Annotated in this window: 50 protein-coding genes (2 of these 50 cut by a window edge); 35 read left to right on the top strand and 15 right to left on the bottom strand. The window is 65.7% G+C overall.

The genetic code is table 11. The annotated features are described in order from the left end of the window. The 3 genes from G7007_RS07625 to G7007_RS07615 form a co-directional block, all read right to left on the bottom strand. Positions 1 to 807, bottom strand: the 5' portion of a protein-coding gene (locus G7007_RS07625) for a putative RNA methyltransferase (protein ID WP_181100453.1). It extends 6 nt beyond the left edge of the window; the window shows 807 of its 813 coding nt (coding positions 1–807); it begins with the start codon at positions 805 to 807; its stop codon lies beyond the left edge, outside the window. After that, positions 807 to 1,958 carry a succinyl-diaminopimelate desuccinylase gene (dapE, locus tag G7007_RS07620; protein ID WP_181100452.1) on the bottom strand — a complete coding sequence of 384 codons (1,152 nt, stop codon included), beginning with the start codon at positions 1,956 to 1,958 and terminating at the stop codon, positions 807 to 809. Before dapE ends, G7007_RS07625 begins: the two co-directional genes overlap by 1 nt. A gap of 283 nt (positions 1,959 to 2,241) precedes the next feature. Beyond that, positions 2,242 to 4,842, bottom strand: coding sequence for a glycosyltransferase (locus G7007_RS07615; RefSeq protein WP_181100451.1), 2,601 nt, complete (start codon positions 4,840 to 4,842; stop codon positions 2,242 to 2,244). A 248-nt stretch (positions 4,843 to 5,090) separates the two neighbouring features. Here G7007_RS07615 and tcdA point away from each other — a divergent pair, with 248 nt between their 5' ends. After that, on the top strand, positions 5,091 to 5,915 hold the full coding sequence (tcdA, locus tag G7007_RS07610) for a tRNA cyclic N6-threonylcarbamoyladenosine(37) synthase TcdA (RefSeq protein ID WP_181100450.1): 825 nt from the start codon (positions 5,091 to 5,093) through the stop codon (positions 5,913 to 5,915). Here tcdA and G7007_RS07605 read toward each other — a convergent pair. The 4 genes from G7007_RS07605 to G7007_RS07590 form a co-directional block, all read right to left on the bottom strand. Next, entirely contained in the window at positions 5,894 to 6,304 is a 411-nt protein-coding gene (locus G7007_RS07605) for a SufE family protein (RefSeq protein WP_181100449.1), read from the bottom strand. The genes tcdA and G7007_RS07605 overlap by 22 nt on opposite strands. Continuing rightward, entirely contained in the window at positions 6,301 to 7,506 is a 1,206-nt protein-coding gene (locus tag G7007_RS07600; protein WP_181100448.1) for an aminotransferase class V-fold PLP-dependent enzyme, read from the bottom strand. The genes G7007_RS07605 and G7007_RS07600 overlap by 4 nt, the downstream gene beginning before the upstream one ends. A gap of 74 nt (positions 7,507 to 7,580) precedes the next feature. Then, positions 7,581 to 8,615, bottom strand: a complete 1,035-nt coding sequence (gene dapD, locus G7007_RS07595; RefSeq protein ID WP_060392833.1) for a 2,3,4,5-tetrahydropyridine-2,6-dicarboxylate N-succinyltransferase — start codon at positions 8,613 to 8,615, stop codon at positions 7,581 to 7,583. A 35-nt stretch (positions 8,616 to 8,650) separates the two neighbouring features. After that, positions 8,651 to 8,998, bottom strand: a complete 348-nt coding sequence (locus G7007_RS07590; RefSeq protein WP_181100470.1) for an ArsC family reductase — start codon at positions 8,996 to 8,998, stop codon at positions 8,651 to 8,653. A 383-nt stretch (positions 8,999 to 9,381) separates the two neighbouring features. On the opposite strand from G7007_RS07590, the gene G7007_RS07585 reads away from it, so the two are divergent. Next, positions 9,382 to 11,028 (top strand): Na+/H+ antiporter, encoded by a 1,647-nt coding sequence (locus G7007_RS07585; RefSeq protein WP_181100447.1) that lies wholly within the window; start codon positions 9,382 to 9,384, stop codon positions 11,026 to 11,028. A gap of 9 nt (positions 11,029 to 11,037) precedes the next feature. On the opposite strand, the gene G7007_RS07580 is transcribed toward G7007_RS07585, so the two are convergent. The 4 genes from G7007_RS07580 to map form a co-directional block, all read right to left on the bottom strand. After that, complete coding sequence (locus tag G7007_RS07580) at positions 11,038 to 11,763, bottom strand: M12 family metallopeptidase (protein WP_181100446.1); 726 nt, start codon at positions 11,761 to 11,763, stop codon at positions 11,038 to 11,040. Positions 11,764 to 11,847: 84 nt separating this feature from the next. Further along, positions 11,848 to 13,041, bottom strand: a complete 1,194-nt coding sequence (gene dapC, locus G7007_RS07575) for a succinyldiaminopimelate transaminase (RefSeq protein WP_181100445.1) — start codon at positions 13,039 to 13,041, stop codon at positions 11,848 to 11,850. A 22-nt stretch (positions 13,042 to 13,063) separates the two neighbouring features. Then, the gene (locus G7007_RS07570) at positions 13,064 to 15,763 is read right to left on the bottom strand and encodes a [protein-PII] uridylyltransferase (RefSeq protein WP_181100444.1); all 2,700 of its coding nucleotides are present in this window, start codon (positions 15,761 to 15,763) and stop codon (positions 13,064 to 13,066) included. Between the two features lie 34 nt (positions 15,764 to 15,797). Next, a complete protein-coding gene (gene map / locus G7007_RS07565) occupies positions 15,798 to 16,580 on the bottom strand; it encodes a type I methionyl aminopeptidase (RefSeq protein ID WP_181100443.1) in 783 nt (260 codons plus the stop codon). Positions 16,581 to 16,873: 293 nt separating this feature from the next. Here map and rpsB point away from each other — a divergent pair, with 293 nt between their 5' ends. The 22 genes from rpsB to ispD all read left to right on the top strand — a co-directional run bounded on the left by rpsB (position 16,874) and on the right by ispD (position 42,244). Then, positions 16,874 to 17,611, top strand: coding sequence for a 30S ribosomal protein S2 (rpsB, locus tag G7007_RS07560; protein WP_060392840.1), 738 nt, complete (start codon positions 16,874 to 16,876; stop codon positions 17,609 to 17,611). Positions 17,612 to 17,792: 181 nt separating this feature from the next. After that, positions 17,793 to 18,656 carry a translation elongation factor Ts gene (tsf, locus tag G7007_RS07555; RefSeq protein ID WP_181100442.1) on the top strand — a complete coding sequence of 288 codons (864 nt, stop codon included), beginning with the start codon at positions 17,793 to 17,795 and terminating at the stop codon, positions 18,654 to 18,656. A gap of 183 nt (positions 18,657 to 18,839) precedes the next feature. Next, positions 18,840 to 19,583 carry a UMP kinase gene (pyrH, locus tag G7007_RS07550; protein ID WP_060392842.1) on the top strand — a complete coding sequence of 248 codons (744 nt, stop codon included), beginning with the start codon at positions 18,840 to 18,842 and terminating at the stop codon, positions 19,581 to 19,583. Further along, the gene (frr, locus tag G7007_RS07545) at positions 19,580 to 20,137 is read left to right on the top strand and encodes a ribosome recycling factor (RefSeq protein WP_060392843.1); all 558 of its coding nucleotides are present in this window, start codon (positions 19,580 to 19,582) and stop codon (positions 20,135 to 20,137) included. Before pyrH ends, frr begins: the two co-directional genes overlap by 4 nt. Positions 20,138 to 20,152: 15 nt before the next feature. After that, entirely contained in the window at positions 20,153 to 20,908 is a 756-nt protein-coding gene (gene uppS, locus G7007_RS07540) for a polyprenyl diphosphate synthase (protein WP_060392844.1), read from the top strand. After that, positions 20,908 to 21,723 (top strand): phosphatidate cytidylyltransferase, encoded by an 816-nt coding sequence (locus G7007_RS07535; protein ID WP_181100441.1) that lies wholly within the window; start codon positions 20,908 to 20,910, stop codon positions 21,721 to 21,723. The genes uppS and G7007_RS07535 overlap by 1 nt, the downstream gene beginning before the upstream one ends. Further along, positions 21,720 to 22,910, top strand: a complete 1,191-nt coding sequence (gene ispC, locus G7007_RS07530) for a 1-deoxy-D-xylulose-5-phosphate reductoisomerase (RefSeq protein ID WP_181100440.1) — start codon at positions 21,720 to 21,722, stop codon at positions 22,908 to 22,910. Before G7007_RS07535 ends, ispC begins: the two co-directional genes overlap by 4 nt. A 47-nt stretch (positions 22,911 to 22,957) precedes the next feature. Further along, positions 22,958 to 24,310: an RIP metalloprotease RseP gene (gene rseP, locus G7007_RS07525; RefSeq protein ID WP_181100439.1), complete on the top strand. Its 1,353-nt coding sequence runs from the start codon at positions 22,958 to 22,960 to the stop codon at positions 24,308 to 24,310. A 72-nt stretch (positions 24,311 to 24,382) separates the two neighbouring features. Then, a complete protein-coding gene (bamA, locus tag G7007_RS07520) occupies positions 24,383 to 26,728 on the top strand; it encodes an outer membrane protein assembly factor BamA (RefSeq protein WP_181100438.1) in 2,346 nt (781 codons plus the stop codon). A 111-nt stretch (positions 26,729 to 26,839) separates the two neighbouring features. After that, entirely contained in the window at positions 26,840 to 27,277 is a 438-nt protein-coding gene (locus G7007_RS07515) for an OmpH family outer membrane protein (RefSeq protein WP_375139483.1), read from the top strand. A gap of 2 nt (positions 27,278 to 27,279) precedes the next feature. Further along, a complete protein-coding gene (gene lpxD, locus G7007_RS07510) occupies positions 27,280 to 28,335 on the top strand; it encodes a UDP-3-O-(3-hydroxymyristoyl)glucosamine N-acyltransferase (protein ID WP_375139482.1) in 1,056 nt (351 codons plus the stop codon). A 114-nt stretch (positions 28,336 to 28,449) separates the two neighbouring features. After that, entirely contained in the window at positions 28,450 to 28,890 is a 441-nt protein-coding gene (gene fabZ, locus G7007_RS07505) for a 3-hydroxyacyl-ACP dehydratase FabZ (RefSeq protein WP_060392851.1), read from the top strand. Beyond that, on the top strand, positions 28,887 to 29,663 hold the full coding sequence (lpxA, locus tag G7007_RS07500) for an acyl-ACP--UDP-N-acetylglucosamine O-acyltransferase (protein WP_181100435.1): 777 nt from the start codon (positions 28,887 to 28,889) through the stop codon (positions 29,661 to 29,663). Before fabZ ends, lpxA begins: the two co-directional genes overlap by 4 nt. Position 29,664: 1 nt before the next feature. Beyond that, the gene (gene lpxB / locus G7007_RS07495) at positions 29,665 to 30,792 is read left to right on the top strand and encodes a lipid-A-disaccharide synthase (RefSeq protein ID WP_181100434.1); all 1,128 of its coding nucleotides are present in this window, start codon (positions 29,665 to 29,667) and stop codon (positions 30,790 to 30,792) included. Beyond that, on the top strand, positions 30,793 to 31,416 hold the full coding sequence (gene rnhB, locus G7007_RS07490; protein WP_181100433.1) for a ribonuclease HII: 624 nt from the start codon (positions 30,793 to 30,795) through the stop codon (positions 31,414 to 31,416). Positions 31,417 to 31,534: 118 nt separating this feature from the next. Beyond that, a complete protein-coding gene (dnaE, locus tag G7007_RS07485) occupies positions 31,535 to 35,059 on the top strand; it encodes a DNA polymerase III subunit alpha (protein WP_181100432.1) in 3,525 nt (1,174 codons plus the stop codon). Between the two features lie 105 nt (positions 35,060 to 35,164). After that, the gene (locus G7007_RS07480) at positions 35,165 to 36,112 is read left to right on the top strand and encodes an acetyl-CoA carboxylase carboxyltransferase subunit alpha (protein ID WP_181100431.1); all 948 of its coding nucleotides are present in this window, start codon (positions 35,165 to 35,167) and stop codon (positions 36,110 to 36,112) included. Positions 36,113 to 36,361: 249 nt separating this feature from the next. Continuing rightward, complete coding sequence (gene tilS / locus G7007_RS07475) at positions 36,362 to 37,657, top strand: tRNA lysidine(34) synthetase TilS (protein ID WP_181100430.1); 1,296 nt, start codon at positions 36,362 to 36,364, stop codon at positions 37,655 to 37,657. A gap of 270 nt (positions 37,658 to 37,927) precedes the next feature. Continuing rightward, entirely contained in the window at positions 37,928 to 39,556 is a 1,629-nt protein-coding gene (locus G7007_RS07470; protein ID WP_181100429.1) for a CTP synthase, read from the top strand. A gap of 254 nt (positions 39,557 to 39,810) precedes the next feature. Beyond that, entirely contained in the window at positions 39,811 to 41,100 is a 1,290-nt protein-coding gene (gene eno / locus G7007_RS07465) for a phosphopyruvate hydratase (protein WP_181100428.1), read from the top strand. 161 nt (positions 41,101 to 41,261) lie between these two features. Then, complete coding sequence (gene ftsB / locus G7007_RS07460; RefSeq protein ID WP_181100427.1) at positions 41,262 to 41,540, top strand: cell division protein FtsB; 279 nt, start codon at positions 41,262 to 41,264, stop codon at positions 41,538 to 41,540. Then, positions 41,537 to 42,244: a 2-C-methyl-D-erythritol 4-phosphate cytidylyltransferase gene (gene ispD, locus G7007_RS07455; protein ID WP_181100426.1), complete on the top strand. Its 708-nt coding sequence runs from the start codon at positions 41,537 to 41,539 to the stop codon at positions 42,242 to 42,244. Before ftsB ends, ispD begins: the two co-directional genes overlap by 4 nt. A 33-nt stretch (positions 42,245 to 42,277) precedes the next feature. On the opposite strand, the gene G7007_RS07450 is transcribed toward ispD, so the two are convergent. Next, on the bottom strand, positions 42,278 to 43,174 hold the full coding sequence (locus G7007_RS07450; protein ID WP_181100424.1) for a LysR substrate-binding domain-containing protein: 897 nt from the start codon (positions 43,172 to 43,174) through the stop codon (positions 42,278 to 42,280). Between the two features lie 107 nt (positions 43,175 to 43,281). On the opposite strand from G7007_RS07450, the gene G7007_RS07445 reads away from it, so the two are divergent. The 8 genes from G7007_RS07445 to rpoS all read left to right on the top strand — a co-directional run bounded on the left by G7007_RS07445 (position 43,282) and on the right by rpoS (position 50,425). Then, positions 43,282 to 44,394: an S-(hydroxymethyl)glutathione dehydrogenase/class III alcohol dehydrogenase gene (locus G7007_RS07445; RefSeq protein ID WP_181100423.1), complete on the top strand. Its 1,113-nt coding sequence runs from the start codon at positions 43,282 to 43,284 to the stop codon at positions 44,392 to 44,394. Positions 44,395 to 44,402: 8 nt separating this feature from the next. Further along, on the top strand, positions 44,403 to 45,257 hold the full coding sequence (gene fghA, locus G7007_RS07440) for an S-formylglutathione hydrolase (protein WP_144936883.1): 855 nt from the start codon (positions 44,403 to 44,405) through the stop codon (positions 45,255 to 45,257). 99 nt (positions 45,258 to 45,356) lie between these two features. Beyond that, on the top strand, positions 45,357 to 45,830 hold the full coding sequence (ispF, locus tag G7007_RS07435) for a 2-C-methyl-D-erythritol 2,4-cyclodiphosphate synthase (protein WP_181100422.1): 474 nt from the start codon (positions 45,357 to 45,359) through the stop codon (positions 45,828 to 45,830). Beyond that, positions 45,827 to 46,885: a tRNA pseudouridine(13) synthase TruD gene (gene truD, locus G7007_RS07430; RefSeq protein WP_181100421.1), complete on the top strand. Its 1,059-nt coding sequence runs from the start codon at positions 45,827 to 45,829 to the stop codon at positions 46,883 to 46,885. The genes ispF and truD overlap by 4 nt, the downstream gene beginning before the upstream one ends. Next, positions 46,873 to 47,622: a 5'/3'-nucleotidase SurE gene (surE, locus tag G7007_RS07425; RefSeq protein ID WP_181100420.1), complete on the top strand. Its 750-nt coding sequence runs from the start codon at positions 46,873 to 46,875 to the stop codon at positions 47,620 to 47,622. Before truD ends, surE begins: the two co-directional genes overlap by 13 nt. 35 nt (positions 47,623 to 47,657) lie before the next feature. Next, entirely contained in the window at positions 47,658 to 48,296 is a 639-nt protein-coding gene (locus tag G7007_RS07420) for a protein-L-isoaspartate(D-aspartate) O-methyltransferase (RefSeq protein WP_181100469.1), read from the top strand. 171 nt (positions 48,297 to 48,467) lie between these two features. After that, positions 48,468 to 49,313 (top strand): peptidoglycan DD-metalloendopeptidase family protein, encoded by an 846-nt coding sequence (locus G7007_RS07415; protein WP_181100419.1) that lies wholly within the window; start codon positions 48,468 to 48,470, stop codon positions 49,311 to 49,313. A gap of 104 nt (positions 49,314 to 49,417) precedes the next feature. Further along, the gene (gene rpoS, locus G7007_RS07410) at positions 49,418 to 50,425 is read left to right on the top strand and encodes an RNA polymerase sigma factor RpoS (RefSeq protein ID WP_181100418.1); all 1,008 of its coding nucleotides are present in this window, start codon (positions 49,418 to 49,420) and stop codon (positions 50,423 to 50,425) included. Between the two features lie 651 nt (positions 50,426 to 51,076). Here the strand turns inward: rpoS and fdxA are convergent. Together fdxA and mutS are read right to left on the bottom strand one after the other, a co-directional pair. Beyond that, the gene (fdxA, locus tag G7007_RS07405) at positions 51,077 to 51,400 is read right to left on the bottom strand and encodes a ferredoxin FdxA (RefSeq protein ID WP_181100417.1); all 324 of its coding nucleotides are present in this window, start codon (positions 51,398 to 51,400) and stop codon (positions 51,077 to 51,079) included. Between the two features lie 136 nt (positions 51,401 to 51,536). Beyond that, positions 51,537 to 54,104, bottom strand: a complete 2,568-nt coding sequence (mutS, locus tag G7007_RS07400; RefSeq protein WP_181100416.1) for a DNA mismatch repair protein MutS — start codon at positions 54,102 to 54,104, stop codon at positions 51,537 to 51,539. Positions 54,105 to 54,256: 152 nt separating this feature from the next. On the opposite strand from mutS, the gene G7007_RS07395 reads away from it, so the two are divergent. From G7007_RS07395 to recX, 3 genes are all read left to right on the top strand, one after another. Beyond that, complete coding sequence (locus G7007_RS07395) at positions 54,257 to 54,739, top strand: CinA family protein (protein ID WP_181100415.1); 483 nt, start codon at positions 54,257 to 54,259, stop codon at positions 54,737 to 54,739. A 103-nt stretch (positions 54,740 to 54,842) separates the two neighbouring features. Beyond that, positions 54,843 to 55,910 (top strand): recombinase RecA, encoded by a 1,068-nt coding sequence (gene recA, locus G7007_RS07390; RefSeq protein ID WP_181100414.1) that lies wholly within the window; start codon positions 54,843 to 54,845, stop codon positions 55,908 to 55,910. A gap of 7 nt (positions 55,911 to 55,917) precedes the next feature. Then, positions 55,918 to 56,385 (top strand): recombination regulator RecX, encoded by a 468-nt coding sequence (gene recX, locus G7007_RS07385; protein ID WP_181100412.1) that lies wholly within the window; start codon positions 55,918 to 55,920, stop codon positions 56,383 to 56,385. Between the two features lie 98 nt (positions 56,386 to 56,483). On the opposite strand, the gene G7007_RS07380 is transcribed toward recX, so the two are convergent. Continuing rightward, positions 56,484 to 56,770: the 3' portion of a quorum-sensing-regulated virulence factor family protein gene (locus G7007_RS07380; protein WP_181100411.1), read on the bottom strand. 130 nt of this gene lie beyond the right edge of the window; the window shows 287 of its 417 coding nt (coding positions 131–417); its start codon lies beyond the right edge, outside the window; it ends in the stop codon at positions 56,484 to 56,486.

Raw genomic sequence — 56,770 nt, 5'->3', positions numbered from 1 at the left:
TTGGCGCACGAAATAGTCATAGCGCATGGAAACGGTGACGTCGAACGGTTCGGGCTGGTCGATCACCCGCGCACGCCGTTCGGCGCTGGCACGCCAGCCATGCGGCGTCATCGCCAGCAGGTCGGCACGCGCCTGGGGCTCGGCCAGCGACAGGCGGAAGGTCAGGGTCTCGCTGTGGGTATGCCGCATCGCGGCCGGCACCAAGGCCAGGTGCTTGTCGTCGGCGTACGGGCGCACCTCATCGTAGAGCACCTGGCGCAATTCCATCAGGTGGTCGCAGGTCGGGCCCACGCGCATCAGGCCCCCTCCTGGGCTCAGCAGGCGCAGGGCCTCCTGCCAGTCGAGCGGGCTGAAGACGCTGGCGATGAACTGGCAGCTGGCATCGGCCAGCGGCACCCGCGCCATGCTGGCGACCAGCCAGGTGACCTCGGTGGCGCGTCGGCAGGCACGCTTGACCGCTTCGCGGGAAATGTCCAGGGCATAGCCGTCGGCGTCAGGCAGGGCCTGGGCGATCTGCGCGGTGTAGTAGCCTTCACCACAGCCGATGTCCAGCCAGGCGGCCGGGTGACGCTCGGCCGCCAGTTCGGCCAGGCGCTGGGCCACCGGCGCGTAGTGGCCGGCCTCGAGAAAGCCGCGCCGGGCTTCGACCATGGCCTGGTTGTCGCCTGGGTCGCGGCTGTTCTTGTGCTGCACCGGCAGCAGGTTCAGGTAGCCCTGGCGCGCGCGATCGAAACGATGACCGGCCGCACAGGCGACACCGTTGTCGAGGCGCGCCAGCGGCGCATGGCACAGCGGACAGGCGAGCATCAGGCGAGCAACCTCACCAGGGTCTGGTAGTAGATCTCGGTCAGCAGGTCCAGGTCGCTGGCCAGGATACGCTCGTCGACCTGGTGAATCGTGGCGTTGACCGGGCCCAGTTCGACCACCTGGGTGCCGAGCGTGGCGATGAAACGCCCGTCCGACGTCCCGCCGCTGGTGGAGGGTTGGGTCTGGCGGCCTGTCACGGCATGGATACTGGCGGCCACGGCATCGAGCAGGTCACCCGGCTCGGTCAGGAACGGCAGGCCGGACAGCGACCAGTCGATCGACCAGTCCAGCTGGTGCGCATCGAGGATGGCCGCGACGCGCTGCTGCAGGCCCTCGACCGTCGATTCGGTGGAGAAGCGGAAGTTGAACAGCGCCGTCAACTCGCCCGGCACCACGTTGGTGGCACCGGTGCCGGCATTGAGGTTGGAGATCTGGAAGCTGGTCGGCGGGAAGAACGCGTTGCCGGCATCCCAGTGCTCGGCCGCCAGTTCGGCCAGCGCGGGCGCGGCCAGGTGGATCGGGTTGCGCGCCAGGTGCGGGTAGGCCACATGGCCTTGTTTGCCGCGCACGGTCAGGGTCGCCCCCAGCGAGCCGCGACGGCCGTTCTTGACCACGTCACCGAGCAGCGAGGTGCTGGACGGCTCGCCGACGATGCACCAATCCAGCCGCTGCTGACGAGCGCGCAGGCGTTCGACCACGGCCTTGGTGCCGTGGTCGGCCGGGCCTTCCTCGTCGCTGGTGATCAGGAAGGCGACCTGCCCGCGATGGTCGGGGTAGTCGCGCACGAAGCGCTCGCTGGCCACCACCATCGAGGCCAGGCTGCCCTTCATGTCGGCGGCGCCTCGCCCGCACAGCATGCCCTGCTCGTCGATCAGCGCCTCGAAGGGCTGGTGCGTCCAGGCCTGCAGCGGGCCGGTGGGGACCACGTCGGTATGCCCGGCGAAGCACAGCACCGGGCCGTCCCCACTGCCGTGGGTGGCCCAGAAGTTGTCGACGTCCTCGATGCGCATCGGCTCGAGCGCGAAGCCGACCTGTTCCAGGCGGCGCATCATCTGCGCCTGGCAATCGGCATCGACCGGGGTCACGGACGGACGGCGGATCAGGTCGCAGGCCAGTTGAAGGGTAGGCGAGAGGTCGGCTGAGGCCGTCATGGGTCACTCCAGGGGCAGGGCGAGGGGGCGGGGTGGCCAGCGTCGTCATGCAGTCCCTCGCCGCGACAGAACCGCCCCCGGTCCGGACCCTGAGGCCAACCTGTAGGAGCGGCCCCAGCGCCGCGATGGACTGCGCAGCGGTCCCAGGATCGGCCAGATCCTGGCGCATCAAGGCCACACATAAAGTCCGTTATCTTATATCAAAGCCACGCCGAGGGCACGTCCGACGCGACCGCGCCATGGTCTCTGAAGACGTCGGACCTGGCACGCCATGGCCCACGTATCAAGCGCCTTCCCCATGAGAAGCCCGCTCTGCCAGCGTCTCTCGCCGTGGCAACGACGACAGAAACGCCATCACCAGGGCCGCCAGGTAGGGCAGCGACTGCACCAGCAGCATCACCACCCAGAAGCGCATGTCCGTGTTGGGCAGGCCCTGGACCAGGCAGATGCCCGCCGCCGCGCTCCACAACAGCAACAGGATGAACAGCTCCTCCCGGGCCTCGGCGATGGCCACCAGCACGCCATGGCTGTCGGCGTGCTTGGGGGTGCGGATGAACGGCATGCTGCGGGTGAAGAACCCGTATAGCACCGCCTTGGCGATGGTGTGCGACAGCGCCAGGCCGGCCAGGGCCGCCGCGAAGGCGTCCTTCAGGTCGACGCCCACCGCGCGGCGGTAGAGGAACAGGATCTTGCCGACCTTGAAGCCGAACAGCGCCAGGGGCGGGATGGCGAACATCAGCAAGGGCGGATCGACCCGCTGGGGCACGATGATCATCGCCGCCGACCAGAGCAGCGCACCGACGGTGAAGAAGATGTTCATGCCGTCGGCGATCCAGGGCAGCCAGCCGGCCAGAAAATGGTAGCGCTGCCCGCGGGTCAGCTCGCTGCCACGGCCGCGCAGCAGGGCACCGGCATGGTGCTTGATGATCTGGATGGCGCCATACGCCCAGCGGAAACGCTGCTTCTTGAAGTCGATGAAGGTGTCCGGCATCAACCCCTGGCCATAGCTGGCGTGGGCGTAGGCGGCCGAATAGCCGCGCTCGAACACCCGCAGGCCCAGCTCGGCATCCTCGCAGATGCACCACTCGGCCCAGCCCAGCTCGTCGAGCACCGAGCGGCGTGTCATGGTCATGGTGCCGTGCTGGATGATCGCATTGCGTTCGTTGCGAGTGACCATGCCGATGTGGAAGAAGCCCTTGTACTCGCTGTAGCAGAGCGTCTTGAACAGGCTCTCGTGCGCGTCTCGGTAGTCCTGGGGCGACTGCACCACGGCGATCGTCGGGTCGGCGAAGTGCGGCACCATGTGCTTGAGCCAGTGGCGATCGACACAGTAGTCCGAGTCGATCACCGCGACCACCTCGGCATCCGCAGCGGTGTGCGGCAGCAGGTAGTTCAGCGCGCCGCCCTTGAACCCTGCGAGCGGCGAGACATGGAAGAACCTGAAGCGTTCGCCGAGACGCTCGCAGTGCGCCTTGAGCGGTTCCCACACGGCCGGATCCTGGGTGTTGTTGTCGATCACCAGCACTTCGAAGTCGGGGTAGTCCAGCGCGGCCAGGGCATCGAGGGTCTGCTTGACCATCTCCGGCGGCTCGTTGTAGCACGGCACGTGCACCGACACCTTGGGGCGGTAGGCGCGGTCGGTGTGCACCGGCAGGAATTCCCGGCGGCGCTTGTGGATCCAGACCGCCTCGGCCAGCTCGTGGGCCTCGGTCAGCAGCACGATGAACACGCCCAGCGCGCCCAGCCCCAGCAGCACGCCCACGGTCAGGCTGAACCAAGTGCTGTACTGCTGGCTGTAGTCGTAGGCGATCCACACCAGCACCGAGCCGCAGAGAAACGCGATGACGGTCAGGAAGGTGCGCCCGCGCTGGCGCAGGGTCGAGCCATCGATCAGCAGCAGCGCCAAAGCCAGCAGGGCCAGCACCACCGAGGCCACGGCCAGGGCGCGCCACTGCGGGATCGCCACCACCGGGCCTTCGAAATTGAATTTCTGCTGGCGCGCGGCGTTGAACACGCCCCAGTACGCACCCACCGACCCTTCGTCGCTGGCTTTCCAGGGTTGGTCGTAGGCTTCGATCACAAAGTAGTTGTAGCCGCGCCGGTTGAGCGTGTTGACCAGGGTGCGCAGGTAGATGGCCTGGTCGGCCTGGGTGGCGTCGGCGCCGCCGCGCATGCGCCCGTTGCTCGGCCAGCCGACCTCGGACAGCAGCAGCGGCTTGCGCGGGAACTGCTGCTTGAGCTCGCGGGCACGGTCGAGCACGAACTGCACCGCATCGCTCATCGGCACGAACTCCCAGTACGGCAGGATGTGCGCGGCGATCAGGTCCACGTGCCCGGCCAGCTCGGGGTGCGCCTTCCAGATGTGCCACTGCTCGCTGGTGGTGACCGGCACCTTGACGGCGGCGCGCACCCGGTCCAGGTAGGCGATCAACCCCTCGGGTGTGACCTCCTCGCGAAACAGCGCTTCGTTGCCGACCACCACGCGGATCACGCTGCGCGAGGTATTGGCCAGCGCGATGGCCCGGGCGATCTCGCGCTCGTTGCGTTCCAGGTCCGAGCTGATCCAGATGCCCAGGGTCACCCGCAGGCCCAGTTCCTCGGCCAGCCGGGGGATTTGCGCCTGGCTGCCTTCGACGGTGTAGAGGCGGATGCTGTCGGTCAGCGCGCTCAGTTGCGTCAGGTCTTCGCGCAGCTCCTGCTCGCTGGGGTACTGACCCCGCTGCGGGCTTTCGTTCAGGCGAAACGGCGAATACGAGAAGCCCGAGATCTGTTCGGGCCAGGCGGGGGCGGACACCGGGCGATTGATCAAGGCCCAGAAGCCAGTGAACAAGGCGGCGATGACCAGCACCACGACCAGGTTGAGGCCGAATTTGCGTGACGACATAAGCGAGTGAGATTCCAACGCCCTGGCCGGCGAGGGCAGGAGCGGCTGTCCGAAGGTGAGGGGTTCCGTCCTGCCGGGAGCGTGGGCTTTTCCCTGTAGGCCATGGCTCATTAAAGCAGGGTTGCGCAGATTAATCCCCTTGACGGACGCACCCTTGAGCTCCTGGCGGGCTGGCGCCGGCCTGTCGGTGGTTCGTCATCCGGCCAACTGCTTTATACTGCGCGCCGGTTTTTTCAAGGTTTGGCGACATGAGCACAGAAGATCCACGCTTCGCCGGCGTTGCCCGGCTGTACGGCGACGATGGCCTCGAGCGCCTGCGCCGCGCCCACGTCGGCGTGGTCGGCATCGGCGGGGTCGGCTCCTGGGTGGCCGAAGCCCTGGCGCGCAGCGGGGTAGGCGAGATCACCCTGTTCGACCTCGACGATGTCTGCGTGAGCAACACCAACCGCCAGGCCCACGCGCTCGAGGGGCAGGTCGGCCGTGCCAAGGTCGAGGTCATGGCCGAGCGGTTGCGCGCCATCAACCCGGCCTGCGTGGTGCATGCGGTGGCCGATTTCGTGACCCGCGACACCATGGTCGAGTACATCCACGAAGGCTTCGACGGTGTGGTCGACTGCATCGACAGTGTCAAGGCCAAGGCCGCGCTGATCGCCTGGTGCCGGCGGCGCAAGATCGCCATCGTCACCACGGGCGGCGCCGGCGGGCAGATCGACCCGACCCAGATCCAGGTCGGCGACCTCAACAAGACCTTCAACGACCCGCTGGCTTCGCGGGTGCGCTCGACCCTGCGCCGCGACTACCAGTTCTCGCGCAACGTCAGCCGCAACTACGGGGTGCCGTGCGTGTTCTCCAGCGAGCAGCTGCGCTACCCGAAAGGCGATGGCAGCGTCTGCCTGCAGAAGAGTTTCGTCGGTGAAGGCGTGCGCCTGGACTGCGCCGGCGGCTTCGGCGCGGTGATGATGGTCACCGCGACCTTCGGCATGGTCGCCGCCAGCAAACTGGTGGAAAAACTGGTGGGCGGCGCGCGACGTCCTGCGGAGCGTGCCGCGGCTCAGGCACCAGCAGCCAGTTGAGCCATGCGCTGCAGCACGGCGTGCAGGCCGTTGCTGCGTGAGGGGGTGAGCTGACGCTCAAGGCCCAGCTGCGCGAACCAGTCGGCCAGGTCGACATGGGCCAGTGCGTCCTGGTCGAGCCCCTGCACGCGCACCAGCAGTACCGCCAGCAAGCCCTTGAGCAGCCGCGCCTCGCTGTCGGCCTGGAACTGCCAGTGCCCGTCGACGGCCTGCGCGGTCAGCCAGACCACGCTTTCGCAACCGTGCACCCGGTTGGCATCGACTTTGTCGGCATCCGCCAGCGGGGACAACCGCTGCCCCCACTGCATCAGCAGGCGCGCGCGCTGTTCCCAGCCCTGCGCTTGCTCGAAGGCCAGCAGGGTCTCGCGGGCCGCAGTCGACAGGCTCATCGCAACAGCTCCAGGGCCTGGTCGAAGGCGTCGAAGAACCGCGCCAGGTCGTCGCCGTCGTTGTACAGGCCCAGCGACACGCGGATCGCGCCGCCCAGGCCGAGCTGCTCGAGCAGCGGCATGGCGCAATGATGCCCCACGCGCACGGCGATGCCCTGTTCGGTCAGCAGGTGGGCGATGTCGGCATTGTGCACGCCTTCGACCACGAAGCTGGCCAGTGCCACCTCAGGATCGCCCAGCAGGCGCACGCCCTCGCGTGCGCGCAGGCCCTCGCACAGCGCACGGTGCAGCGCGGCCTCGTGAGCCGCCACGGCCGCCAGGTCCAGGCCGTTCAGGTACGCCAGGGTCGCCCCCAGCCCGATCACGCCCGCCACCGGTGGCGTGCCCGCTTCGAACCCCAGGGGCGCGGAACGGAAGCTTGCCTCATGGTAGTCGGCCAGGTGCACCATCTCGCCGCCGTACTGCCAGTGCTTCAGCTGAGACAGCGCTGCCGGGCGCCCGTACAGCACGCCCACACCGTCCGGCCCATACAATTTGTGGCTGGAGAATACGTAGAAATCGCAGCCCAGGGCGTGCAGGTCGGGCCGGCCGTGGACCACGCCTTGAGCCCCATCGACCACGCTCAGGGCCCCTTGGGCACGGGCGTGGGTCAACAAGGGTGCCAGGGGTTGCCAGGTGCCCAGCACGTTGGACAGCTGGCTGACCGCCACCAGCCGGGTCCGCGGGCCGATCAGCTGCAGCGCCTGTTCCACGTCGATGCGGCCCTGCCCGTCGATCGGCAGGATCACCAGACGCAGGCCGCGGCGCCGTGCCAGCTGCTGCCAAGGCAGCAGGTTGGCGTGGTGCTCCAGGGCGCTGACGGCGATTTCGTCGCCGGCCTCCAAGCCATGTTCGAGGCCGTAGGCCAGCAGGTTCAGCGCCGAGGTGGCCCCGTGGGTGAAGATGAACTGCTGGGCCTCGCCACCCCCTGTCCAGGCGGCCAATGCGCTGCGCGTCGCCTCGAATGCCTGGGTCGCCAGGGCGCCCGGCACGTGCTGGGCCCGGTGGACGTTGGCGGCGCCCCCGCCGTAATAGTGATTGAGAGCGTCCAGCATGGCCTGGGGTTTCTGGGCGGTGGCCGCGCTGTCCAGGTAGGTCTGGTGCTGGCGGTGCAGGGCAGCGACGGCGGGGAAGTCGGCGCGCCAGGGGGAGGGCTGGAACATGTGTAGGACCTGGAAAAGAAACGGGCCTGGCAAGAAGCCAGGCCCGATCTTATCACTTCAGGTCGCTGCAGGCCTCAGTTGTGGGCGTGCAGGGCCTCGTTCAGCTCGATGGCCGACTTGTGGGTCTTGCACTCGACCGCGCCGCTGACCGAATTGCGGCGGAACAGCAGGTCGGTCTGGCCCGCCAGGTCGCGCGCCTTGACCACCTTGACCAGCTGGTTCTGCTCGTCCAGCAGCTGCACCTTGGTGCCGGCGGTGATGTACAGGCCTGCCTCGACGGTGTTGCGGTCGCCCAGCGGGATGCCGATACCGGCGTTGGCGCCGATCAGGCAGCCTTCGCCGACGGTGATGACGATGTTGCCGCCACCGGACAGGGTGCCCATGGTCGAGCAGCCGCCACCCAGGTCCGACCCCTTGCCGACGAACACGCCGGCCGAGACACGGCCTTCGATCATGCCCGGGCCTTCGGTGCCGGCGTTAAAGTTGACGAAGCCCTCGTGCATGATGGTGGTGCCTTCGCCGATGTAGGCGCCCAGGCGGACCCGCGCGCTGTCGGCGATGCGCACACCGGCCGGCACCACGTAGTCGGTCATCTTCGGGAACTTGTCCACCGAGAAGACTTCCAGCAGGTCGCCGCGCAGGCGCGCTTCGAGCTGCTGCTCGGCCAGCTCGGCCAGGTCGATGGCACCCTGGCTGGTCCAGGCGATGTTCGGCAGCAGCGGGAAGATGCCGGCCAGGCTCACGCCATGGGGCTTGACCAGGCGGTGCGAGAGCAGGTGCAGCTTCAGGTAGGCTTCCGGGGTCGAGGTCAGGGCGCCGTCCTCGGCCAGCAGGGTCGCCACCAGCGGCTTCTGGCTTTCCGCCAGGCGGGTCAGCAGGGCAGCCTGGGCGGCATCGACCGAGCGCACGGCCTCGGCCAGTTGCGCGGCCTGGGTCGTGCTGATGGTGATGGCCTGGTTGCCGCCTTCGTAGCCAAGCACCGGGGCGATCGCCTCGACCAGGGCGCTGGAGGGGGCCACCAGGGGCAGCGCGTAGAAGACTTCCAGCCAGGTGCCCTGGCGGTTCTGGGTGCCGACGCCGAAGGCCAGGCTGAACAGGGTAGTGGACATGCGGTTACCTCTTGCGAATAAGGGAAAGCGGAAAATCAGGTCAGGGCGGCGGCGTACCGGTCGGGCGCGAAGCCGACCAGCGTGCGTTGGCCCAGATCCAGCACCGGGCGCTTGATCATCGAGGGCTGGGCCAGCATCAGGTCGATGGCCCTGGCCTGGTCGAGGTCGGCCTTGCTGGCCTCGTCGAGCTTGCGGAAGGTGGTGCCGGCACGGTTCAGGACGACCTGCCAGCCGTGCTCGTCGCACCAGCGCGCCAGACGGTCACGGTCGATGCCTTGGGTCTTGTAGTCGTGGAAGGTATAGGCGATGGCCTGCGCGTCGAGCCAGGTACGGGCCTTCTTCATGGTGTCGCAAGCCTTGATGCCGTAGAGAGTCGGGGTCATCGCGTGTCGGGAGGCCATACGCGGTTCGAACGGGCAGGAAGCGGTGCAGGGAGACTGATCGACCGGAAGGGAGCCGCAACGGGCTCTACCGTCTCCGAACGGTACAGGGCAACTCGACCGACCCCTGTCCGAGCCTGGCGTGCCGCCTCGGTGCTCCTTGAACAGTGGACGGCCGATTATGCGGCATCGACGGCGCGGATGCCATGAGCGCGGCACCTGAGGACCGTGCCGTGGTCCATTGCAGGTCGTCGCGGCCCTCGACGCGGGCGTCGCCGGGGTACGACGTTGGTCGCACGGTTCTGCCGTGCCCTTCAGCCTTACCATGACGCCGCCCGCGACCGCCGGCCGCCCTTGGCCTTCGCTCACACAGGACACATGCTCCAATGCAGTCAGCCTACACCGTGCTTATCCTGCTGACGCTGGTAAGTCTCTCCAAACTGCTGGTTCGCGTCGTTCCGCTGCCGTTGCCGTTGATCCAGATCGCCGCCGGAGCCTTGCTGGCCTGGCCGACCCTGGGCCTGCACGTGGCGCTGGACCCTGAACTGTTCCTCTTTCTGTTCCTGCCGCCGCTGCTGTTCGTCGACGGCTGGCGTATTCCGAAGCGCGCGCTGTGGCGGCTGCGCGGACCTGTGGTGGGGCTGGCGGTCGGGCTGGTGCTGTTCACCGTCGTCGGTGCCGGGTACTTCATCCATTGGCTGCTACCGAGCATTCCCCTGGCCGCCGCCTTCGCCCTGGCGGCGATCCTGTCGCCCACCGATGCGGTGGCCGTGTCGGCGATCACCCAGGACCGTCTGCCCAAGCCGTTGATGCACATGCTCCAGGGCGAGGCCCTGATGAACGATGCCTCGGGCCTGGTGACCTTCAAGTTCGCCCTGGCAGCGGCCATCACCGGGGCATTCTCGCTGGCCGAGGCCAGCGTGACCTTCCTGCTGGTGGCGCTGGGCGGGCTGGCGGTAGGCGTGGCCCTGAGCTGGCTGATCGGGCGGTTGCGCATGTGGATGATCGGCCGGGGCTGGGACGATCCGGCCACCCATGTGGTGTTCATGCTGCTGCTGCCGTTCGCCGCCTATGTCCTGGCCGAGCGCCTGGGGGCATCGGGCATCCTTTCGGCGGTGGCGGCCGGCATGATGCAGAGCTGGCTGGACCTGCTGCCGCGCCAGACTAGTACCCGGCTGCTCAACCGCAGCGTCTGGTCGCTGCTGGAGTTCGCCTTCAACGGGCTGATCTTCCTGCTGCTGGGCTTGCAGTTGCCTGATATCGTCAAGGCCGTGGCCAGTCACGAGACGTCGCTCTGGCCGACGCTGGCCTGGCGCTGCCTGGACGTGCTGGCGATCTTCGCCACCCTGGTGCTGCTGCGCTTCGTCTGGGTGCAAAGCGTCTGGCGCATCATCGGCCGGCTCCGCCATTGGCGGGGCAAGTCGGCCCTGGTGATGCTGCCGACCGCGCGTTCCTGCTGGCTGCTGACCCTGGGCGGCGTGCGCGGGGCGGTGACCTTGGCCGGTGTCATGTCGGTGCCCTTACTGATCGGCGCCGATCAGGCCTTCCCCCAGCGCGACCTGCTGATCTTCATCGCCGCGGGGGTGATCCTGCTGTCGCTGGTCAGCGCCTGCATCACCCTGCCACTGCTGCTGCGCGGGGTCGACAAGAGCGCCGACGAGCGCATGGACCAGGAAGTGCAGGAGGCCTGGCGACGGACGGCCGAGGCGGCCATCCATGCCTTGGAAGCCGAGGACTTGAGCGAAGCCGATGCGCCGCAGAACGCCGACCTGGCCACGCTTGCGGTCGAGCTCAAGGGGCGGCTGATGGCCGAGTACCGCGACCAGCTCGAACGCTACAACCACAGCGCCGAGACGCGCGCCCTGGCCGAGCGCATGGACCAGCTCGAGCGGCACCTGCGGCTCAAGGCCTTGCGCGCTCAGCGCCTGGAGCTCTACGCGCTGCACCGTCGGCACCAGGTCGGCAACGAGGTGGTCCGGCAGATCCTCGGTGAACTGGACCTGAGCGAGGCCAACCTGGCGCGGACCAAGTGAATCATCGCCTCAGCGAGGGTAGGCCAGGCGCATGAACTGCTTGTCCTTCTCGCTGATGCACGTGTTGATGCCGACCTCCCAGTCGCCCAGGGTCAGTTCCTGTGGCACCGGGTAATGCATGATCGAGTGGCGATCGTAAGGCGTCTTGCGCACCCGCGGGTTGTCGATCTTGGCCAGCACCGACTCGTCGACCACGGCCTTGGAATGACCCTTGGCGGCGTACCAGGCATAGACCTTCGGAATGTCCCAGGGGATGTCGGCATCCGGGTGCTGGTGCTCGTGCTCGGCGCCCAGGGCATGGCCGAATTCATGGATGACGGTGTGCTCGAAGCTGTCCATGTCGGGGGTGACCCCGAGCACCATGGAGGCATCGGCGCTGGTCAGCGCATCGGTGCCGAACATCGAGTAGTTGAAGGTCGGCGCACCGCCGGTGAAGACCTTGATCTCGCTGTCGCTGTCGTCCTCGACCCGCTCGAACCGCAGGTTCACGTAGGGCAGCCACTGACAGGCCGCCTCGAAGATCGCCTGCTTGAGCGACGTTTCCGGCTCATTGGTGAAGCTGATGCGCAGGGTACGGCCCGGCGCCCAGAGCTTGTCGACGTAGGCGATCGAACGCTTCTTGCGTCCCCCGCTCGATCCAGGGCCGGCGTTGGCCGGGTTTTCGGCGAGGGCGACCTGGTAGGCGAGCAGCGGGTCAGCGGCTTTGCGGCAGTGGCACAGCATCAGGTCCAGCATGGCGAGACTCCGGTGAGGTAGGGCCCCGGAGTCTCGTGCGGCGGCGTGTGCGCTGCGTGTTAGATAATGCTGGGCCGGGTGCGATCAGCGTGACAGAAAGTCACGGATGCGCTCGGCCGCTTCGATGCAGTCGGCCAGTGGAGCGACCAGGGCCATGCGCACGCGCCCGGCGCCTGGGTTGACGCCGTCCACCTCGCGCGACAGGTACGCGCCGGGCACCACCGTCACGTGCTCGGTCTCGAACAGGTCGCGGGCGAAGGCGGCGTCATCGCCCGGGACCTTGGCCCACAGGTAAAAGCTGCCGTCCGGGCGCTGGACGTCGAGCACCGGCTGCAGGATGTCCAGGACCGCGTCGAACTTGGCGCGGTACTGGTCGCGGTTGGCACGCACGTGCGCTTCGTCGCCCCAGGCCGCGATGCTCGCGCGCTGGGTCGGCACCGGCATGGCGCAGCCGTGGTAGGTGCGGTACAGCAGGAACGGCTTGAGGATGCGCGCATCGCCGGCGACGAAGCCCGAGCGCAGGCCGGGCAGGTTCGAACGCTTGGACAGGCTGTGGAACACCACGCAGCGGTGGAAATCCTGGCGGCCCAGTTCGGCGCAGGCCGTCAGCAGGCCGGCAGGCGGGTGGTCTTCGTCGAAGTACAGCTCGCTGTAGCACTCGTCGGCGGCGATCACGAAATCGTACTGGTCGGCCAGGGCGATCAGCTTCTTCAGGGTCTCGAGCGGCACCAGGGCGCCCGTCGGGTTGCCTGGCGAGCAGAGGAAGAGGATCTGGCAGCGCTGCCAGACTTGCGCCGGCACGGCGTCGAAGTCGGGGTTGAAGCCGTTGGCTTCGAGGCACGGCAGGTAGTGGGGCGTGGCGCCGGCCAGCAGCGCGGCGCCTTCGTAGATCTGGTAGAACGGATTGGGGCTCACCACCAGGCCCTCGTCGGCCCGGTTGACCACGGCCTGGGTGAACGCGAACAGGGCCTCGCGCGTGCCGTTGACCGGCAGCACGTGGCGCTCGGCATCGAGCCAGCCGGCGGGCACGCCGAAGCGCCGTTCGCACCACTGCGCGATCGACTGGCGCAGTGCAGGCAGGCCGAGGGTACTGGGGTAGACCGCCAGGTCCCCAAGGTGGTCCGCCAGGGTCTGGGTGACGAAGGCAGGCGACTCGTGCTTCGGCTCACCGATCGACAGGGCGATGGGGCGTTTGTCCGCCGCCGGCTTCACGCTGCCGAGCAGGGCGCGAAGTTTCTCGAACGGGTAGGGCTGAAGCTGGGTCAGGGCATGGTTCATCGGCGCAAGGTCTCGTCAATCGTCAAAAGGTGACGCGGGTAGGGGTGCCATCGCTCTGCTGGCCTGCCTGCAACTGGCGCACGATCGCCTCCTGCAGGCGGCTGCACAGTTGCGGGTCGGACAGTGGCTGGTTGTCGGCATCGGTGATGAAGAACACGTCCTCGACCCGCTCGCCCAGGGTGGCGATCTTGGCGTTCTGCAAGGACAGGTCGAACTCCAGGAAGATCCGGCCGATGCGCGCCAGCAACCCGGGACGATCCGGGGCGGTCAGCTCCAGGACGGTCACCGGCCGCTGCGCGTCGTTGTGGATGGTCACCTGCGGGGCGAAGGTGAAGTGCTTGAGCTGGCGCGGCACCCGCCGCTGGATGATGGTCGGGTAGTCTTCGGGCGTGCGCAGCGCTTCGGTCAACCCCTCGCGGATCTGGCGCACGCGTTGGGGGTCGTCGCCGATGGATCCGCCATCGGTGTCCAGCACGATGTAGGTGTCGAGGGTGAACTGGCTGCTGGAAGTGATGATCCGCGCGTCGTGGATGTTCAGGTTGAGCTGCGACATGGCCGCCACGGTCACGGCGAAGAAGTCGTGCTGGTCCGGTGCATAGATGAAGATCTGCGTGCCGCCCTCGAACTCGCGCTGGGTGGTTTCCTTGATCAGCACCAGCGGGCCGCCGTCGGCAGGCTGCTGGAGGATGGCATCGGTGTGCCAGGCGACGTCGGCGGAGGTGTGGCGCAGGAAATAGTCGTCGCCCAGCTGCGACCAGAGCTGTTCGACGTCGTCCGGGTCGGTGCCCTCGCGCACCAGGATGTCCAGCGCGGCGCTCTGGGTCTGGCGGATCAGCTCTTCGCGGTCCAGCGGGTTTTCCAGGCCGCGGCGCAGGGCGCGCTTGGTCTCGGTGTAGAGCTGGCGCAGCAGGCTGGCGCGCCAGGAATTCCACAGGCTCGGGTTGGTGGCGTTGATGTCGGCCACGGTGAGCACGTAGAGATAGTCCAGGCGCGTCTCGTCGCCGACCAGCAGCGCGAAGTCGTGGATCACCTGCGGGTCGGACAGGTCCTTGCGCTGGGCCGTGGTGGACATGCTCAGGTGGTGGCGCACCAGCCAGACGATCAGGCGGCTGTCCCAGGCCGGGAGGTGATGACGTCGGCAGAACGCCTCGGCCTCTTCGGCGCCGATTTCCGAATGGTCGCCCTGGCGGCCCTTGCCGATGTCGTGGTACAGGCCGGCCAGGTAGATCAGCTCCGGCTTGGGCAGGCGCCCCATCAGCTTGCTGGCCAGCGGGAATTTTTCCGATACCGGCGTGTACTGCAGCTTGCGCAGGTGCTTGATCAGATTGAGCGTGTGCGCATCGACCGTGTAGATGTGGAACAGGTCGTGCTGCATCTGCCCGACGATGAAGCCGAACTCGGGCAGGTAGCGCCCGAGGATGCCGTAGCGGTTCATGCGCCGCAGGTTGCGGTGGATGCCCACCTCGCACTTGAACAGCTCGATGAACAGGCTGGTGTTGCGGATGTCGTGGCGGAAGGCGTCGTCGATCAGGTGCCGGTGCTCGCGCAGCAGGCGCACGGTGTCGGCGCGCACGCCCTTGATCGCCGGGTGCTGGGCCATCAGAACGAAGATTTCCAGCATGGCGAACGGGGTGCGCTTGAACACCTGGGCGTTGACCGCTTCGAGGTAGCCATCGTGCAGGCGGAAGCGCGGGTTGAGCGGCTGGGTCGTGCCGTTGTCGTCGGCCAGGATCACTTCTTCGAAGTGCTGGATGATCAGGTCGCACAACTGGCTGATGCTCATCACCACCCGGTAGTACTGCTGCATGAACTGTTCGATGGCGCGCTTGGGGTTTTCATCGTCGTAGCCGAGCAGGGTGGCCACGCTGCGCTGGTGATCGAACAGCAGGCGATCCTCGGCGCGCCCGGCGAGCATGTGCAGGGCATAGCGCACCTTCCACAGGAATGACTGGGACGAGGCCAGCAGTTCGTTCTCGCTCTCCAGCAGGAAACCTTCACCGGCCAGGGCGTGCAGGTTCAGCGTGCCGTAGTGGCGCCGCGCGACCCAAAGCACGGTCTGGATGTCGCGCAGCCCGCCTGGCGAACCCTTGACGTTGGGCTCGAGGTTGTACTCGGTGTCGTTGTACTTGTAGTGACGTGCCTGCAGCTCGGCGCGCTTGGCCAGGAAGAACGCCTTGCTCGGCCACATGTGGGCGGTCCCGGTGGCCTCGAGCATGCGCTTGCGCAGCGTCTCGGGGCCGGCGATGGTGCGGCTTTCCATGAGGTTGGTGATGACCGTGATGTCGGCGCGGGCCTGCTCGGCGCATTCGGCGACGCTGCGCACGCTCTGCCCGACTTCCAGGCCGATGTCCCACAGCAGGGTCAGCAGCTGCTCGATGGCGCCCCGGTAGCGTTCATGGTCGTCCTCGCCCAGCAGGATCAGCAGGTCGATGTCCGAATAAGGGTGCAGCTCGCCACGGCCGTAGCCGCCCACGGCCACCAGGGCGATGCCGCCCGGCTCGCCCCAGTCGAACTGGTTCCAGGCCTGCTGCAGCAGGTTGTCGACGAGCCAGGCGCGGTCCTCGATCAGCCGACGTACGTCGCGACCGTCGCGAAAGCGCCGGTCGAGCACGTCGCCGGCCTGGCGCATGGCCTTCTTGAAGGCCGCGATAGGGCTGGCCTTGAGCGCCAGCTCGGCCTGGAACTGGCCGCGGTCGAACAGTTCGGGATCCACCTGGGGCATCGATCGGGTTCCTGTCTGGGCAGTCGGCCGGGTATCAGGCCGAGGTGCGCGGGAGGGTGTCGTCCTTGCGCAGGGTGAAGATCTCGTAGCCGGTGGCCGTCACCAGCAGGGTGTGCTCCCACTGCGCCGACAGCTTGCGGTCCTTGGTGATCGCCGTCCAACCATCGCCCAGTACCTTGGTGTCGGCCTTGCCCTGGTTGATCATCGGCTCGATGGTGAAGGTCATGCCCTCCTGGAGGATCATGCCGGTGCCGGCCTTGCCGTAGTGCAGCACCTGGGGCTCTTCGTGGAACACCTTGCCGATGCCGTGGCCGCAGAACTCGCGCACCACGGAGAAGCCGTTCTTCTCGGCGTGCTTCTGGATCACCTCGCCGATGTCGCCGAGGCGGCAACCCGGACGCACCAGCTCGATGGCCTTGTACAGGCATTCCTGGGTGACCTGGGACAGGCGCTCGGCCCAAGGCGCGACGGTGCCGACGTGGAACATGCGGCTGGTGTCGCCGTGGTAGCCGTCCTTGATCACGGTGACGTCGATGTTCAGCGTGTCGCCATCCTTGAGCGGCTTGTCGCCCGGGATGCCGTGGCAGACCACGTGGTTGATCGAGGTGCAGATCGACTTGGGGAAGCCCTTGTAGTTCAGGGGCGCGGGGATGGCCTTCTGCACGTTGACGATGTAGTCGTGGCACAGGCGGTCGAGGTGCTCGGTGGTCACACCGGGCTTGACGTGCTCTTCGATCATTTCGAGCACGTCGGCGGCCAGGCGGCCGGCGATCCGCATCTTTTCGATGTCTTCGGCGGTCTTGAGGGTTACGGTCATTGCAGGCTCTCTACGGCGCCGCCAGGGCGCGAACGAACGGAAAACCGCGATTCTAGCAGACCTGGCCGCGTTTCTGGGCCTTCCGCCCGCGTGCCATGCCATGTCCGGGGGCGCAAGGTTCTGGTTCCGTTCCCCCGTCGGCTGTGGTATAACATGCGCCGCTTTCGGGGACGACCCCGTCAGCCTGAACCCACACACGTGTCGGCACGATGGCCTGGGTGCCGCGGATCACTGGATGCGCGGTTGGTCATTGGGATGCGTGGAGGCCCAACCCGACTTATCAAGGAACAATCATGTCCCAAGTCAACATGCGCGATATGCTGAAGGCCGGTGTGCACTTCGGCCACCAGACCCGTTACTGGAACCCGAAGATGGGCAAGTACATCTTCGGCGCGCGCAACAAGATCCACATCATCAACCTGGAAAAAACCCTGCCGCTGTTCAACGACGCACTGTCGTTCGTCGAGCGTCTGGCCCAGGGCAAGAACAAGATCATGTTCGTCGGCACCAAGCGTTCCGCGGGCAAGATCGTCGCCGAGCAGGCAGCACGTTGCGGCTCGCCGTACGTCGACCACCGCTGGTTGGGCGGCATGCTGACCAACTACAAGACCATCCGCGCTTCGATCAAGCGTCTGCGTGACCTGGAAACCCAGGCCGAAGACGGCACGTTCACCAAGCTGACCAAGAAAGAAGCGCTGATGCGTTCGCGCGACCTGGAAAAGCTGGACCGTAGCCTGGGCGGCATCAAGGACATGGGCGGCCTGCCGGACGCACTGTTCGTGATCGACGTCGACCACGAGCGCATCGCCATCACCGAAGCCAACAAGCTGGGCATCCCGGTCATCGGCGTTGTCGATACCAACAGCAGCCCGGAAGGCGTCGACTACGTCATCCCAGGCAACGACGACGCCATCCGCGCCATCGAGCTGTACATGACTTCGATGGCCGACGCCATCATCCGCGGCCGCAACAACGTGGCTGGCGGTACCGAAGTCTACGCTGAAGAAGCGGCTGCACCCGCTGCCGAGTAAGAGACGCTAGCGTCGACTGGGCACGCGAAAAGGGGGCTAGGCCCCCTTTTTGCCACCTTGAGATCCTGCTGTCGGCAACCGTGCCTTTCAGGGCATAGGGGCGCAGACAGCGGATTGGCAGAATTGAACGCCCGTCATCGACGGGTGGAATGGTTGAAAAACTTTCCAAGAGGATTTTGAAATGGCAGCAATTACTGCAGCGCTGGTCAAAGAACTGCGCGAGCGTACCGGCGAAGGCATGATGGATTGCAAGAAAGCCCTGGAAAAGGCTGGCGGCGACATCGAAAAAGCCATTGACGACATGCGTGCCTCGGGCGCCATCAAGGCCGCTAAAAAGGCTGGCAACGTCGCTGCCGAAGGCGCGATCGCCGTCAAGACCGACGGCACGTCCGCCGTCCTGCTGGAAGTGAACTCGCAGACCGACTTCCTGGCCCTGCAAGACGACTTCAAGAACTTCGTCGCCGAAAGCCTGGAAGAAGCCTTCGCCCAGAAGCTGACCGACGCCGCGCCGCTGATCGCCTCGCGCGAAGCCGCTCGTGAAGCCCTGGTCGCCAAGTGTGGCGAAAACGTCAACATCCGCCGCCTGGTGCGCGTGGAAGGCGACGTCGTCGGTGCCTACCTGCACGGCAACAAGATCGGCGCTGTCGTCGTTCTGAAAGGCGGTGACGTCGAGCTGGCCAAGAACATCGCCATGCACGTCGCGGCATCGAACCCGGAATTCCTGGACTCGTCGGAAATCTCCGCCGAAGCCATCGAGCGCGAGAAGGGCGTCTTCCTGCAGCTCAACGCCGACAAGATCGCTGGCAAGCCAGAGAACATCGTCGAGAACATGATCAACGGCCGCATCACCAAGTTCAAGGCCGAAGCCTCGCTCAAAGAGCAGGCCTTCGTCATGAACCCGGAAGTCAAGGTCGGCGAGCTGGCCAAGAAAGCCGGCGCTGAAATCGTGTCCTTCACCTACTTCAAGGTGGGCGAAGGCATCGAGAAGCCAATCGACGACTTCGCTGCTGAAGTTGCCGCACAGGTTGCTGCCGCCAAGCAGTAAGACAGCCCCGTCTGTCGCCCCGAAGAGGCTGCCCGCTCACGCGCGCAGCCTCTTTTTCAAAGCGCCTGCCGGTTTACCCTGCCGGCAGGCGTTGGCGCTGAAGCAGCGCCGCGCTACAGTCTTTGGCAGGCTGCATCCAGCCCGCTCAGAATTTTCTATACAACGCCGCAGGAGAGACTCGCAATGGCTCAGCAGGTGAGTGGTCGCCAACCTCGCTATAAACGCATTTTGCTCAAACTTAGCGGCGAGGCCCTGATGGGTTCGGAAGAGTTTGGCATCGACCCGAAGGTCCTGGACCGCATGGCCCTGGAAGTCGGGCAGCTGGTCGGCATCGGCGTCGAGGTCGGCCTGGTGATCGGCGGTGGCAACCTGTTCCGCGGTGCCGCGCTGAGTGCCGCCGGCATGGACCGCGTCACCGGTGACCACATGGGCATGCTGGCCACGGTCATGAACGCCCTGGCCATGCGCGACGCCCTGGAGCGCTCGAACATCTCGGCCATCGTCATGTCGGCGATTTCCATGGTGGGCGTGACCGATCATTACGATCGCCGCAAAGCCAATCGTCAACTCAAGTCCGGCGATGTGGTAATTTTCTCCGCCGGCACGGGCAACCCGTTCTTCACCACCGACTCCGCCGCCTGCCTGCGCGCCATCGAGATCGATGCCGACGTGGTGCTGAAGGCGACCAAGGTCGATGGCGTGTACACCGCCGACCCGTTCAAGGATCCGCACGCGGAGAAGTTCGATCGCCTGACCTACGACGAGGTCCTCGATCGCAAGCTCGGCGTCATGGACCTGACCGCGATCTGCCTGTGCCGCGACCACAAGATGCCACTGCGTGTCTTCAACATGAACAAGCCTGGCGCCCTGCTGAACATCGTGGTGGGTGGCGCCGAAGGAACCCTGATCGAGGAAGGCCAAGCATGATCAACGACATCAAGAAAGACGCCCAGGACCGCATGGGCAAGTCCCTGGAGGCCTTGGCACGCAACCTGGCGGCCATCCGCACCGGCCGTGCCCACCCCAGCATCCTGGACAGCGTCAAGGTCCCGGCCTGGGGCAGCGAGATGCCACTGAACCAGGTCGCCGCCGTCAGCGTCGAGGACGCGCGCACCCTGAAGATCGTCGCCCATGACAAGAACCTCAGCGCCGCGATCGAGAAGGCCATCCTGACCTCCGACCTGGGCCTGAACCCCTCCAGCGCCGGCACCACCATTCGTGTCCCGATGCCAGCCCTGACCGAGGAGACCCGCAAGGGCTACACCAAGCAGGCCAGCGGCGTCGCCGAGGATGCCAAGGTCGCCGTGCGCAACGTCCGTCGTGATGCCCTGGCCGACTTGAAGAAGCTGACCAAGGACAAGGAGATCAGCGAAGACGAAGAGCGTCGCGCCGCTGACGAAATCCAGAAGCTGACCGACAAGTACGTGGCCGAGGTCGATGCTGCCTTCAAGGCCAAGGAAAAGGACCTGATGGCCGTCTAAGGCCAGGGTTTTTCAATGGAAAAGACCAAGCCAGCGGCCCCGTCCTCGGTGCCGCGTCATGTCGCGATCATCATGGACGGCAACAACCGCTGGGCCAAGCGTCGCCTGTTGCCTGGCGTCGCCGGGCACAAGGCGGGGGTCGACGCCGTTCGCGCAGTCATCGAAGTCTGCGCCGAGGCGGGGGTCGAGGTGCTGACCCTGTTCGCCTTCTCCAGCGAGAACTGGCAGCGTCCGGCCGATGAAGTGGGCGCGTTGATGGAGCTGTTCTTCTCGGCCCTGCGCCGGGAAGCCCGGCGCCTCAACGAAAACGGCATCTGCCTGCGCATCATCGGGGATCGCTCGCGCTTTCACCCCGAACTGCAGCAGGCGATCCGCGAGGCCGAATCGCTGACGGCGGGCAATACCCGGTTCACCTTGCAGGTCGCCGCCAACTACGGCGGCCAGTGGGACATCGCCCAGGCCGCGCAGCGCCTGGCCCGCGAGGTCCAGGCCGGGCACCTGCGCCCGGAAGACATCACCCCCGGGTTGCTGCAGACCTGTCTGGTCACCGGCGACCTGCCGTTGCCGGACCTGTGCATCCGTACCGGTGGCGAGCATCGCATCAGCAACTTCCTGCTCTGGCAGCTGGCCTATGCCGAGCTGTACTTTTCCGACCTGTACTGGCCGGATTTCAAACACGACGCCATGCGCACCGCGCTGGCCGATTTCGCTTCGCGCCAGCGTCGTTTCGGTAAGACGAGCGAGCAGGTCGAATCTGGAGCTCGTGCCTAATGCTTAAACAACGCATCATCACCGCGCTGATCCTGCTGCCGATCGCCCTGGGCGGTTTCTTCCTGCTGCAAGGCGGAGACTTCGCCTTGTTCATCGGCCTGGTGGTCAGCCTGGGTGCCTGGGAGTGGGCGCGCCTGGCCGGGCTCGAGGCGCAGCCGCTGCGCCTGGCCTACGCGGCGGTCATCGCCGGCGCACTGATGGTGCTGCACCTGATGCCGGACCTGGCGCCGTGGGTGCTGGGCGCGTCGGTGATCTGGTGGGGGGTGGCCACCTGGCTGGTGCTGACCTATCCACGCAGCAGCGAGTTGTGGGCCAGCGCGGCGTGTCGCCTGCTGATCGGCGTGCTGGTGTTGCTGCCCGCCTGGCAGGGGCTGATCCTGCTCAAGCACTGGTCGATGGGCAATTGGCTGATCCTGTCGGTGATGATGCTGGTCTGGGCGGCCGACATCGGTGCCTATTTCTCCGGGCGAGCCTTCGGCAAGCGCAAGCTGGCGCCCCAGGTCAGCCCTGGCAAGAGCTGGGAAGGCGTCTACGGCGGGCTGGCGGTGAGCCTGGCGATCGTGGTCGCGGTCGGTCTGTACCGAGACTGGAGTCTGGGCCAACTGCTGATCGGCGTGCTGGGTGGGGCGCTGGTGGTGATGGCCTCGGTGATCGGCGACCTGACCGAAAGCATGTTCAAGCGCCGCTCCGGCATCAAGGACAGCAGCAACCTGCTACCCGGCCACGGCGGCGTGCTCGACCGCATCGACAGCCTGACGGCGGCCATCCCGCTGTTCGCCGTGCTGTTGTGGGCTGCCGAATGGGGTGTGATGTGAGTCGCGTGCAACAGGTCACCGTACTGGGGGCGACCGGCTCCATCGGCCTGAGCACGCTGGACGTGATCGCCCGCCATCCCGAGCAGTACCAGGTCTTCGCCTTGACCGGGTTCTCCCGCATCGACGAACTGCTGGCGCTGTGCGTGCAGCACCGCCCGGTCTGCGCCGTGGTGCCGGACGAGGCGGCGGCCCTGCGACTGCGCCAGGGCCTGGCGGCGGCGCAGGTGGCCGTCGAGGTGCTGGTGGGCGCGGCCGGCCTGTGCCAGGTGGCGTCGGCGCCGGAGGTCGACACGGTGATGGCGGCCATCGTCGGCGCTGCCGGGCTGCGACCGACCCTGGCCGCGGTCGAGGCGGGCAAGAAGGTGCTGCTGGCCAACAAGGAAGCGCTGGTGATGTCCGGTGCGCTGTTCATGCAGGCGGTGCAGCGCAGTGGCGCGGTGCTGCTGCCCATCGACAGCGAGCACAACGCGATCTTCCAGTGTCTGCCACACGACTATGCCCGAGGGCTGGACGCCGTGGGCGTGCGCCGGATCCTGCTCACGGCGTCGGGTGGTCCGTTCCGCGAACTGTCGGCCGACGCGTTGCTCGACGTCACCCCCGAGCAGGCCTGCGCGCACCCCAACTGGTCCATGGGGCGCAAGATCTCCGTGGATTCGGCGAGCATGATGAACAAGGGTCTGGAGCTGATCGAGGCCTGCTGGCTGTTCGACGCGCCGCCCTCGAAGGTCGAGGTGGTGGTGCACCCGCAGAGCGTCATCCATTCGCTGGTCGACTATGTGGATGGGTCGGTGCTGGCCCAGCTCGGCAATCCGGACATGCGCACGCCCATCGCCCATGCGCTGGCGTGGCCCCGGCGCATCGACTCGGGCGTGGCGCCGCTGGACCTGTTCGCCATCGCCCGGCTGGACTTCCAGATGCCTGACGACCAGCGCTTCCCCTGCCTGCGCCTGGCGCGAGACGCCGCGCAAGCGGGCGGCAGCGCCCCGGCCACGCTCAATGCGGCCAACGAAATCGCCGTGGAGGCGTTCCTCCAAGGGCGTATCCGCTTCCCCGAGATCGCGCGTATCATTGCGCAGGTCCTCGAACAGCAGCCGGTCGAGCCCGTGGCGTCGCTGGAGGCCGTGTTCGAGGCCGACCGGCGCGCCCGCGAGCTGTCGAGCCACTGGCTGGAGCGGCATGGCCGATAAGGCCGTCACCGCGCGCTGACCCTGGCTGAACGCCTTCGGAGATTCCCATGACTGCGCTCTACATGATTGTCGGCACCCTGATCGCCCTGGGCGTGCTGGTCACCTTCCACGAGTTCGGCCACTTCTGGGTGGCCCGTCGCTGTGGGGTCAAGGTGCTGCGCTTCTCGGTCGGCTTCGGCACGCCCCTGGTGCGCTGGCATGATCGCCAGGGCACCGAGTTCGTGATCGCCGCCATCCCCCTGGGCGGCTACGTGAAGATGCTCGACGAGCGCGAGGCGGCGGTGCCGGAGGCGCAGCTCGATCAGGCGTTCAACCGCAAGTCGGTGGGGCAGCGTATCGCCATCGTCGCCGCCGGGCCGATCGCCAACTTCCTGCTGGCCATCGTGTTCTTCTGGTTGCTGGCCATGCTCGGCAGCCAGCAGATCCGTCCGGTCATCGGCGCGGTCGAGCCCGGCAGCCTGGCGGCGCAGGCCGGTCTGCGCGACGGTCAGGAAATCGTGTCGGTCGACGGCGAGCCGACGACCGGCTGGTCGGCGGTGAACCTGCAACTGGTCCGGCGCCTCGGCGAGACCGGCACCGTGCGCGTCGGGGTGCTCGAGCCGGGCAGTACCACCGAGTCGTCGCACGCGGTCACCTTGAAGGACTGGCTCAAGGGGGAGGGTGAGCCCGACCCGATCCGGTCCCTGGGCCTGCGCCCATGGCGGCCGGCCATCGCCCCGGTGCTGGCCGAGCTCGACCCCAAGGGGCCTGCCGCAGCGGCAGGGCTCAAGACCGGCGATCGCTTGCTGACACTGGACGGCAAGGCGCTCGACGACTGGCAGCAGGTGGTCGACACGGTGCGCGGGCGTGCCGACAGCACGGTACAGCTGCGCCTGGAGCGCGATGGCCAGGTCATCGAGCGCAGCGTCACGCTGACGCACCGCGGGGAAGGCAGCGCGGCGTCCGGCTACCTGGGCGCGGGCGTGAAGGGCGGGCAATGGCCTGCCGAGATGCTGCGCGAAGTCCGCTACGGGCCGCTGGAAGCCGTCGGTCAGGGGCTGTCCAGAACCTGGTCGATGAGCGTGCTGACCCTGGAGTCGCTGAAGAAAATGCTGTTCGGCGAGCTCTCGGTAAAAAACTTGAGTGGACCGATAACCATTGCTAAAGTGGCGGGCGCTTCAGCCCAGTCCGGCGTCGGTGATTTCCTGAATTTCCTCGCCTACCTGAGCATAAGCCTGGGAGTTCTGAACCTGCTGCCCATTCCCGTGCTGGATGGGGGGCATTTGCTGTTCTACCTGATCGAGTGGACGCGCGGTCGTCCGCTCTCGGATCGGGTGCAAGGTTGGGGGGTCCAGATCGGTGTCAGTTTGGTCCTTGGGGTGATGCTACTCGCCCTGATCAACGATCTGGGTCGACTTTAACGCTACGCGCATTGCGAACCTGCCGCCCCCGTGCGGCAGGTTGTTTATTGCCAGTTGGAATAAAAGGACTTCATGAAACGTCTGCTGCTAACTGCGGTGCTTTCCGCATTGATGATCGCTGAAGTTCACGCCGAGTCCTTCACCATCTCCGATATTCGTGTCAATGGCCTGCAGCGGGTGTCCGCCGGCAGCGTGTTCGGCGCCTTGCCCCTGAACGTGGGTGACCAGGCCGACGATCGGCGCCTGGTGGACTCGACCCGTTCGCTGTTCCGGACCGGCTTCTTCCAGGACATCGAACTGAGCCGTGACGGCAACGTTCTGATCATCAACGTGGTCGAGCGCCCGTCGGTGGCGAGCATCGAGATCGAAGGCAACAAGGCCATCAGCACCGACGACCTGATGAAAGGGCTCAAGCAGTCCGGCCTGGCCGAAGGCGAGATCTTTCAGCGCGCCACGCTCGAAGGCGTGCGCAACGAGCTGCAGCGCCAGTACGTGGCCCAGGGCCGCTACTCGGCCGAGGTCAATGCCGAAGTCGTGCCCGAGCCGCGCAACCGCGTGGGCATCAAGATCACGATCAACGAAGGCGAAGTCGCGGCCATCCAGCACATCAACGTGGTCGGCAACACCGTGTTCGACGACGACGAGCTGAGCAGCCTGTTCGAGCTCAAGACCTCCAACTGGCTGTCGTTCATCCGCAACGACGACAAGTACGCCCGCGAAAAGCTCTCCGGTGACCTGGAGCGCCTGCGTTCCTACTACCTGGACCGCGGCTACATCAACATGGACATCGCCTCCACCCAGGTGTCCATCACGCCGGACAAGAAGCACGTCTACATCACCGTCAACATCAACGAAGGCGAGAAGTACAGCGTCCGTGACGTGAAGCTCTCGGGCGACCTCAAGCTGCCCGAAGACCAGGTCAAGTCGCTGCTGCTGGTGCAGCCGGGCCAGGTGTTCTCGCGCAAGGTGATGACCAGCACGTCCGAGCTGATCACCCGCCGCCTGGGCAACGAGGGCTACACCTTCGCCAACGTCAACGGCGTGCCGCAACCGAACGACCAGGACCACACCGTCGACATCACCTTCGTGGTGGATCCGGGCAAGCGCGCCTACGTCAACCGCATCAACTTCCGCGGCAACACCAAGACCGACGACGTGGTGCTGCGCCGCGAGATGCGCCAGATGGAAGGCGGCTGGGCCTCGACCTACCTGATCGACCAGTCCAAGACCCGTCTGGAGCGCCTGGGCTTCTTCAAGGAAGCCAACGTCGAGACGCCGCCGGTGCCGGGCACCGACGACCAGGTCGACGTGAACTACAGCGTCGAGGAGCAGGCCTCCGGTTCGATCACCGCCAGCGTCGGCTTCGCCCAGAGCGCCGGCCTGATCCTGGGCGGCTCGATCAGCCAGAGCAACTTCCTCGGCACCGGCAACAAGGTGTCCATCGGCCTGAACCGCAGCGAATACCAGACCCGGTACAACTTCGGCTTCGTCGACCCCTACTGGACCGCCGACGGCGTGAGCCTGGGCTACAACGCCTTCTATCGCAGCACCGACTACGACGACCTCGACGTCGACGTGGCGAGCTATGCGGTGGACAGCCTGGGCATGGGCGTCAACATCGGCTACCCGATCAGCGAGACCTCGCGCCTGACCTACGGGTTGAGCGTGCAGCAGGACGAGATCAAGACCGGCAAGTACACCGTCGATGAGATCTTCGACTTCCTCGACAAGGAAGGCAAGGACTTCACCAACTTCAAGGCCTCGGTCGGTTGGTCGGAATCGACCCTGAACAAGGGTGTGCTGGCAACGCGCGGTCATTCCCAGAGCCTGACCTTCGAAACCACCATTCCCGGCAGCGACCTGTCGTTCTACAAGCTCGACTACCGTGGCCAGGTCTTCAAGCCGATCACCAACAACTACACCCTGCGTCTGCACACGGAGCTGGGGTATGGTGACGGCTTCGGTTCGACCTCGGGGCTACCGTTCTACGAGAACTACTATGCCGGTGGCTTCAACTCGGTACGTGGTTTCAAGGACAACACCCTTGGTCCACGCAGTACGCCAAGTACCGGTAAAAACGGAACGGAAAGGGACCCCGATCAGGACCCCTTGGCCTTCGGCGGCAACGTCCTCATCCAGGGCGGCGCCGAACTGCTCTTCCCGCTGCCCTTCGTCAAGGACCAGCGCTCGCTGCGTACCTCGGTCTTCTGGGACGTGGGCAACGTGTTCGACACCAACTGCGGCTCCTCGCGCAACTGCCCGAGCGTCGGGTTCGGCGACATGGCCAGTTCGGTCGGCCTGGGCGTGACCTGGATCACCGCCCTCGGCCCGCTGAGCTTCAGCCTGGCGATGCCGATCAAGAAACCGGACGACGCCGAAACCCAAGTGTTCCAATTCTCCCTGGGCCAGACCTTCTGAGGTCTGACCCGAGCTCAACGACAACGGATCTTGCAGGAGTACATCGTGCGCAACCTGTTCAAACTGGCCATCGTGGCCGCGGCGCTGGTCGCCACCCCGGCCTTCGCCGAAATGAAAGTCGCCGTGCTGAACTATCAGATGGCCCTGCTCGAATCCGACGCCGCCAAGAAGTACGCGGTCGATGCCGAGAAGAAGTTCGGCCCGCAGCTTTCCAAGCTCAAGACCCTGGAAAGCAGCGCCAAGGGCATCCAGGATCGCATCATCAAGGGTGGCGACAAGATGCCGCAGCCTGAGCGTGAGCGCCTGGAACTCGAGTTCAAGCAGAAGGCCCGCGACTTCCAGTTCCAGTCCAAGGAGCTGAACGAAGCCAAGGCGGTCGCCGACCGTGACATGCTCAAGCAGCTCAAGCCCAAGCTCGACGGCGCGGTCGAGGAAGTGATCAAGAAGGGCGGCTTCGACCTGGTACTCGAGCGCGGCGCGGTCATCGATGTCAAGCCTCAGTACGACATCACCCGCCAAGTCATCGAGCGCATGAACCAAGCCCGTTGATCATGAGCGCGACCATCACGCTCGGCCAACTGGCCGAGACCCTCGGCGCCACCTTGCAGGGCGCCGAGTCCGTATCGATCACCGGGCTGGCCACCTTGCAGGAGGCCGGCCCCGGTGAATTGAGCTTTCTCGCCAACCCGCAGTACCGCAAGTACCTGGACGGGTGCTCGGCGGCAGCGGTGTTGCTCAAGGCAGCCGATGCCGAGGGCTTCCAGGGCAATGCGCTGATCGTCCCGGATCCGTATCTGGCCTATGCACGCCTTTCGCACCTGTTCGATCCCAAGCCCAAGGCGGTCGCGGGGATCCACCCCAGCGCCGTGGTGGCCGATGACGCCCAGGTGGACGCCACGGCCAGCATCGGTCCGTTCGTGGTGATCGAGCAGGGCGCCCGGATCGGCCCGGCGGTGACCCTCGGCGCGCACTGCGTGATCGGCGCACGTTGCGTGATCGGCGAAGGCGGCTGGCTGGCGCCTCGGGTCACGCTGTACCACGATGTGACCATCGGCAAGCGGGTGGTGATCCAGTCCGGCGCCGTGCTCGGCGGCGAAGGCTTCGGCTTCGCCAACGAGAAGGGCGTGTGGCGCAAGATCGCCCAGATCGGTGGCGTCAGGCTCGGCGACGACGTGGAAGTGGGGGTCAACACCGCCATCGACCGCGGCGCGCTGTCCGACACCGTGATCGGTGACGGGGTCAAGCTCGACAACCAGATCCAGATCGCCCACAACGTCCAGGTGGGTGACCACACGGCCATGGCCGCCTGCGTCGGCATCTCGGGCAGCACCCGGATCGGCAAGCATTGCACCATCGCCGGTGGCGTGGGCATGGTCGGCCACATCGACGTGTGCGACAACGTGTTCGTCTCCGGGATGACCATGGTCACCCGATCGATCACCGAACCCGGGGCCTACTCGTCGGGTACTGCCATGCAGCCATTGGCCGACTGGCGCAAGAGCGCTGCGCGCATTCGTCAGCTCGACGACATGTCCAAGCGTCTGGCACAGCTGGAAAAACGCGTCGTCGCCGTGACCTCGGACGGACAGCCACCATCAGAAGGCTGATAACATTTTCCGAGCAAGCGTGAACCGTGGCTCGCTGGCTCCCCTCTGGCATTGCATGAGGAGCGTGTGGTCAGCACCGGCGCTCCTTATTATTACTACAGGCTTCCCCCCGAAATGATGGACATCAACGAGATTCGCGAATACTTGCCTCACCGTTACCCGTTCCTGTTGGTGGACCGTGTGACGGAGCTGGATTTCGAGGCCCAGAGCATTCGTGCCTACAAGAATGTCAGCATCAATGAGCCCTTCTTCAATGGCCACTTCCCGGCGCACCCGATCATGCCGGGCGTGCTGATCATCGAGGCGATGGCTCAGGCGGCCGGCATCCTGGGGTTCAAGATGCTCGATGCCAAGCCGGCCGACGGCACGCTCTATTATTTCGTGGGCTCCGACAACCTGCGCTTCCGCCAGCCCGTGCTGCCGGGCGATCAGCTGATCCTCGAAGCGAAGTTCCTCAGCCGCAAGCGGCAGATCTGGAAGTTCGAGTGCCAGGCCACGGTCGATGGCAAGCCGGTGTGCTCGGCCCAGATCATCTGCGCGGAACGCGCACTGTGAGTTTGATCGATCCACGGGCAATCATCGATCCCTCGGCCGTGCTGGCCGACGGTGTCGAGGTCGGGCCCTGGTCAATCGTCGGGCCGGGTGTCGAGATCGGCGAGGGCAGCGTCATTGGTCCCCACGTGGTGCTCAAGGGTCCCACCGTGATCGGCAAGCACAACCGTATCTACCAGTTCTCGTCCATCGGCGAGGATACCCCCGACCTGAAGTACAACGGCGAGCCGACACGCCTGGTGATCGGCGACCACAACGTGATCCGCGAAGGCGTCACCTTGCACCGCGGCACCGTGCAGGACCGGGGCGAAACCACCATCGGCGACCACAACCTGATCATGGCCTATGCCCACATCGGCCATGACAGCGTGATCGGCAACCACTGCATCCTGGTCAACAACACCGCGCTGGCCGGGCATGTCCACGTCGGCGACTGGGCGATCCTCTCCGGTTATACCCTGGTGCACCAGCACTGCCGCATCGGCGCCCACAGCTTCTCGGGCATGGGCACGGCCATCGGCAAGGACGTCCCTGCGTTCGTCACGGTGTTCGGCAGCCCCGCCGAGGCCCGCAGCATGAACTTCGAGGGCATGCGCCGGCGTGGGTTCGGCGACGACGTGATCCACGCCCTGCGCCGTGCCTACAAGATCGTCTACCGCCAGGGCCTGGGCGTCGAAGAAGCGCTCAACGAGCTGGACCCGCTGGCGACCCAGTTCGCCGAAGTCGAACTGTTCCGCCAGTCCATCCTGACCTCCGCCCGCGGCATCACGCGCTGACATGGCCCAGCTCTGCATTGCGTTGGTCGCCGGCGAAGCGAGCGGCGACATTCTCGGTTCCGGCCTGATGCGCGCGCTGAAGGCGCGCCACCCGAACGTGCGTTTCATCGGTGTCGGTGGCCCGCTGATGGAGGCCGAAGGCCTGGTCTCGAGCTTTCCCATGGAGCGCTTGGCAGTCATGGGCCTGGTCGAAGTGCTCGGTCGTCTGCGCGAGCTGCTCAAGCGGCGCAAGGCACTGGTCGCCGACTTCATCGCCCAGCGGCCGGACGTGTTCATCGGCATCGACGCACCGGACTTCAATCTCGACATCGAGCTCAAGCTGCGTCGTGCCGGTATCAAGACGGTGCACTACGTCAGCCCGTCGGTCTGGGCCTGGCGGCAGAAGCGGGTGCTGAAGATCCGCGAAGGCTGCGACCTCATGCTCACGTTGCTGCCGTTCGAGGCACGCTTCTACGAAGCGCAGGGCGTCCCGGTACGTTTCGTCGGTCATCCGCTGGCCGACACCATCGCCCTGAGCGCCGACCGCGAAGCCGCGCGCGCCGAGCTCGGCCTGGGCGAAGGGCCGGTGGTGGCCTTGATGCCAGGTAGCCGGGGCGGGGAAGTGGGTCGGCTCGGCGCATTGTTCCTGGACACCGCCCGGCTGCTGGTCGAGCGTGTGCCGAACCTGCGCTTCGTGCTGCCCTGCGCCAATGCCGCCCGCCGTGCCCAGCTCGAGCAGATGCTCGCCGGGCGCGAGTTGCCGGTGACGCTGCTGGACGGTCGTTCGCACCAGGCCCTGGCCGCCTGCGACGCGGTGCTGATCGCCTCGGGGACCGCCACGCTCGAGGCCTTGCTGTACAAGCGCCCCATGGTGGTGGCCTACCGCCTGTCGCCAGTGACGTTCTGGATCCTCAAGCGAATGGTCAAGAGCCCCTACGTGTCGCTGCCCAACCTGCTGGCCCAGCGCATGCTGGTGCCCGAGCTGCTGCAGGATGCCGCCACCGAGCAGGCACTGGCGCAGGCGCTGCTGCCCTTGCTTGCCGATGGCCGTGGGCAGACCGAACACTTCGAACAGATTCACCACAGCTTGCGCCGCGACGCCTCCAATCAGGCGGCCGACGCGGTCCTGGCCCTGGTCGAGGAGCGATAGATGCAACTGGGACTGGATTTCACCCTGGTCGAGGAACTGGTCGCCGGGGTCGATGAAGTCGGTCGTGGCCCGTTGTGCGGTGCCGTGGTCACCGCTGCGGTGATTCTCGACCCCGCGCGGCCGATCGCCGGGCTGAACGACTCGAAGAAGCTCACCGAGGCCAAGCGCGAGCGGCTGTTCGACGAGATCTGCGAAAAGGCCCTGAGCTTCTGCATCGCCCGCGCCGAGGTCGAGGAGATCGACCGCCTGAACATCCTGCAGGCCACGATGCTGGCGATGCAGCGCGCGGTCGAGGGGCTGCACCTGACCCCGCGCCTGGCATTGATCGATGGCAATCGCTGCCCGGTCCTGGCCGTGCCCTCGGCGCCGGTGATCCAGGGCGACGCCAAGGTCCCGGCGATCGCAGCGGCCTCCATCCTGGCCAAGGTCAGTCGCGACCGCGAAATGAGCGCCTTCGAGCTGATCTACCCGGGCTATGGCATCGGTGGCCACAAGGGCTACCCGACGCCGGTGCACCTCGAAGCCCTGGCCCGCCTGGGGCCGACGCCGATCCATCGGCGTTCGTTCGCACCGGTGCGCGCGGCCTGGGACGCGCACGGCGCGCTGGCCGGCGCCTTGCTCTGAACCCCGCAGGCACGCGGTCGTCGGGCCGCGTGGATCGCGCCCTCCATGCGCCGGGCCAAGGACATGGCCTTACGGTACAATCGCGCCTCTGTCGTTGCGCCCAGCCATAGGAACATCCATGTCGGTCTCCTTCGTTCACCTTCGCGTGCACTCTGAATACTCGCTGGTCGATGGCCTGGTGCGGATCAAGCCGCTGGCCAAGGTCCTCGCCGGGATGAACATGCCGGCGGTGGCCATCACCGACCAGAGCAACATGTGCTCGCTGGTCAAGTTCTACAAGAGCGCCATGGGCGCGGGGATCAAGCCGATCTGCGGCGCGGACCTGTGGCTGGCCGGTGCCGAGGCCGACGCGCCGCTGTCGCGTATCTGCTTCCTGGCGATGGACGCCCAGGGCTACCGCAACCTGACCGAGCTGATCTCCCGTGGCTGGATGGAAGGTCAGCGCAACGGCCTGGTGGTCATCCAGCGCGACTGGATTGCCGCGGCCTGCGAGGGCCTGATCGGGCTGTCCGCCGCGCGAGAAGGGGACATCGGCATGGCCTTGCTCAATGGCCATGGCGAAGAAGCCGAGCGCCTGCTGCGCGACTGGATGCACATGCTGCCGGGCCGTTTCTACGTCGAGGTGCAGCGCACCGGCCGCCCGGGTGACGAGGAGCACCTGCATGCCGCAGTGGCCCTGGCCGACCGGCTGGGTGCGCCGCTGGTGGCGACCAATGATGTGCGCTTCATCAAGCAGACCGATTTCGATGCCCATGAGACCCGCGTCTGCATCGGCGAAGGCTGGACCCTGGACGACCCGCGGCGGCCGCGCCTGTACAGCGACCAGCAGTACCTCAAGAGCCCGGAAGAGATGGCGGAGCTGTTCAGCGACCTGCCCGAGGCGCTGGCCAACACGGTGGAAATCGCCAAGCGCTGCAACATCCAGGTGCAGCTGGGCAAGCACTTCCTGCCCGACTTCCCGACGCCCAACGGCATGGGCATCGACGATTACCTGCGCCACGTCTCGCACGAGGGCCTGGAAGAGCGCCTGGCGGTCATCCTGCCCAAGGACAGCACGCCGGACTACGAGGCGCGCCGCCAGGTCTACCTGGACCGCCTGAAGTTCGAGCTGGACATCATCATCCAGATGGGCTTCCCCGGCTACTTCCTGATCGTCATGGACTTCATCAAGTGGGCCAAGAACAACGACGTGCCGGTGGGGCCGGGGCGAGGCTCGGGCGCCGGCTCCCTGGTGGCCTACGTGCTGAAGATCACCGACCTCGATCCGCTGGCCTACGACCTGCTGTTCGAGCGCTTCCTCAACCCCGAGCGGGTCTCGATGCCGGACTTCGACGTCGACTTCTGCATGGACGGCCGTGACCGGGTGATCGAGTACGTGGCCGACGCCTACGGGCGCAACGCCGTGAGCCAGATCATCACCTTCGGCACCATGGCGGCCAAGGCGGTGGTGCGCGACGTGGCGCGGGTGCAGGGCAAGTCCTATGGCCTGGCCGATCGCCTGTCGAAGATGATTCCCTTCGAGGTCGGCATGACCTTGGAGAAGGCATTCGAGCAGGAAGAGATGTTGCGCGACTTCCTCAAGAGCGACGAGGACGCGCGCGAGATCTGGGACATGGCGCTCAAGCTCGAAGGCGTCACCCGGGGCACCGGCAAGCACGCCGGTGGCGTGGTGATCGCACCGACCAAGCTGACCGACTTCTCGCCCATTGCCTGCGATGAAGAGGGCGGGGGGCTGGTGACCCAGTTCGACAAGGACGACGTCGAGGCCGCCGGGCTGGTGAAGTTCGACTTCCTGGGGCTGCGGACCCTGACCATCATCAAGTGGGCGATGGAGACCATCAACCGCGAGCAGGCCAAGCAGGGCCTGCCCGACGTGAACATCGACTTCATCCCGCTGGACGACAAGAAGACCTACGAGCTGCTGCAGAAGGCCGAGACCACGGCCGTGTTCCAGCTCGAATCGCGCGGCATGAAGGAGCTGATCAAGAAGCTCAAGCCCGACTGCCTGGAAGACCTCATCGCCCTGGTGGCGTTGTTCCGTCCGGGGCCGCTGCAGTCGGGCATGGTCGACGACTTCATCAACCGCAAGCACGGTCGCGCCGAGCTGGCCTACCCGCACCCCGATTACCAGTACGAAGGGCTGCAGCCGGTCCTGGCGCCCACCTACGGCATCATCCTGTACCAGGAACAGGTGATGCAGATCGCCCAGGTGATGGCCGGCTACACCCTCGGGGGTGCGGACATGCTGCGCCGCGCCATGGGCAAGAAGAAGCCCGAAGAGATGGCCAAGCAGCGTGGCGGCTTCATCGAAGGCTGCGCCAGCAACAACATCGACGCCAACCTGGCCGGCAACATCTTCGACCTGGTGGAGAAGTTCGCCGGCTACGGCTTCAACAAGTCGCACTCGGCCGCCTACGGCCTGGTGTCGTACCAAACCGCCTGGCTCAAGACCCACCATCCAGCGGCGTTCATGGCTGCGGTGCTCTCGGCGGACATGCACAACACCGACAAGGTGGTGGTGCTGATCGAGGAAGTGCGCTGCATGAAGCTGCGCCTCGATGCCCCCGACGTGAACACCTCCGATTTCAAGTTCACCGTCAACGACGATGGGCGCATCGTCTACGGCCTGGGCGCGATCAAGGGCGTGGGCGAAGGGCCGGTCGAGGCCATCGTCGAGGCGCGTGCCGAAGGCGGGCCGTTCAAGGACCTGTTCGACTTCTGCGCCCGGGTCGACCTCAAGCGCATCAACAAGCGTACCCTCGATGCGTTGATCCGCAGCGGCGCACTGGATCGCCTCGGGCCACACTTCCATGACGAGCTGAAGGCCTACCACGCCAACATCGACCGCAACCGGGCGATCCTGCTGTCGGCCCTGGAAGAGGCGATCAAGTCCGCCGAGCAGACCGCGCGTACCGCCGACAGTGGTCATGCCGACCTGTTCGGCGGGCTGTTCGTCGAGGCCGATGCCGACGTCTACGCCAACCACCGCAAGGTCCGCGAGCTGACCCTCAAGGAGCGCCTGCGCGGCGAGAAGGACACTCTGGGCCTGTACCTGACCGGCCACCCGATCGATGAATATGAAGGCGAGATCCGCCGCTTCGCGCGGCAGCGCATCGTCGACCTCAAGCCGTCCCGCGAAACCCAGACCGTCGCCGGGATGATCATCGCCCTGCGGGTGATGAAGAACAAGAAGGGCGACAAGATGGGCTTCGTCACCCTGGACGACCGCTCCGGGCGCATCGAGGCGTCATTGTTCGCCGATGCCTTCATGGCCGCTCAGGCCCTGTTGCAGAACGATGCGATGGTGGTGGTCGAAGGCGAGGTCAGCAACGACGATTTCTCCGGGGGGCTGCGCCTGCGCGTCAAGCAGGTGATGACCATGGAGGATGCCCGCACCCGCCTGGCCGAGAGCCTGCGCCTGAAAGTCGCCCACGAGGCGCTCAAGGGCGACCGGCTGCACTGGCTGGGCGAGCTGATCAACCGTCATCGTGGCGCCTGCCCGATCACCCTGGAATACACCGGCAGCGATGCCAAGGCCATGGTGCAGTTCGGCGACAGCTGGACCATCGACCCGGGGGACGGGCTGATCCAGACGCTGCGTGACCAGTTCGGACGTGAGAACGTCTTTTTGCAATACCGTTGAACGAACGCTTTTTTAATCTCGACCTGAATGTGCCCTTCCTTTAAGGTAGGGCGCCAAACGGATCAACCGGCCGGCCGCCTGGCCGTAGACCCAAGACGGATGACTATGAACCCGAATTTCCTGGATTTCGAACAGCCGATTGCCGACCTGCAAGCCAAGATCGAAGAGCTGCGCCTGGTCGGCAACGACAACTCGCTGAACATCGGCGATGAAATCGCCCGTCTGCAAGACAAGAGCAGCACCCTGACCGAAAGCATCTTCGGCAACCTGACCAGCTGGCAGATCGCGCGTCTGGCGCGTCACCCACGTCGTCCCTACACCCTCGACTACATCCAGCACATCTTCGACGAGTTCGAAGAGCTGCACGGTGACCGCCACTTCTCCGACGACGCCGCCATCGTCGGCGGCACCGCCCGCCTGGACGGCAAGCCGGTCATGATCATCGGCCACCAGAAGGGCCGTGAAGTGCGCGAGAAGGTGCGCCGCAACTTCGGCATGCCGCGTCCGGAAGGCTACCGCAAGGCCTGCCGCCTGATGGAGATGGCCGAGCGCTTCAAGATGCCGATCCTGACCTTCATCGACACCCCGGGCGCCTATCCGGGGATCGACGCCGAAGAGCGCAACCAGAGCGAGGCGATCGCCTGGAACCTGCGCGTCATGGCGCGACTCAAGACCCCGATCATCGCCACCGTGATCGGTGAAGGCGGTTCGGGCGGCGCGCTGGCCATCGGCGTGTGCGACCAGCTGAACATGCTCCAGTACTCCACCTACTCGGTGATCTCGCCCGAAGGCTGCGCCTCGATCCTCTGGAAGACCGCCGACAAGGCTCCGGATGCCGCCGAAGCCATGGGCATCACCGCCGAGCGTCTGAAGAGCCTGAACATCGTCGACAAGGTCATCAGCGAGCCACTGGGCGGCGCTCACCGCGACCCGGCCGCCATGTCGGCCAACATTCGTGCCGAGCTCAACGAGCAGCTCGACATGCTGAGCACGTTCGACCGGGACGCCCTGCTGGCCCGTCGTTACGATCGGCTGATGAGCTACGGCGTCTGAACCTGGCCATCGCCGGCATGCCGGCGAGCAGGGCGGTAGGTGGGCTGGCGTCATCGTTAATCGGTTTCCAAGGTCGCCCACCGCTGACCACACCGCAATAAGCCCGACTGTCACGGACCTTGTGGGAGCGGGCTTGCCCGCGATAGCGCCTGGTCCGTCACCGCCTGCATCACGGGCAAGCCCGCTCCCACAAAAGGCAGTGTCGGCCCATCGGGAACACGACCGGTCGACGGTCGAGGATTTTCTTCGATGCTCGATCTTTCCAAGGTACTCACCCCCTGGCTCACGGCCCCCACCTGGTACGTGGCCTTCTCCGGCGGTCTCGATTCCACCGTCCTGCTCCATCTGCTGACCTTGCAGCGCACCCAGCGGCCCACGCCGGTGATCCGCGCCTTGCACATCCACCATGGCGTGCAACCTGCCGCCGATGCCTGGCCTGCCCATTGCCAGCGCGTGTGCGAAAGCCTGGGCGTGCCGCTGGACGTCGTGCGCGTGCAGGTCGCCCCCGGCGCCAGCCTCGAGCAGGCAGCGCGCGACGCACGTTATCGGGCATTTGCCGCGGTGCTGGGGCCAGGCGATGCCTTGTTCACCGGCCAGCATCGGGACGATCAGGCCGAAACCCTGTTGTTCCGTCTGCTGCGCGGGGCCGGCGTGCGGGGTCTGGCAGGCATGCCCCGGCAGCGCGCCCTGGGGGCTGGCACGCTGGTGCGTCCGCTGCTCGGCCATGGCCGGGCCGAATTGCTCGCCCATGCCAGTGAAGCGGGGCTGTCCTGGATCGAGGATCCGTCCAACGACGACACCGCGTTCGATCGCAACTTTCTGCGCGCCCAGGTGCTGCCTTTGATGACGCAGCGCTGGCCACGGGCGAGCCTGAGCCTGGCCCGCAGTGCGGATCACCTGAGCGAAGCGCTCGCGCTGCTGAACGAGGTCGCCTGCGACGATGTGCAGCAGGCCCGTGAAGGCCAGCCGGCAGAGTGGCCAGGGCTCGACTCGCTGGACCTGGGTGTACTGGCTGCGCTGTCCGACGCCCGCCAACGCAATGCCCTGCGCCATTGGCTGGCGGTGCGCACGCGCCTGCCCGACAGCCGCCACTGGGCCGGCTGGCAGACGCTGCGCGATGCCGCCGAGGATGCCACGCCGGTCTGGCGGCTGGCCGACGGGCAGGTGCAGCGTGCCTTCGGCCGTCTCTGGTGGTTGTCGGGCCTGTGGCAGGAGGCCCCGCAGGGTGCAGTGGCCTGGCCGCGACCCGCAGACCCGCTGGGGTTGCCGGGCAATGGCAGCGTCAGGCTGGAAGGGCCTGTGCCTCCAGGTCGCCTGCGCATCGCCTACCGCCAGGGTGGGGAGCGACTGATTGTCGCCGGTCGGGGGCAGCGCGACCTCAAACGGCTGCTCAACGAGGCGCGCGTGCCGCCGTTCGTCCGTTGTCGCCTGCCGTTGCTCTATGACGAACAGCGCCTGCTGGCGGTGGCGAACCTGCCAGCGCTCAGCCAGGGCGGGTGGCGCCTGCACTGGCAACCGCCGACCTGCGCGCAGCGTTTGAGCTGAAAGGTACATTCCGGTAGACTACCCTCCCTTCTTGATACAACTTCTGTGGCTTCTTCGAAAACACAGGGGTTGCCGATTACCAAGCAGTTCTTTGCTGGGCGATTCCAGAAATGACGAGCGAGCTCCATGCCGGGTATCCACCCCTGGTCTGTACAGACGCGGCAGTATTTCAAGGTGCACTGTGATCGACGCAGGTGATCGGGGGCTTCGGCCTTCCTTCGCTTTCTCCGGCGGCGCTGGCCGCCTTAACGCAGACTTCTAGGGTTTTTCATGACGCGCTACATATTCGTCACGGGCGGTGTTGTTTCTTCATTGGGGAAAGGCATTGCCTCGGCTTCCCTGGCGGCCATCCTGGAGGCGCGGGGGCTCAAGGTCACCATGCTCAAGCTGGACCCGTACATCAACGTCGACCCGGGCACCATGAGCCCGTTCCAGCACGGCGAAGTGTTCGTGACCCACGACGGCGCCGAGACCGACCTGGACCTGGGCCACTACGAGCGGTTCATCCGCACCACCATGACCCAGAACAACAACTTCACCACCGGCCGTGTCTACGAACACGTCCTGCGCAAGGAGCGCCGGGGTGATTACCTGGGCGCGACCATCCAGGTCATCCCGCACATCACCGACGAGATCAAGCGCCGCATCATCAAGGGTGCCGGCGACGCCGACGTGGCCCTGGTCGAGATCGGCGGCACCGTGGGCGACATCGAGTCGCAGCCGTTCCTCGAGGCCATCCGCCAGCTGCGCGTCGAAGTCGGTTCCAAGCGCGCGATGCTCATGCACCTGACGCTGGTGCCGTACATCGCCACCGCCGGCGAGACCAAGACCAAGCCGACCCAGCACTCGGTCAAGGAGCTGCGCTCCATCGGCCTGCAGCCGGACGTGCTGATCTGCCGCTCCGATCACCCGGTCGACGCCTCGTCGCGCCGCAAGATCGCCTCGTTCACCAACGTCGAAGAGCGTGCGGTGATCTCCCTGGAAGACGTCGACACCATCTACAAGATCCCAGGCGTGCTGCATGCCCAGGGCCTGGATGATTTCGTCGTCGAGCGCTTCGGCCTGCAGTGCAACGGCGCCGACCTGTCCGAGTGGGACCAGGTGGTCGATGCCAAGCTCAACCCCGAGCACGAAGTGACCATCGCCATGGTCGGCAAGTACATGGAGCTGCTGGACGCGTACAAGTCGCTGATCGAAGCGATGAGCCACGCCGGTATCCAGAACCGCACCAAGGTCAACCTGCGCTACATCGACTCCGAGGACATCGAGAACCAGGGCACCAGCCTGCTCGAGGGCGCCGATGCCATCCTGGTCCCCGGCGGCTTCGGTCTGCGGGGCGTCGAGGGCAAGATCACGGCCGTCCAATATGCTCGCGAGAACAAGGTGCCTTACCTGGGGATCTGCCTGGGCATGCAGGTGGCGGTCATCGAGTTCGCCCGTAACGTGATGGGCTGGAAGGACGCCAACTCCACGGAGTTCGACCGCGACAGCGGCCATCCGGTCGTCGGCCTGATCACCGAATGGTCCGACGCCACCGGCGCGGTGGAAACCCGCACCGAGGCTTCCGACCTGGGCGGTACCATGCGCCTGGGTGCCCAGGAGTGCCAGATCGCCGGCAACTCCAAGGTCCACGACTGCTATGGCAAGGACGTGATCGTCGAGCGCCACCGCCACCGCTACGAGGTCAACAACAACCTGCTGCCGCAGCTGATCGACGCCGGCCTGCTGGTCTCGGGTCGCTCCGGTGACGGCGCGCTGGTCGAAGTGGTCGAGTCCAAGGACCACCCCTGGTTCGTGGCCTGCCAGTTCCACCCGGAGTTCACCTCCACGCCACGCGACGGCCACCCGCTGTTCAGCGGCTTCGTCAAGGCGGCGCTGGCGCAGAAGAGCAAGGCCTGAGGTCTTGACCGACCCAGGGACGTCGCCGTGTAGCGGTGCCCCTGGCGTCAGGCCGCCGTGCGCAGGCGCGGCGGCACATTTTCCGACGGTATTCGCCACGCAGGACGCATTTCTCCGGTAGAGTACCGCCCGTTCCGCTTTCGGCCGCCAGGCCGCAAGATGCCCTTGCCAGGCCTGCCCGTTGCCGATCGCCTGAGCAGTGGCCGATTTCCTCAGCTGCGTTGTTATTAGTCAATTTTGGAGTGCTTACAACAATGGCAAAAATCGTCGACATCAAAGGTCGTGAAGTTCTCGATTCGCGTGGCAACCCCACCGTGGAAGCCGATGTACTGCTCGACAACGGCATCGTTGGCAGCGCTTGCGCGCCGTCCGGTGCCTCCACCGGCTCGCGTGAAGCGCTGGAGCTGCGTGATGGCGACAAGAGCCGTTACCTGGGCAAGGGCGTGCTGAAGGCCGTGGCCAACATCAATGGCCCGATCCGTGACCTGCTGCTGGGCAAGGACCCGGCCGATCAGAAGGCGCTGGACCGCGCCATGATCGAGCTGGACGGCACCGAGAACAAGGCGACCCTGGGCGCCAACGCGATCCTCGCCGTCTCGCTGGCCGCCGCCAAGGCCGCCGCGCAGGACCAGGACCTGCCGCTGTACGCCCACATCGCCAACCTCAACGGCACGCCGGGCCAGTACTCCATGCCGGTGCCGATGATGAACATCATCAACGGCGGCGAGCACGCCGACAACAACGTCGACATCCAGGAATTCATGGTCCAGCCGGTCGGCGCCAAGACCTTCTCCGATGCCCTGCGCATGGGCACCGAGATCTTCCATCACCTCAAGGCCGTGCTCAAGGCCCGTGGCCTGAGCACCGCGGTCGGTGACGAAGGCGGCTTCGCGCCGGACCTGGCGTCCAACGAAGACGCGCTCGGCGCCATCGCCGAAGCCGTCAAGAATGCCGGCTACACCCTGGGCACCGACGTGACCCTGGCCCTGGACTGCGCGGCCTCCGAGTTCTACGAAGGCGGCACGTACAACCTCTCCGGTGAAGGCAAGTCCTTCGACGCCGAAGGGTTCGCCGACTACCTCAAGGGCCTGACCGAGCGTTTCCCGATCATCTCGATCGAAGACGGCCTGGACGAGTCCGACTGGGCAGGCTGGAAGATCCTCACCGACAAGATCGGCGAGAAGGTCCAGCTGGTGGGTGACGACCTGTTCGTGACCAACACCAAGATCCTCAAGGAAGGCATCGACAAGGGCATCGGTAACTCGATCCTGATCAAGTTCAACCAGATCGGTTCGCTGACCGAGACCCTCGAAGCCATCCAGATGGCCAAGGCGGCCGGCTTCACCGCGGTCATCTCGCACCGCTCGGGCGAAACCGAAGACTCGACCATCGCCGACCTGGCCGTCGGTACCGCTGCAGGCCAGATCAAGACCGGCTCGCTGTGCCGCTCCGACCGCGTGTCCAAGTACAACCAGCTGCTGCGTATCGAAGAGCAGTTGGGTGCCAAGGCCGCCTACCACGGTCGTGCCGAGTTTCGCGGCTGAGCGATAGATGGTAAAAGGACAGCTGCCCAGGTGCGCTGAGGCGTCGCGCTGACGCGTCGAACCCTTCAGGTGGCGTTCTGTCGAAGAAGCCTGGCCTCGGCCGGGCTTCTTGCTGTCCGACGCGCCGAAGCGCTGGCCTTTTCACTCCCGGATGACCCCTGATGCGCAGTCCCTATTGGTTGTTCCTGATCCTGTTTCTGCTGCTTGGAGGCTTGCAATATCGCCTGTGGGTGGGCAATGGCAGCCTTGCGCAAGTCAAGGAACTCACGCAGCAGATCGCTGACCAGCATGCCGAGAACGAGCGGCTGCTCGAGCGCAACCGTGTCCTGTACGCCGAGGTCCTGGAACTCAAGAAGGGCATGGAGACCGTCGAGGAGCGCGCGCGTCACGAGCTGGGCATGGTCAAGGAAGGGGAAACCCTGTACCAGTTGCCGAAATGAGCCTGTCCTTGCCTCGCTTCTGGGCGGTCGTGCCCGCCGCCGGTGTCGGTGCCCGCATGGCCGCCGATCGTCCCAAGCAATACCTGGCGGTGGCCGGGCGTACGGTGCTCGAACACACCCTGGCCTGCTTCCTCGACCATCCGGCGCTGTTGGGCGTCGTGGTCAGCCTGGCGGACCACGACCCCTACTGGCCACAGCTCGCGTGCGCGACCGACGGGCGCATCCGCCGCGCGGCAGGCGGACGCGAGCGCGCCGATTCGGTGCTCAACGCCTTGCAGGTCTTGCAGGAGCAGGGCGCTGCCGATGAAGACTGGGTGCTGGTCCACGATGCCGCGCGGCCGAACTTGGCACGCAGCGACCTGGACCGGCTGTTGTCGATGCTGGCCGACGACCCGGTGGGCGGCCTGCTCGCCGTGCCGGCCCGGGACACCCTCAAGCGGGCAGGCGCGGACGGGCGCGTCAGCGCGACCCTCGATCGCAGCACGGTCTGGCAGGCCTTCACGCCGCAGATGTTCCGCTTGGGGATGCTGCACCGCGCCTTGGCCGACTGCCTGGTCGCCCAGGTCGCCGTGACCGACGAAGCCTCGGCCATCGAGTGGTCGGGCCAGGCGCCGAGGCTGATCGAGGGGCGCGGCGACAACCTCAAGGTGACACGTCCCGAAGACCTGGACTGGTTGCGCCAGCACTGGTCCACGCCGTCCTGAACACGGGCCGCCTGGCCACGCCAAGGCGTCGGCTCAGTCGCCGCGGTACTCGGGCAGCTGCGCCAGGCCTTCCTTGAGATAGTCCACCAGACGCCTGACCTTCGGCGACAGGTGCCGCTGCTGCGGGTACAGCGCCCACACGGCGGTATTGGGGGGTTGGTGCGCTTCCAGCAGGGACACCAGTGCCCCGCTTTGCAGATGCTCGAGCACGTAATAGTCGGGCAGCTGGCACAGGCCCATGCCCTCAAGTGCCGCATCCAGTACGGCCTGGCCGCTGTTGCAGCGCCAGTTGCCCTGCACCCGCTGACTCAGCTCACGGCCATTCTGCTGCAGGATCCACAGGTCCGAACTGCCGATCAGGCAATTGTGCCGTGCCAGCTCCGACAAGCTGTGCGGACGACCGTAGCGGGCCAGGTAGGAAGGCGAGGCGCACACGTACATGCGCCGGGGCGCCAGGCGTGTCGCCACCAGCCGTGAATCCTGCAGGCGGCCCAGGCGGATGGCCAGGTCCAGCCCTTCGTGCAACAGATCCAGGGGGCGGTTGGTCAGCTCCACGTCCACGCGCAGCTGTGGGTAGAGCGCCATGAAGCGTGTGATCAGGGGCACGATGAACCGCTCGCCGTAGGCCACCGCACAGGTGGTGCGCAGCAGGCCCTTCGGTTCGCTGGCCAGGTCGCCCATGGCGCGCAGGGCTTCTTCGCGGCCGTCCTGCAAGCGTTGGCAGTGCTGCAGGAAGGTCTGCCCGGCTTCGCTCAACGTGACCCGGCGGGTGCTGCGGTAGAGCAGGCGCGTCTGCAGACGTTCCTCCAGACGTGCCACCTGACGGCTGATGTGCGAGGACGATACGCCCAGTCGCTCCGCGGCAGCCGTGAACTGGCCCGACTCGGCCACGGCGACGAATTCGTCGATGCCTTCCCAGCGGCTGTGCATGGATTGTCCCTGTACGGCAATAATGTTTTGTAGACGATCCGATTATTCATCAAAACCCGATCAATTACACTCGACGACTGATTCGAGCCATTGTCTGGAGAGCATTGATGATCAAGTCCCGTGCCGCCGTCGCCTTCGAAGCGAAGAAACCCCTCGAGATCGTCGAAGTCGACGTGGCCATGCCCAAGGCCGGCGAAGTCCTGTTGCGCGTCGTGGCGTCCGGTGTCTGCCACACCGATGCCTACACCTTGTCGGGGACCGACCCGGAAGGCATCTTCCCATCGATTCTCGGCCATGAGGGTGGGGCGATCGTCGAGGCCGTGGGCGAGGGCGTGACCTCCGTGGCGGTCGGCGACCACGTCATCCCGCTGTACACGCCCGAATGCGGCCAGTGCAAGTTCTGCAAGTCCGGCAAGACCAACCTGTGCCAGGCCATCCGCGCCACCCAGGGCAAGGGCCTGATGCCGGACGGCACCACGCGCTTCTCCTACAAGGGCCAGCAGTTGTTCCACTACATGGGCACCTCGACCTTCTCCGAGTACACCGTCCTGCCGGAAATCTCGGTGGCCAAGATCCAGAAGGAAGCGCCGCTGGAGAAGGTGTGCCTGCTCGGTTGTGGCGTGACCACCGGCATCGGCGCCGTGCTCAACACCGCCAAGGTCAAGCCGGGCGATACGGTGGCCGTGTTCGGCCTGGGCGGTATCGGTCTGTCGGCGATCATCGGTGCGGTCAAGGCCAAGGCCTCGCGCATCATCGCCATCGACATCAATCCGGCCAAGTTCGAGATCGCCAAGCAGCTCGGTGCCACCGACTGCATCAATCCGAAGGACTACGACCGTCCGATCCAGGAGGTCATCGTCGACCTGACCGACGGCGGCGTCGACTTCTCCTTCGAGTGCATCGGCAACGTGCAGCTGATGCGCGCCGCCCTGGAATGCTGCCACAAGGGCTGGGGCGAGTCGGTGATCATCGGCGTCGCCGGTGCCGGACAGGAAATCGCCACCCGTCCGTTCCAGCTGGTCACCGGTCGTGTCTGGCGCGGTTCGGCGTTCGGCGGCGTGCGTGGGCGCAGCGAGCTGCCCAGCTATGTCGAGATGTCGGAGAAGGGCGAAATCCCGCTGGACACCTTCATCACCCACACCATGGGCCTGGAAGACATCAACAAGGCCTTCGACCTGATGCATGAAGGCAAAAGCATCCGCAGCGTCATTCACTTCTGAGGTCTGCCATGAGTCTGGAGAACATCTCTTGCCAGAAGAGCTTCGGTGGCTGGCACAAACGTTACCGCCATACCTCGCAGACGCTGGGCTGCGAGATGGTCTTCGCCGTCTACCTGCCGCCTCAGGCCGAGCAGGGCGAGAAGCTGCCGGTGCTGTACTGGCTCAGCGGGTTGACCTGCACCGACGAGAACTTCATGCAGAAAGCCGGGGCCCTGGGCCTGGCGGCCGAGCTGGGGATGATCATCGTCGCGCCCGATACCAGCCCGCGGGGCGATCAAGTGCCGGGCGACCCGGACGGCGCCTGGGATTTCGGCAAGGGGGCAGGCTTCTACCTCAACGCCACCCAGCAGCCGTGGGCGCAGCATTACCGCATGCACGACTACGTGGTGAACGAGCTGCCCGCGTTGATCGAGGCACACTTCCCGGCGTCCGACCAGCGCAGCATCAGCGGTCATTCCATGGGTGGGCACGGCGCGCTGGTCTGCGCCCTGCGCAATCCGGGGCGTTACCGCTCGGTCTCGGCATTCTCGCCCATCAGCAACCCGATGGATTGCCCCTGGGGCGAGAAGGCCTTCTCGCGCTACCTGGGCGACGACCGTGCGCGCTGGCGTGAGTGGGATGCCAGTGTGCTGCTGGCCGAGACCCCGGCCGGCCAGTGCCCGCCGCTGTTGGTGGACCAGGGCGACCGCGACGACTTCCTCGACAATCAGCTCAAGCCCCAGGCGTTGGAGCAGGCCGCACGCAAAGGAGGGCACGCCCTGACCCTGCGCCTGCAGCCGGGTTACGACCACAGCTACTACTTCATCGCCAGCTTCATCGACGAGCACCTGCGCCACCATGCCGTGGCGCTGGGGCGGGTCTGAGCCTGCGTCCTTGAGCGCACCGCGCACCTGAACGGCAGCGCGCCCAAGCGCCGCCAAAGCAGGTAGAATCACGCCCTGAATCCATCAGGGCGTTTTTCTATGCGTATTGGCCATGGCTACGATGTGCACCGCTTCACCGACGGTGCGTTCATTACCCTGGGCGGGTTGCAGATCGCCCACACCCGCGGCCTGCTGGCCCACTCCGATGGCGACGTGCTGCTGCATGCCTTGAGCGATGCCTTGCTCGGCGCGGCGGCGCTGGGCGACATCGGCAAGCATTTCCCCGATACCGATCCACAGTTCAAGGGCGCCGACAGCCGCGTGCTGCTGCGGCACGTGGTGGGCCTCGTGCGGGCCAAGGGCTGGCAGGTCGGCAACGTCGACGCCACCATCGTCGCCCAGGCGCCGAAGATGGCGCCGCACATCGAGCGCATGCGCGCCCTGATCGCCGCCGACCTCGACGTGCAGGTCGATCAGGTCAACGTCAAGGCGACCACCACCGAGAAGCTCGGTTTCACGGGCCGTGAGGAAGGGATCGCCGTGCATGCGGTCGCCTTGTTGCTGCCCGCATGAACGAGGCGCAACTGCTGGGCCCCCGGGCCTATGGCGACGCGCTCGGCACGGCGGTGCTCAAGGCGGTGGCCGACGACTTCCAGGTCGACGAAGTGCTCGACATCCCGTTGAGCGGCCAGGGCGAACACCTGTGGCTGTGGGTCGAAAAGCGTGACCTGAACACCGAGGAGGCGGCCCGTCGCCTGGCCCGTGCGGCGGGCGTTCCGTTGCGGGCCATCAGCTATGCCGGGCTCAAGGACCGACAGGCACTGACCCGCCAGTGGTTCAGCCTGCACCTGCCGGGCAAGGCCGACCCGGACCTGACCCGCGCCGAGGACGAGACCCTGCGCATCCTCGAGCAGACGCGTCATTCACGCAAGCTGCAGCGTGGTGCCCACTCGGCCAATGGTTTCACCCTGCGCCTGACCGCGCTCGCCGCCGACCACGCGGCCCTGGACGCACGGCTGACGCAGATCGCCCGGCACGGCGTGCCCAACTACTTCGGCGCACAGCGCTTCGGGCATGCCGGCGGCAACGTGCAGGATGCCCAGGGCTGGGCCGAGCGCGGTGCCCTGCCGGAGCAGCGCAACACCCGTTCGCGTCTGCTTTCCAGCGCGCGCAGCTTCCTGTTCAACCAGGTGCTGGCCGAGCGCGTGCAGGCCGGCGACTGGCAGCGCGCGATCGTGGGCGACCTGCTGGCGTTCACCGACAGCCGCAGCTTCTTTCCCGCCGATGCGCACACCTGTGAAGACCCGCGCCTGGCGCAGCTCGACCTGCACCCGACCGGGCCATTGTGGGGCGAAGGCGAACCGGCCACCGAAGGTGCGCCTGGCGCACGGGAGCGGGCCGTCGCTGCGCGCCATGCGGCCCTCTGCCAGTGGCTGGCGAGCGCCGGCCTGAAGCAGGAGCGGCGCATTCTGCGGCTCCCTATTGGCGCATTGGCATGGCATTATCCCGAGCCTGATATCCTGCAACTGGAATTCGTCCTGCCGGCTGGATGCTTCGCCACCGTTCTGGTGCGTGAACTCGTCGATCTGTTGCCGGCAGGGCCTATGGAAAGCCCATGCGTATTCTGATTTCCAACGATGACGGTGTCACTGCACCGGGCATCGCCGCGCTGCATGCGGCACTGGCCGATCACGCCGAGTGCGTGGTCATCGCCCCGGACCAGGACAAGAGCGGTGCCGGCAGCTCGTTGACGCTGGATCGCCCGCTGCACCCCACGGTGCTGGGCAATGGTTTCATCAGCCTCAACGGCACGCCGACCGACTGTGTGCACCTGGGGCTCAACGGGCTGCTGCCGCAGACGCCGGACATGGTCGTCTCGGGCATCAACCTGGGCGCCAACCTGGGCGACGACGTGCTGTATTCAGGGACCGTGGCCGCGGCCCTGGAAGGGCGTTTTCTCGGCGGGACATCGTGGGCCTTTTCCCTGGTGTCGCGCCAGCCGGACAACCTGCCGACCGCGGCGCACATCGCCCGACGACTGATCGAGGCGCAGGCGCGCCTGCAGTTGCCACCGCGTATCGTGCTCAACGTCAACATCCCGAACCTGCCGCTCGAGCGTATCCGCGGCCTTCAGCTCACCCGCCTGGGGCATCGCGCCCGTGCCGCGGCGCCCACCAAGGTGGTCAACCCGCGTGGCAAGGAAGGCTACTGGATCGCCGTCGCAGGGGATGCCGAGGATGGTGGGCCGGGGACGGACTTCCATGCCGTGATGCAAGGCTATGTCTCGATCACCCCGTTGCGCCTGGATCGGACCTTCAACGAGGCGTTCGAGTGCCTGGATGGCTGGCTGGAGGGCGTGCTGTGAGGCGCCGGGAGAACGATCAGCACCATGGCATCGGCATGACCTCGCAGCGCACCCGTGAGCGCCTGATCCAGCGGCTGTGCGAGGAGGGCGTGTCCAACCCGCAGGTGCTCGACGCGATCCGTCAGACGCCGCGGCACCTGTTCGTCGACGAGGCCCTGGCGCACCGCGCCTACGAAGACACGGCCTTGCCCATCGGCCACAACCAGACCATCTCCCAGCCGTACATGGTCGCGCACATGAGCGAGTTGCTGCTCGAAGCCGGCCCGCTGGACAAGGTGCTCGAGATCGGCACCGGCTCGGGCTACCAGACGGCCATCCTGGCGCAACTGGTCGAGCGGGTGTTCTCGGTCGAGCGTATCCAGAGCCTGCAGGACCGCGCCAAGGAGCGCCTGCAGCAACTGACCCTGCGCAACGTGGTGTTCCGCTGGGGTGACGGCTGCGAGGGGTGGCCAGCGCTGGCGCCTTACAACGGCATCATCGTCACGGCGGTGGCGCCCCAGGTGCCCCAGGCACTGCTCGACCAGCTGGCACCTGGTGGACGGCTGGTGATCCCGGTCGGCATGGCCGGAGAGCCACAACACCTGATGCTCATCGTGCGCGAGGACCATGGATTTTCCCGCCGGGTGCTCGGTACGGTACGCTTCGTACCGTTGCTCAACGGGCCACTGGCCTGAAGCACGACGGATTTTTTGCACGGTCGACGAATTCCGCGGTCATTGCCCTGTCTACCAGGCGGTGCCGCCACGCTGCCGGACGGCTTGTCCAGCACCGGGCATCGCGGCCATTCGACTCGGCCATGGAAGACAACTTTGCGATCAAGATCGTCAGACGAGAGGAAGCGGCGGGTGGGGCATACAATCATTGAGCAGCGCAAGGCGTGGGCCGGCAACCTGCTGTTGCCGATCGTACTGGCGCTGGGGGCTCTGCTGACCGGTTGCTCCAGTTCGGGTTCCAGCAACGCGAGCGTGGTCGACCGCAATGCCAGCGCGCCCAAGCGTCAGGCCGTGACCTCGGGTCACTATAAGGTCAGGCCTGGCGACACCCTGTATTCCATCGCCTTCCGTTATGGCTGGGACTACAAGGAGCTGGCGGCACGCAATGGCATCGGTGCGCCTTACACCATCCATCCTGGCCAGACCATCCGCTTCAGCAGCGGCTCTTCCGGCAGCACGACGGTCGTCTCGAGTCCGTCGTCCTCGAGCAAGACCACCGTGACGCGACGCGTGGTCGGGACGACGCCTGTGGTCGCGCAGACCACCACCACGGCCTCGACCGGCAGCAGCACCACCGTGACCAAAGTCCCCGCATCCGAGGTATCGGCCGGGGGCTGGATGTGGCCTGCCAACGGAGTCGTCATCGGCAAATTCGCTTCAAACGGCAGTTTGAATAAAGGCATTGATATCGCAGGTGATTTGGGACAGCCTGTTTTTGCTGCGTCCAAGGGGTCAGTGGTGTACGCCGGTAGTGGATTGAGGGGCTACGGCGAGCTGATCATCATCAAGCACAGCGATACCTACGTGAGTGCCTACGGTCACAACCGCAGGCTGTTGGTTCGGGAGGGGCAAACCGTCAAGGCTGGGCAGACGATCGCTGAAATGGGGTCCACGGGCACTGATCGAGTGAAGCTGCACTTTGAAATTCGTCGTCAAGGCAAACCCGTCGATCCGCTCCAGTTTCTGCCACGCCGTTGATGCATGCATCCAGCCTGTTCTTGCGTAAAGGGACAGGCTCAAGCGCTGCCAGGGAAAAAGGTAACGCTCGAGTCTGAGTTCGAACTCAGCAAAGGACTATAACAATGGCTCTCAGCAACGAAGTGCCGGAGTTTGACATCAGCGATGACCTGCTCATCATGGAAGCGGACGTCGTGTTGGAAACGGAAGAGGTGTCGGACGAACCTGTCGCTTCCCCGGTTCGAACGAAGGCCAGGCAAGGCGCTTCACCCAAACAGCACAAGTACATCGACTATACCCGCGCGCTCGACGCCACCCAGCTCTACCTCAACGAAATCGGCTTCTCGCCCCTGCTGTCGCCCGAGGAAGAAGTGCACTTCGCTCGCCTGTCGCAGAAAGGCGATCCGGCTGGCCGCAAACGCATGATCGAAAGCAACCTGCGCCTGGTGGTGAAGATCGCCCGTCGTTACGTGAATCGCGGGTTGTCACTGCTGGACCTGATCGAGGAAGGTAACCTCGGCCTGATTCGCGCCGTGGAGAAATTCGATCCGGAGCGGGGGTTCCGTTTTTCCACCTATGCCACCTGGTGGATCCGCCAGACCATCGAACGCGCCATCATGAACCAGACGCGTACCATCCGGTTGCCCATCCATGTGGTCAAGGAACTCAACGTCTACCTGCGTGCGGCCCGCGAGCTGACCCAGAAGCTCGACCATGAACCCTCCCCGGAAGAGATCGCCACGCTGCTGGAAAAGCCTGTGGCCGAGGTCAAGCGCATGCTCGGGTTGAATGAGCGGGTCTCCTCGGTGGACGTTTCCCTGGGGCCGGATTCGGACAAGACCCTGCTCGACACGCTGACCGATGACCGTCCCACCGACCCCTTCGAGTTGCTGCAGGACGATGATCTTTCGCAAAGCATCGACCAGTGGCTGGGCGAGCTGACCGACAAGCAGCGTGAAGTGGTGATTCGCCGCTTTGGCCTGCGCGGGCATGAAAGCAGCACCCTGGAAGACGTCGGACTGGAAATCGGCCTGACCCGTGAGCGGGTGCGGCAGATCCAGGTCGAAGGGCTCAAGCGCCTGCGTGAGATTCTGGAAAAGAACGGGCTCTCCAGCGAGTCGTTGTTCCGTTAGACCGCGCATGTGCCATACCGCCCTCACAGGCGGTCGACTGGCGTTTGGGCATACCAGGACAGGGCCAATGGGCGCTTGCGAACAGCCGCCCTGGCCAGCGTGATGGAGAACGTCCATCGCACTGGCCAGGGCGGCTTTTTCATGGGCGTCGTACGGCGGCACAGGGCCTGGTACAGCCGCGGACCGCACGCCAGGATCCCAGGGCTCTGCAGGACCCACAGTACGACTTCCCATGTAGGAAATTGCTCACAAGAGCGGTAAGCAAACAGCGTAAACGGCAGTAAACGGTTGTCGATTCCATACCGTGAATTAATGCAAGTGATTGATCTATAAGATGTTTTATAGATGAAACATATGTTTCAGCTGAATTGATTTGAGAGGTCTTGCGCTTGTCCGGCTCAGGGAAACCGCTAGTATTCGAACTGTGCCCACGGACGCGGCACGGTCATCCAGGACGATGATCAGGACATCGCAGGACGCGATTCATCAGGACGATGACAAGGATTACAGGGAACAGGGACGAAAAGTGGGCGGGCAACCGCCCCTTTTTTTTGCGCTCGAAAAAGCGTCGAAGGCAACAGGGCTACAGGGCGGGCCTGGAGCCCGCCCCATCGCGCAAGGCGATGGGGCGTCAGGGTCATGCACGTGGCATCAACGCTCCAGGAACTGGATCTTGCCAGGTGTGCCGTCGAATTCCTCGGCTTCCGGCAGTTTGTCCTTCTTCTCGGTGATGTTCGGCCAGACCTCTGCCAGTTCGGCGTTCAGCTCGATGAAGTTCTCCATGCCAGCCGGGATCTCGTCTTCCGAGAAGATGGCTTGAGCCGGGCATTCCGGTTCGCACAGTGCACAGTCGATGCATTCGTCTGGATGAATGACCAGGAAGTTCGGACCTTCGTAGAAGCAGTCCACCGGGCAGACCTCTACACAGTCGGTGTACTTGCACTTGATGCAGTTGTCGGTGACGACGAAGGTCATTTCTAATTTTCTCCTCAGGCAACGGCAGCGTACCCCCGATACAGGGCAGCGCGGTTCGCGAAAGAGGCTACACGTCAGGCTGGGCGTGTGGCGCTGGCGAACCGCGCGGGATTCTAACAGCTTGTTACGGCACGCGTTATAACAGGTTCTTAAGTTGATATAGCGTTTCGATCGCTTGGCGCGGCGTCATGTTGTCCAGGTCCAGGCCACCAAGCCGGTCCATGGCCGGGTGCGGCAGGCTGGCGAACAGGTCGCTTTGGTGAGGCGCTGCCGTTGGATGCGCCAGTGCCGCAGGCGGTTCCTGCGGCAGGCTGGCGGTTTCCAACCGGCCCAGGTGCTCGCGCGCACGGGCGATGACCGCACCGGGCACGCCTGCCAACTGCGCCACGGCCAGGCCGTAACTCTGGCTCGCCGGCCCCGGCAGGACATGGTGCAGGAACACGATGCGCTCATTGTGTTCGGTGGCTTTCAGGTGCACGTTGGCCACCAGTGGCTGGCTGTCCGGCAGCACCGTCAGCTCGAAGTAGTGCGTGGCGAACAGCGTGTAGGCGCGCAGTTCGGCCAGGCGCTCGGCAGCCGCCCAGGCCAGCGACAGGCCGTCGAAGGTGCTGGTGCCGCGGCCGACTTCGTCCATCAGCACCAGGCTGCGGTCGGTGGCGTTGTGCAGGATGTTGGCGGTTTCGCTCATCTCGACCATGAAGGTCGAGCGGCCACCAGCCAGGTCGTCGCTGGAGCCGATCCGGGTGAAGATGCGGTCGACCAGCGACAGCTCGCAGCTGACGGCCGGTACGAAACTGCCGATGTGCGCCATGAGCACGATCAGCGCGGTCTGGCGCATGTAGGTGGATTTACCACCCATGTTCGGGCCGGTGATGATCAGCATCCGAGTGCTGTCGTCCAGCGTCAGATCGTTGGCCACGAACGGCGTGGTCAGCACCTGCTCGACGACCGGATGGCGACCTTGCTCGATGCGCAGGCAGGGTGTGTCGACGAACTGCGGGCAGTTCAGGTCGAGGGTCAAGGCACGCTCGGCCAGGTTGCTCAGCACGTCGAGCTCGGCCAGCGCCGCCGCGGTGTCCTGCAGCGGGGCCAGGTGGCCGATCAGGGTTTCCAGCAGCGCGTCGTAGAGCATCTTCTCGCGCGCCAGTGCGCGGCTCTTGGCCGACAGCGCCTTGTCCTCGAACGCCTTGAGTTCGGGCGTGATGAAGCGCTCGGCGCCCTTGAGCGTCTGGCGTCGGATGTAGTCCCCCGGGGCCTGTTCAGCCTGGCGGGTCGGCAGCTCGATGTAGTAGCCATGGACCCGGTTGTAGCCGACCTTCAGGTTGGACAGGCCGGTGCGGGCACGCTCGCGGGTTTCCAGGTCGATCAGGAACTGGCCGGCGTTCTCGCTCATCGACAACAGCTCGTCCAGCTCGGCATCGTAGCCGAGCTTGAGCACGCCGCCGTCGCGGATGACCGCCGGCGGATTGTCGATGATCGCCCGCTCGAGCAGGTTGGCGAGCTCCGGATAGGTACCAGCGATGGTGCCTAGACGCGCCAGGTGCGGCGCTTCCAGTTCGGCCATGGCGTTGTGCAGTTCGGGCAGAGCGGCTAGTGCGTCGCGCAGGCGGGCCAGGTCCCGTGGGCGAGCATTGCGCAGGCCGATGCGCGCCAGGATCCGCTCGATGTCGCCGATGTCCCTGAGCTGCGGCTGAAGCTTCTCGAAGCGATAGCCGTCGAGTAGGCAGCGGATCGAGCCCTGGCGCGCCTGCAGGATCTTCAGGTCGCGCAGGGGGCGGTTCAGCCAGCGGGTCAGCAGGCGGCTGCCCATGGCCGTCTGGCACCGGTCGATCACCGACTGCAGCGTGTTGTCACGCCCGCCGGCCAGGTTGACGTCCAGCTCCAGGTTGCGCCGGCTGGCGCCGTCGAGGATGACCGTATCGTCCAGTCGCTCGTGGCGCAGGCTGCGCAGGTGCGGCAGGGCGGTGCGCTGGGTTTCCTTGGCGTAGGCCAGCAGGCAGCCGGCCGCACCGATGGCCAGGGTCAGCTTGTGGCAGCCGAAGCCCTTGAGGTCCTGGGTCGCGAACTGCTGGCACAGGCTCTTGCGTGCAGTATCGCGGTCGAAGTCCCACGGCGCCCGGCGCCGACAGCCACGGCGCTTCTCCGCCGGCAGGCCCTGGGGCCAGTCGTCGGGGATCAGCAGCTCGACCGGGTTGATGCGCTCCAGCTCGGCCAGCAGGTTCTCCCAGCCCTTGAGCTCCTGCACGGTGAAGTTGCCGCTGGTGATGTCCAGCACCGCCAGGCCGAACAAGCGCTCGTCGCCCAGTACCGCCGCGATCAGGTTGTCGCGGCGCTCGTCGAGCAGCGCCTCGTCGCTGATGGTGCCAGGGGTGATGATGCGCACCACCTGGCGCTCGACCGGCCCCTTGCTGGTGGCCGGATCGCCGATCTGCTCGCAGATGACCACCGACTCGCCGAGCTTGACCAGCTTGGCCAGGTAGCCTTCGGCGGAGTGGAAGGGGATGCCGCACATCGGGATCGACTGACCGGCGGACTGGCCCCGGGCGGTCAGGGTGATGTCCAGCAGCTTGGCCGCGCGCTTGGCGTCTTCGTAGAAGATCTCGTAGAAGTCGCCCATGCGGTAGAACATCAACTGGTCTGGATGCTGGTTCTTGAGCTTCCAGTACTGCTGCATCATCGGGGTATGGTGAGAAAGGTCGGACATTCAAGGCCTTGAAACGGTGCGTCGGTTAGACAGAAGCGGATCGTCCAATACTACAGGGTTTCTCCAAGCGATGCCGCCTTCGGCTTGCCTGGCCGATACGTGGCCAGGGCTTCATCGGTGCTAAGGTGAAGCGCCACACTCAAGGATCTGCCATGACCGACATCACCGCCTTGTCCCAGCATCTGGGTGAACATCTGACCCGTCTCGGTGCCCAAGTCAGTACGGCCGAATCGTGCACGGGGGGCGGCATTGCCGAGGCCATCACCCGTGTCGCAGGCAGTTCTGCCTGGTTCGAAGCCGGCTATGTGACGTATTCGAACCGGCAGAAGACCGCGCAGTTGGGTGTGCCTGCCGGCTTGTTCGAGACGGTGGGCGCGGTCAGCCAGGCGGTGGTCGAGGCCATGGCTCAAGGGGCCCAGGTCGCCAGCGGCGCACGTTTCAGCGTGGCGGTCAGTGGTGTGGCCGGCCCCGGCGGTGGTTCACCGGCCAAGCCGGTGGGCACCGTGTGGCTGGCCTGGGCGGACGGCGGACAGGTGCACAGCGTCAGGCGTCAGTTCGAGGGTGACCGCCAGGCGGTGCGCGAACAGACCGTGGTCGCGGCGCTCGAAGGGCTGTTACGTCTTGGTGCAGAGTAAATTGCACGCAGGGGTAGGCGGAAGCCTCACCCTGTGGAATAATACTGGCTACTTATACAGGTATTGAGGCCGTCAGGGCCTTGTCGATCACGTGAGGATTTCAATGGACGACAACAAGAAGCGCGCCTTGGCTGCGGCCCTGGGTCAGATCGAACGTCAGTTTGGCAAAGGCGCCGTCATGCGCATGGGTGACCATGAGCGTCAGGCCATTCCGGCCATCTCCACCGGCTCCCTGGGGCTGGACATCGCACTGGGCATCGGCGGTCTGCCGAAGGGCCGTATCGTGGAAATCTACGGGCCGGAATCGTCGGGCAAGACGACCCTGACCCTGTCGGTCATCGCCGAAGCCCAGAAGGCCGGTGCAACTTGCGCCTTCGTCGACGCCGAGCATGCGCTGGACCCTGAATACGCTGGCAAGCTGGGCGTCAACGTCGACGACCTGCTGGTCTCGCAGCCGGACACCGGCGAACAGGCCCTGGAAATCACTGACATGCTGGTGCGCTCCAACGCCGTCGACGTGATCATCGTCGACTCCGTGGCGGCGCTGGTGCCCAAGGCCGAGATCGAAGGCGAGATGGGCGACATGCACGTCGGCCTGCAGGCCCGACTGATGTCCCAGGCGCTGCGCAAGATCACCGGTAACATCAAGAACGCCAACTGCCTGGTGATCTTCATCAACCAGATCCGCATGAAGATCGGCGTGATGTTCGGTAGCCCGGAAACCACCACCGGTGGTAACGCGCTGAAGTTCTACGCCTCCGTGCGCCTCGACATCCGCCGTACCGGCGCGGTGAAAGAGGGTGACGAGGTCGTGGGCAGCGAAACCCGCGTCAAGATCGTCAAGAACAAAGTCTCGCCGCCGTTCCGCCAGGCCGAGTTCCAGATCCTTTACGGCAAGGGCATCTACCGCAACGGCGAGATCATCGACCTGGGCGTGGCCCATGGGTTCGTCGAGAAATCCGGCGCCTGGTACAGCTACAAGGGCAGCAAGATCGGCCAGGGCAAGGCGAACGCCGCCAAGTACCTGCAAGAGAACGAAGCCATTGGCGCCGAGCTCGACAAGCTGATCCGCGACAAGCTGCTCAATGCTGGCGCGGCCGCAGCGGCAGGTAAGGCAGCGGCTGCCGAAGCCAGCGCCGACGACGTCGCTGACGCCGATACCGGCAACTGATCGGCCCATGTCCGCCGTACTCGATACCCCCGTTGCAGTGCGGCGGACGGCCATGGACCTGCTCGCGCGACGTGAGCATGGGCGTGTCGAACTGACACGCAAGCTGCGTCAGCGTGGTGCACCGGATGAGCTGATCGAGCCTGCGCTCGATCGGCTGGCCGAAGAGGGCCTGCTGAGCGAAGCGCGCTACCTTGAACACTTCATCTCGTATCGGGCCAATGCCGGCTACGGTCCTGCGCGGATTCGCGAAGACCTGGGACAGCGTGGGCTGGATCGTGGTGATGTGGAACAGGCCCTGCGTGACAGCGGGGTCGATTGGGCGGCGCGGCTGCGCGAGGTCTGGCAACGCAAGTTCGCGGGCGAACGGCCGACCGAACCCAAGCGCCGGGCTCAGCAGATGCGCTTTCTGGCCTACCGCGGCTTTTCCATGAACATGATCGGCCGACTGCTCAGTGGCCGAGACTTGGACGATTGATCGATCCGTCCTGTCCGCCGGCTGGCGGAACAGGATAGCGAGCGGTCATCGGGTGTGTCCGGCCGCGCGGTCACGCATGCCGGCCCACTGCGTAGTGCTTATTTCTTCTTGCCACCCGCGCAGGTCGCGGCATTGAATACCTGCTGATCAACAGGGCGGTTGGTCTTGTATTCGGTGAAGTCGTAGCGCAGCACGGCGCCCTTGGCCATCAGCTGGCGGAAGCCGGTGTTACGGCAGACGCTGGCGCCGAGCTGGTCGCGCACCTTGTCCGGGTTGGAGCGCATTTCGGCCGCATGGCTGGCGCGTACGCTCAAGTGGTTGACCAACTGGTTGCCTTCGACGGTATAGCCCTGGTCGAGGATGTCTTCGTTGATGGCGCGCGGCG

It is taken from the genome of Pseudomonas entomophila (assembly GCF_013523125.1).
In the GTDB taxonomy this organism is placed as follows: domain Bacteria; phylum Pseudomonadota; class Gammaproteobacteria; order Pseudomonadales; family Pseudomonadaceae; genus Aquipseudomonas; species Aquipseudomonas entomophila_B.
Note: the sequence above shows the minus strand (reverse complement) of the source record. Positions and strands in the feature narration are given on the sequence as shown.

What these genes read in the sequence shown, in the direction of transcription:
- dapE (WP_181100452.1), bottom strand. Translation starts at nt 1,958, where the DNA reads ATGACGGCCTCAGCCGACCTCTCGCCTACCCTTCAACTGGCCTGCGAC.
- G7007_RS07615 (WP_181100451.1), bottom strand. Translation starts at nt 4,842, where the DNA reads ATGTCGTCACGCAAATTCGGCCTCAACCTGGTCGTGGTGCTGGTCATC.
- tcdA (WP_181100450.1), top strand. Translation starts at nt 5,091, where the DNA reads ATGAGCACAGAAGATCCACGCTTCGCCGGCGTTGCCCGGCTGTACGGC.
- G7007_RS07605 (WP_181100449.1), bottom strand. Translation starts at nt 6,304, where the DNA reads ATGAGCCTGTCGACTGCGGCCCGCGAGACCCTGCTGGCCTTCGAGCAA.
- G7007_RS07600 (WP_181100448.1), bottom strand. Translation starts at nt 7,506, where the DNA reads ATGTTCCAGCCCTCCCCCTGGCGCGCCGACTTCCCCGCCGTCGCTGCC.
- dapD (WP_060392833.1), bottom strand. Translation starts at nt 8,615, where the DNA reads ATGTCCACTACCCTGTTCAGCCTGGCCTTCGGCGTCGGCACCCAGAAC.
- G7007_RS07590 (WP_181100470.1), bottom strand. Translation starts at nt 8,998, where the DNA reads ATGACCCCGACTCTCTACGGCATCAAGGCTTGCGACACCATGAAGAAG.
- G7007_RS07585 (WP_181100447.1), top strand. Translation starts at nt 9,382, where the DNA reads ATGCAGTCAGCCTACACCGTGCTTATCCTGCTGACGCTGGTAAGTCTC.
- G7007_RS07580 (WP_181100446.1), bottom strand. Translation starts at nt 11,763, where the DNA reads ATGCTGGACCTGATGCTGTGCCACTGCCGCAAAGCCGCTGACCCGCTG.
- dapC (WP_181100445.1), bottom strand. Translation starts at nt 13,041, where the DNA reads ATGAACCATGCCCTGACCCAGCTTCAGCCCTACCCGTTCGAGAAACTT.
- G7007_RS07570 (WP_181100444.1), bottom strand. Translation starts at nt 15,763, where the DNA reads ATGCCCCAGGTGGATCCCGAACTGTTCGACCGCGGCCAGTTCCAGGCC.
- map (WP_181100443.1), bottom strand. Translation starts at nt 16,580, where the DNA reads ATGACCGTAACCCTCAAGACCGCCGAAGACATCGAAAAGATGCGGATC.
- rpsB (WP_060392840.1), top strand. Translation starts at nt 16,874, where the DNA reads ATGTCCCAAGTCAACATGCGCGATATGCTGAAGGCCGGTGTGCACTTC.
- tsf (WP_181100442.1), top strand. Translation starts at nt 17,793, where the DNA reads ATGGCAGCAATTACTGCAGCGCTGGTCAAAGAACTGCGCGAGCGTACC.
- pyrH (WP_060392842.1), top strand. Translation starts at nt 18,840, where the DNA reads ATGGCTCAGCAGGTGAGTGGTCGCCAACCTCGCTATAAACGCATTTTG.
- frr (WP_060392843.1), top strand. Translation starts at nt 19,580, where the DNA reads ATGATCAACGACATCAAGAAAGACGCCCAGGACCGCATGGGCAAGTCC.
- uppS (WP_060392844.1), top strand. Translation starts at nt 20,153, where the DNA reads ATGGAAAAGACCAAGCCAGCGGCCCCGTCCTCGGTGCCGCGTCATGTC.
- G7007_RS07535 (WP_181100441.1), top strand. Translation starts at nt 20,908, where the DNA reads ATGCTTAAACAACGCATCATCACCGCGCTGATCCTGCTGCCGATCGCC.
- rseP (WP_181100439.1), top strand. Translation starts at nt 22,958, where the DNA reads ATGACTGCGCTCTACATGATTGTCGGCACCCTGATCGCCCTGGGCGTG.
- bamA (WP_181100438.1), top strand. Translation starts at nt 24,383, where the DNA reads ATGAAACGTCTGCTGCTAACTGCGGTGCTTTCCGCATTGATGATCGCT.
- G7007_RS07515 (WP_375139483.1), top strand. Translation starts at nt 26,840, where the DNA reads ATGAAAGTCGCCGTGCTGAACTATCAGATGGCCCTGCTCGAATCCGAC.
- lpxD (WP_375139482.1), top strand. Translation starts at nt 27,280, where the DNA reads ATGAGCGCGACCATCACGCTCGGCCAACTGGCCGAGACCCTCGGCGCC.
- fabZ (WP_060392851.1), top strand. Translation starts at nt 28,450, where the DNA reads ATGATGGACATCAACGAGATTCGCGAATACTTGCCTCACCGTTACCCG.
- lpxB (WP_181100434.1), top strand. Translation starts at nt 29,665, where the DNA reads ATGGCCCAGCTCTGCATTGCGTTGGTCGCCGGCGAAGCGAGCGGCGAC.
- rnhB (WP_181100433.1), top strand. Translation starts at nt 30,793, where the DNA reads ATGCAACTGGGACTGGATTTCACCCTGGTCGAGGAACTGGTCGCCGGG.
- dnaE (WP_181100432.1), top strand. Translation starts at nt 31,535, where the DNA reads ATGTCGGTCTCCTTCGTTCACCTTCGCGTGCACTCTGAATACTCGCTG.
- G7007_RS07480 (WP_181100431.1), top strand. Translation starts at nt 35,165, where the DNA reads ATGAACCCGAATTTCCTGGATTTCGAACAGCCGATTGCCGACCTGCAA.
- tilS (WP_181100430.1), top strand. Translation starts at nt 36,362, where the DNA reads ATGCTCGATCTTTCCAAGGTACTCACCCCCTGGCTCACGGCCCCCACC.
- G7007_RS07470 (WP_181100429.1), top strand. Translation starts at nt 37,928, where the DNA reads ATGACGCGCTACATATTCGTCACGGGCGGTGTTGTTTCTTCATTGGGG.
- eno (WP_181100428.1), top strand. Translation starts at nt 39,811, where the DNA reads ATGGCAAAAATCGTCGACATCAAAGGTCGTGAAGTTCTCGATTCGCGT.
- ftsB (WP_181100427.1), top strand. Translation starts at nt 41,262, where the DNA reads ATGCGCAGTCCCTATTGGTTGTTCCTGATCCTGTTTCTGCTGCTTGGA.
- ispD (WP_181100426.1), top strand. Translation starts at nt 41,537, where the DNA reads ATGAGCCTGTCCTTGCCTCGCTTCTGGGCGGTCGTGCCCGCCGCCGGT.
- G7007_RS07450 (WP_181100424.1), bottom strand. Translation starts at nt 43,174, where the DNA reads ATGCACAGCCGCTGGGAAGGCATCGACGAATTCGTCGCCGTGGCCGAG.
- G7007_RS07445 (WP_181100423.1), top strand. Translation starts at nt 43,282, where the DNA reads ATGATCAAGTCCCGTGCCGCCGTCGCCTTCGAAGCGAAGAAACCCCTC.
- fghA (WP_144936883.1), top strand. Translation starts at nt 44,403, where the DNA reads ATGAGTCTGGAGAACATCTCTTGCCAGAAGAGCTTCGGTGGCTGGCAC.
- ispF (WP_181100422.1), top strand. Translation starts at nt 45,357, where the DNA reads ATGCGTATTGGCCATGGCTACGATGTGCACCGCTTCACCGACGGTGCG.
- truD (WP_181100421.1), top strand. Translation starts at nt 45,827, where the DNA reads ATGAACGAGGCGCAACTGCTGGGCCCCCGGGCCTATGGCGACGCGCTC.
- surE (WP_181100420.1), top strand. Translation starts at nt 46,873, where the DNA reads ATGCGTATTCTGATTTCCAACGATGACGGTGTCACTGCACCGGGCATC.
- G7007_RS07420 (WP_181100469.1), top strand. Translation starts at nt 47,658, where the DNA reads ATGACCTCGCAGCGCACCCGTGAGCGCCTGATCCAGCGGCTGTGCGAG.
- rpoS (WP_181100418.1), top strand. Translation starts at nt 49,418, where the DNA reads ATGGCTCTCAGCAACGAAGTGCCGGAGTTTGACATCAGCGATGACCTG.
- fdxA (WP_181100417.1), bottom strand. Translation starts at nt 51,400, where the DNA reads ATGACCTTCGTCGTCACCGACAACTGCATCAAGTGCAAGTACACCGAC.
- mutS (WP_181100416.1), bottom strand. Translation starts at nt 54,104, where the DNA reads ATGTCCGACCTTTCTCACCATACCCCGATGATGCAGCAGTACTGGAAG.
- G7007_RS07395 (WP_181100415.1), top strand. Translation starts at nt 54,257, where the DNA reads ATGACCGACATCACCGCCTTGTCCCAGCATCTGGGTGAACATCTGACC.
- recA (WP_181100414.1), top strand. Translation starts at nt 54,843, where the DNA reads ATGGACGACAACAAGAAGCGCGCCTTGGCTGCGGCCCTGGGTCAGATC.
- recX (WP_181100412.1), top strand. Translation starts at nt 55,918, where the DNA reads ATGTCCGCCGTACTCGATACCCCCGTTGCAGTGCGGCGGACGGCCATG.